The sequence below is a fragment of the Amycolatopsis ultiminotia genome (assembly GCF_039536925.1).
GTDB lineage: Bacteria > Actinomycetota > Actinomycetes > Mycobacteriales > Pseudonocardiaceae > Amycolatopsis > Amycolatopsis ultiminotia.
On record NZ_BAAAZN010000010.1, the window covers coordinates 147734 to 203308 of the forward strand.

Sequence of the window (55575 nt, forward strand, 5' to 3'; positions counted from 1 at the left end):
GTCCACAGAGGCGCCCCCGGTTCCCGGCGGGGCGCCCGTTTCCCTTTCCGGGCACGAAAAAGCCCGCCGCACGTGATTCCGGCGGCGGGCGGGCGGCGGCAGGTGGTTCAGACGGTGAGGTCCTCGTCCGAGCCGTAGCCCGGCATCCGGCCGGTGACCACGAAGATCATCCGCTTCGCCACGGACACCGCGTGGTCGGCGTAGCGCTCGTAGAAGCGGCCGAGCAGGGTGATGTCGACCGCGGCGGCGACACCGTATGCCCAATCGCGGTCCATCAGCACGGTGAACAGATGCCGGTGGATGTCGTCGACCTGGTCGTCGTCGGCTTCGAGGTCCTTTGCCGCGGACACGTCCCTGGTCTGGATGACCTGTTCGGCCTGGCGCGCCAGCTTCACCGCGGCCTGGCCCATCTCGGCGAAGTACGGCTTCACCGACTCCGGCAGCACCGGTTCCGGGTGACGGCGGCGGGCGGCCTTGGCCACGTGCAGTGCGAGATCGCCCATGCGCTCCAGGCTTTCCGCCGCGTGGATGGCGGCGAGCACGGCACGCAGGTCGGTGGCGACCGGGGCCTGCAGTGCCAGCAGTGCGTAGGCCTGTTCCTCGCATTCGGCGCGTGCGTCGTCGACCTTCGCGTCGTCGCTGATCACCTGCTCGGCGAGGCCGAGATCCACCTCGAGCAGTGCCGTGGTCGCCCGCTCCATCGCGTCGGCCACCTGAGCCGACATCGTGGACAGGTTCTGGGCAAGCTGATCGAGCTCGACATGGTAGGCCTCACGCATGCCCTCAGTCTACGGTGTGCGCAGTGCGAAAACCGCATCGCCGGGTGAACCGCACGTGAACCCGGCCTAACGAATCCGGCCGGTCAGCGTGCCGGATCGGATGCCTGCGACGTCTGCGAGGAACCCGTCTGGGAGGCGTTCGTGGACGGCCCGGGAACCGATTTGTCGCCGGGCAGCGGAGTGTTGTCGCGCAGGGCGTCGAACAGGCTCTTCGCATTCGACTCGACCAGTACCTCGTTACCGCGTTTGTTGGGCAACCCGACGGTCGGCACGGTCATGAAGTTGATCTTGCTCGGATCGAGGCCGCGCATCGACTGGGCGAGCGTCATCATCTGCTGCACGCCGAGGTTGTCGCCGAAGGTGGCCTTGGCGAACGCGGTGATGAAGCCGGACAGCTTGCCCGGATCGAGCACCACGTCCGAGGACATCACCTTTTTCAGCAGTGCGCCGATGAATTCCTGCTGCCGTTTGATCCGGCCGTAGTCGGAGGTGGGATCGCCCTTCACGTGCCGGGCCCGCACGTAGCTCAGCGCCTGGTCGCCGGAGATGGTCACGTCGCCGGTTTCCATCAGCACCTTGCCGAGCGTGGTGTCGTCGATCGGCTGTTCATTGTGGACGGTCACGCCGTGCACCGCGTCGACCATTTCCTTGAAGCCGTTGAAGTCGATGCCGACGAAATGGTTGATCCGCAGCCCGGTGATCTTCTGGATCACCTTGGTGACGCACTGCGGTCCGCCGACCCCGAACGCGGTGTTGAGCTTGGCGATCTTCTGCTCCGGCGAGACCTCGTCGGTGGTCGCGGACTTCGCCGGATCCCAGCGGTTGCAGGCCGGCCGGTCGATTTCCAGGTCCCGTGGGAAGGAAACGACCACGACGCGCTTACGGTCGGCGGGCACGTGCGCGACCATGATCGTGTCCGAACGCGCACCCGGGGTGGAGTCCGCGGTGCCGGCGCCTTCCTCCGCGGCCACCCCGTCGCGGCTGTCCGAGCCGACCATCAGGAAGTTCTCGTCGTTGGCCTGCGCGTCGGCGTTCTGGATGTCGGCCGAGTTCTCGTCGAGCGCGGAGACCTCGGTGAACTTGGCGTCGAACCAGTTGACCGCTCCCCATGCGACCCCGGTGCCGAGGAAGACCAGCACGGCGAACACGATCAAGGTGATCCGGCCGATCCGGACGCTGCGCTCGGTGTGCCGCTGCTTCTTCTCCTGCAACCGGGTCTGCTGCGGCTTCTCGACCGGCGCTTTCTCCCCGGTGACCGGGGAGACGACCCGCTGCAGCGCGGTACGCGTCTGCTCCAGCAGTGCGACCGGGCGGGAGGTGAACCGTTCCAGCCGCTCGCGCCGCTTGGCCTCCTCCGCCGCGGCATCGTCGTGCGCCGCGGAGAAACGGGCGAGACTGTGGTCGATCTTGCGCCGGTACTGCGTTGCTTCGTCGATCGCCTCCATCTCATCGGTCATGATGAGACGATCCTGCTCGCGCCGCCCCGTCGCGGGCCGTCGAGGCGCCCGCCGTTTGCCCAGCCCAACCCCGTTGAGCGCGGCGGTGAGCTGGGTCCGCCCGGCGTCCGGTTTGGCGGTGAGCTTGGTGCGTTCCGGGTCGGGAGTCAGCTGGGTGCGCTCGGGGTCCGGCTCGCCGGTGCGGCGGGTGCGTTCGGGGTCCCGCTGGGCAGTGAGCTGGGTGCGTTCGCCATCCGGGCGGGGGGTCAGCCGGGTGTGCTCGGGGCCGTCGGTGCGGCCGGCCAGTTCGGTCGCCTCATCGCCCGGCGCGGGGGTGCGCTCGCCGTTCGGCTTGGCCGCGACCGCCGCCCCGCGCACGCGATCCCGCATGCCGTTGGCCGCGAGCCGGGCACGCTCGAGCTTCCCGCCACGGCCGCGTTCACCGTCGGGCACCGGGTTCCGGCGGTTGCCGTTGGCTGCCGAGGTGAGCTGGGTGCGTTCGGCGTTGGCCGGTGCGCTGTCGGGCTCGGAGTTGGCGTGCTCGGCGACCGGTTCGTCGTTGAGGTTGGTGCGCTCACCGTTGCGCCTTGGCTTGCCCCGCTCGCCGTTGCGTTTGGCGGTGTCCGGCTCGCTGCTGAACGCGGCGTCCGCCGGGACGCGTTCGCCGTCGAACGCAGTGCGCTCGGCTTCGGCCGTTCCCTCGACCGGGGCACGTTCGTTCCCCGGTGCGCCACCCGGCCCCGGCCGGCCCCGCCAGCCATTGGCTCGTCTGCCGTTGGGCAGTCCGTCGCTGGGCGGTCCGTCGTTGGGCGCCAACGCGGCCGAGATCTGGGTGCGCTCCACCTCCGAAACGGCGCCGGGCCGGTTGGGCACCCCGTTCGCCGCCCCGTTGCGACCCGGCTCCGCACCGGTCGCGCCGAACCTTCCGGGGTCCGCGTCCGGGCCGAACTGTCCGGGGCCCGAGTTCGCACCGTCCGGACGGCCGCCACCAGGCACCGCCGGACGTCGCCTGCGTGCTCCCGTGTTCCGCCGTCCCACCGGCGGAACACGCGGCCCCGGCGGCCGTGCCCCGTCCGGAACCCCAGGCTCAAGCACCCCGTCCGGAACGACCGCAGGCTCCCGCTGCCAGCCCCCCGGCCCGTCGGTGACGATCTCTCCACCGCCGCCCCGGCGCGGCCCCGGCGGCACCGCGCCACGGCCCGGCCCCCCGACCGCCCGCGCCGGCACTCCTCCGTCTCCGGGCCACTGGGACCCGGGCCGCGGCGATTCGTCCCCCGGCCGCCGGGGCCCGCGACCCGACGGCGCATCTCCGGGCCGTTGCGGCCGGCGAGCCGGCGGTTCGTCTTCGGGGTACGGCGGCCCCTGATTCGAAGACCCGTCCCCCGGGCGCTGGGACTCGTAACCCGATGACTCGTCTGGCCCGCGAGTCGATGGCCCGTCTTCGGGGTGTTGCGGTCCCGGTCGCCGTGGTTCGTCCTCGAGGCGCTGGGGGCCTGGTCGTTGCGGGTCGTGGGGTGGTCCCGGGAGCGGTGGGCCATCGGCAGGTCGTTGTGCTCGTTGCGGGAGTGCCCCGTCGACGGGGCGGCGAGGTTCGGGAGGCAGTTCGGCGCCGGCCCGTCGACGGCCGCGTGGTGGCAGAGCTGTGCCGGGGCCGGGCCTTCCGGGAACACCGTTCCGTTCGGCGATCGCCTCGTCGGTCCGGTGTACCGCGGTGTCCTCCGGGCCGATCGACCCTTGCCGACCGGGCCGACTGTCTGCCGGGCCGTCGGGACCGGGCCGATCGGATCCGGCGTCAGCCACGCCGTACCGCCCGGCTTCGGCGCCGTTGTGCTCGGGCCGGGCAGCCGCTGGAGCACGTCGACCCGCACCGTCCACCGGCCGACCGGGGGCACCGGCTCCCGACCGCCCCGGCATCGGGCCGGCGGGACCCGGCCGACCGAATGCGGTGCCGTCAGCCTCCGCCCGGCCGGGCGCGCCGTCGGCATGGCCGTGCCGGTTGGGCGGAGTCTCCGCGAGATCTGGCCGGTTGGGCGGGGTGTCGGTGGGGCCTGGCGGGTTTGGCGGGGTGTTGGTGGGGCCTGGCCGGTTGGGCGGGGTGTTGGTGGGGCCTGGCGGGTTTGGCGGGGTGTTGGTGGGGCTTGGCCGGCCGGGCGTGGCGTCGGTGGGGCCTGGCCGGTTGGGCGTGGCATTGGCAGGGCTTGGCCGGTCGGGCGTGACCTCGATGGGGCCGTGTCGGCCGGGTGCAGGGGCACTGGGTCCCGGCCGGACCGGCATGGCGTCAGCGGGGTCCGGCCGGCCGGTCGTGCCGTCGCTGGGGTCCGGGTGGTCAGATGTGCCGTCGGCGGGTCCTGGGTGGCCGGGTGTGGTGTCGCTTGGGACGGCGTGGCCGGGTGTGAGGTCGCTGGGGACGGCGTGGCCGGGTGTGAGGTCGCTGGGACCTCGTCGCCCTCGCGTGGGGGTGCCGGGGCCTCGCTGGCCTGGGGTGGCGTCGGCGGGGTCTGGGGCGCCTGGGGTGGTGTCGGTGTGGCCGGGTGGCGGGCTGCCGTATCGGTTGGCCGGGGCGTCGGCCCCGGGTGGGGTGGCGTCTGGCCTGGGTATCGAGCCGCCCGCCGGGAATGCGGCGGGCGGTGGTTCGGGGTGGGCCCGGCGGGAGTGCGGTGGCTCGGCGTGCCGGGGAATGCGCGGGTCCCGCTGGTGACTGGGCGGTTCGTCCTCCGCGAGGTCTTCCTCGTCCGCGGCTACGTCGGGGGCCACGTGGCGGGCGCCGCCGTTGGTCGCTCGGCGTGCTCCCGAGTCGACGGCGTGCGCGCCCGAATCGGACTGTCCGGGGCCGGCTTCGCCTGCGTGACCGTGGGGTTCCGCGGCATGCGCACCGGGTTCGGCGAGCTGCGAGCTGCGAGCCGGCGGGCTCGGCTCGGCGGTTCGGCCGGCCGGCCTGGCCCGGGTCCCGTCGGCGGATGGGCTCGGCCGTCGGGTGCTCGGTTCCGCGCGGCGGTTGCCGGACTCGCTGCCGAAGGTGGGGCGTTCCCCGGTGTGACGTGCGACGACGTCGGACACGCTGATGCCGCCGTGGGTGTCCATCGAGCGGCGGCGTCCGGAGCGGGGTGCGGAATCGGAGTGGCGACCGGTGCCGGGGGTGGCGCGCTCGTCAGGCACTCGGTCTCCTCTCGCACGTAAGGGCGCCGATCAGGGCGGCTCGCCTTCGAACCCGGTCGCGGGTGACCAGGTCTCCCAGGACACGTCGTACCGGGGGAGCTTTTCGTTATCGTACGGATACCCGCCGTTCGTGACGACACCCTCCCGGGAAATTCTTCACCTTGCGTCTATCCCCGGAGCGCTGAAGCGGACGAACAGGTGAAGATCGGGTTTCGTGAATGAAGTAATTCCCGGTCCGCGTTACTCAGAGTGCGTAATGACCTGGGACGATTCGCGGTCCTGATAGGCGATCTTGTTGCGCCCCGCGCGTTTGGCGGCGTACAGGAGGTCGTCGGCCCGGTGCAGCTGCCGCGAACCGGAGCCGACGCCGTGCGCCAGGCCGACGCTGATTGTCACCTGCAGCCCCGGCTGGAGTTCTGACCAGGGGTGACGGGCGATCCGTGCACGGGCGGCGTCGGCGATCCACACTGCGTTCCGGTGGTTGACGCCGGGCAGGACGAGGGCGAACTCCTCGCCACCGTAACGGGCGCAGAACGCATCCGGCGGCAGCCCCTCTTGGAGGAGGTCGGCGACGCGGCAGAGGACCCGGTCGCCGAGGAGGTGACCGTACGTATCGTTCACCGACTTGAACCGATCCAGGTCGACGAGCGCGACCGCCAATTTCCCGGTGGCCGGGAACCCGGGTAACCGCTGGTCGAGATAGCGCCGGTTGTAACTCGAGGTGAGCGGATCACGCAGGCTGCCGGCTCTGGCGATGTCGAGTGCGGACCGCAGGTGCCGGTAGGCACGGCGCCAGTCGCCCTGCGTGGCGAACAGGTCTGCGATGGACTCGTGCAGCGCCAGCAGATCCGGCGCGGGGGTCCCCGTCGTGAGCTCGTTCTCCGCCGACACACCCACCTCCGCCACCTCAACGTTGTCGTCTGATAGGAGCGGTGGCTTGAGGCATCGGTACGTGCGAAGGCGAATTTCGCTCAAGTGGACGATGGGGTTCCGCCGTTGTCACGCAACGCAGTTTCCCGATCAGAGCCCGGAAAACGGTTTCCGATCCTTGAGCTGGGCGAACTGATCACGGGCCCAGTAACTCACGTCTGTCACCGGATCTTCGAGCAACTGTGTGTAATCGGCCCAGGGAATCCACTGCCAGTCGCCGACCTCCTCGGGGTTCGGCTCCGGCTCGCGCTCGCTCCACGCCGCGAACACCGGGCAGAACTCGTTCTCCACGATCCCCTGAAACGGCGGGGTCCGGTAGCGGTACTTCGGCAGCACGCATTCGAGGTCGTCCAACTGCGGCAGCCCGAGCTCGTACGCCGCCCGCCTGCGGACCGCGTCCTCGAGCGCTTCGCCGGGGGAAGGGTGGCCGCAGACGCTGTTGGTCCAGACGCCCGGCCACACCTTCTTGTGCTGCGCACGTTGCGTGATCAGCAACGCCCGGTCCGACCGGCGCAGGACGTAACAGGAGAACGCGAGGTGCAGTTTCGTCTCGCCGTGATGACTGGCGAGCTTCGGCCCGGTCTCCCCGGTGGGCACGCCGTCCTCGGACACGAAGACGACGCGCTCGGTTTCGGCTTCTGTGCTGGTTTCCACGCCCGACACTGAACACCACGCGCGCACCGCCCGGTACCGCGAGCCGGGTGGCCGCCGCGGGTTTCGCCGGTTTGAGTGGATTGCGCCGGACAGCCGAGCGCACACCCTGGCGAGCGGTGCAGGACCCGGGTGTGCCGGCGCGCGCGGACTCCGCGAAAGCATCGGTCTTGACCGCTGGGGTCCCATGCGCCTTGACGGCGTGGTTCAGTACGCAGAGCGCCACCCGGCGCCCGCGCCGATGTCGGTCCGGCAAAGTCCGCAGTGGACACTGCCATCCCGGATCGTCGCGACCTTCGACTGTCCTCAATGGATACCGCGGCAGCAGGTCCACCACAAACTCGCCCGCGACAACCCGTCCGCGACAATGCGTGCCGGGTAACCCGCCCGCGACAACCCGTCCGCGACAATGCGTGCCGGGTAACCCGCCCGCGACAACCCGTCCGCGACAATGCGTGCCGGGTAACCCGCCCGCGACAACCCGTCCGCGACAATGCGTGCCGGGTAATCACTGGCCGCCGAGGTGTTCCACGATCAGTGACGTGATCGCCTCCGGGGTTTCCTCCACCGCCCAGTGCGATACGTCCTCCAGCATTTCGAAGCGGTACGGTCCGGTGCACCATTGTGCGGTGGCGAAGGCCGCGGTGGAGCCGAATGCGACGTCCTCTGTGGACCAAATGTAGAGAGAAGGCACCGAAATCCGGCCGATTTTCCCGCCTTGGCGGCCTGCTCGGTACCAATTCAGTGCGGCGGTCAGTGCACCCGGTTCGGTCAGTCGTTGCACGTATTCGTCGATTTTGCTCGGTGGGATTCGCCGGTCGAAAATGTCGCGCAAAGCTTTTGCGTTGTCGGCCAGCATGCGGCGTTCGGTGGCCGGCGTTTGCCGCCATTCCGTCAGGTATCCCGAACGCAGGTGCTGGTCCTCGTCGGTGCGCAAGGCCTCCGCGAGCGCGCCCGGATGCGGGGTGGACACCACGGTGAGGCTGCGCAGCCGCTGCGGGTACTCGTCGGCGGTCCACCATGCGACCGCGCCACCCCAGTCGTGGCCAACCAAATCGAACCGGGTCCAGCCCAGCGCATCAGCGATTGCGAGCACATCCGAAACCAGTGACGTGATGCCGTACTCGGCAGGCTGCTGCGGGCGCACGCCGGGTGAGTAGCCGCGCTGATCTGGCGCCACCGCGCGGTAGCCGAGCACGCCGAGCGTGGCCACCTGGTGCTCCCACTCCACGGCGGCCTCGGGAAAGCCGTGCAGGAGCAGCACCGGCCTGCCATCCTCGGGGCCTGCGGCGATCGCGTCGAAGGAACCGGCCTCGGTCGGGATGCTCAACTGGTCGATCACCTGTCGCAGTCTAGGGCGCGGAACCGACAATCCCGGCGATGGCCGGTCGGGCAGGACTTCGCGAACAAAGGGGCAACCGGCCGGGTACGCGGGCGGCAGTAGCGCCATTGTCCAGCGGACACACCCATTTGTCCGGTTTTCTGACCGGTTGCCCCACTGGCCGCAGGCCGGTGTTCAGAAGGGAACAACGCAGCGACAACGCGTGGACCAGGCACTTACCTTAAGCGGTAGTCGCCCCTGCCCTTCGTACCGGCCGAAGCGAAGGTCACGTGCGGGGACACCTGCCGGCTCGGCCGGGCCGAGACGGCAAAACGGAGAACACGACCAGAGGAGAAAGCATGGCTTCGCAGGACGGCGCACGCGTCGATACCAACGTCATGCGCAAGGGTGCGCAGACGATCAGCGACACCGGGCAGAACATCACGGGGGTGAACCAGAAGGTCGACAGCACGATGCAGGCGCTGTTCGGCACCTGGCAGTCCGACTCGGCCGTGGTGTTCAACGAGGCCATGGGTCAGTTCGACCAGACGGTCCGGCGGATCGTGCAGAAGCTGGACCAGCTGTCGCAGAACGTGCAGCAGTCGGCAGCCGAGTACGACAACCGCGACTCGGACAACACCTCGGCCGCCCGCACCAACGCCGCCGTCATCGGTGGCGGCGGTCTCAACGGCTTCTGATCCCCGCCCCGTTTCCCACGAAAGGACAACCCCATGGCTCTGGGTCAGTTCCAGATCAACTTTTCGACGATGCAGGACACCGTCGGCCAGGCGAAGCAGCAGTCGAACCAGATCACCGAACTGCTGGACCAGATGAAGTCCGTTATCGACGGTCAGCGTGAGAACTGGACCGGTGTTGCCGCGGACATGTTCCACGAGACCTACAACTACTGCCACCAGCAGGCACTCACCCTGCCGCAGGGTCTCGACGCGGCGGCGCAGACGCTCGGCAACATCAACGAGGGCACCTCAAGCACCGAGAAGAACAACGCCAACCGGTTCGGTTCGAACTGACGTCGGTCTTCTGTGGTGCGGTGTTCTCGCCGCACCACAGAAGCGGACCTGAAAGGACGGTGAGCAACCGTGCCCGATACCGGAGCATCGCTCGGCACAACGAACAACAACAATGCGGCAACAGACAGCGGTGACTTCCAGAGCCCCGGTGACCAGACCCCGCCGGATGTCGACAACCAGTGGATCCCGCCGGGTGACGTGGGCGACCCGCCGCCGGTTCCGGGTGGTGCCGACCATCCGGGAAAGGGCGTCACCGCGGTCAACACCGAGGCGATGCGCACGTTCGCGAAGAACATGCAGACCCTTGCCGAGGGTCCGCTGAAGGATTTGCCCGGCAAGCTCGACGAGGTGCTGCTCAAGCCCGGGTTCTTCCTGACCGCGCAGAACAAGATCTTCACGCCGATTCTCGGTTCGAACGCACTGCGGGACAGCACCAGGAGCTCGATCCACGACCTGGTCAAGGCCCTCGGCGACGTTTCGGAGGCGGTGACGCAGGCCGCGAAGTCCTACGACAACGCCGATGAATTGAACAAGATGACCGCGGACAAGTACAACGAGTACTTCAACAAGGTCAACGGCGAGATCACCGGCGTGGGGCAGACGAAGTAAGGCATACGGGCGGCGGTTTGTCCCGGCTCGAAGCGATCGAGGAAAGATGGCTGACGACAACTCCCACGGATACACCTCGGACGACACCGGGGTCTGGCCGGACACGACCCAGACCGGCAACCAGAACAGCACTGGTGACCCGTCGAAGGATTTCGATGGATTGTCGTGGAAGCAGATCGAAGCCGCGGTACTGGGCGGGGGTTCCATGGAACCCGGCCAGGACAGCCTGGACAAGGCCTACGGCAACGTCAACTGGCAATCACTGCAGTCCGCTGCCGGGGTGTTCCAGGAGGTCGAACAGAACCTCACCATGATCGCCCAGTCGATCAAGGATCAGACCGCCGCCCTCGCCGGTGACGACGGCCCGTGGAAAGGCACCTCCGCGGGAAACTTCAAGACCATGATGACCACGTTCGCCAACAAGTTCTCCGATCTGGCAGACCGGATCGGGGACGGCGGCGGCGCGAACAACGTGCCGAACAACCTGGTGAACGCCGCGGCTTACCTCCAGTGGGCGCAGGACACGATTCGCTACATCGACCGCTACTACGCCGCGCAGGTCATCGCGCGGGGCAAGCAGCTCGATGACGGGCGTGCCTACATTTCGCAGTACCCGGACGCGGTCGAGATGATGACCAACGACATGCGCAAGGTCGCCGGCCAGCTCTCGCAGAAGTACAACACCGTCCACGTCAACGAAGGCAAGACGACCCCGCCGCCCACACCCGGCCCCGGTGACGGTGGCACCGGCGGTGGCGACGGCCCTGACCTGCCGGATCCGCCCCCGGTCACCGATCCGCCACCGCCCCCGCCGCCGGTCACCCCGCCACCGACCCCGCCGCCGGTCACGCCTCCGCCGGTCACCACTCCGCCGCCGGGTGGGAACAACGGCCCGGGTGGTGATGGCACGCCGCCGCCGGTGAATAATGCGGAGATTCCGCCGCCTCCGGGTGATCAGGGTGGTACTGGTAACGGTACGCCGCCGCCGGTGAATAATGCGGAGATTCCGCCGCCTCCGGGTGATCAGGGTGGTACTGGTAATGGCACGCCGCCGCCGGTGAATAATGCGGAGATTCCGCCGCCTCCGGGTGATCAGGGTGGTACTGGTAATGGCACGCCGCCGCCGGTGAATAATGCGGAGATTCCGCCGCCTCCGGGTGATCAGGGTGGTACTGGTAATGGCACGCCGCCGCCGGTGAATAATGCGGAGATTCCGCCGCCTCCGGGTGATCAGGGCGGTACTGGCAACGGCACGCCGCCGCCGATCTCGCCGCCGCCGATTGCCCCGCCGCCGGGCAGCACCGGCGGTGGTCCCAATGGGATTGGCAACAACAACATCAAGACCCCGCCGCCAGGGGATGCCACCGGCGGCAACAACCTCACCTCGCCGAAGCTCCCGTCGCCTCCCGGCGGCACCGGCAACAACCTCGGCGGCAACAACCTCGGCGGCAACAATGCGGGCAACCTGCAGTCGCCGCAGATCCCGTCACCGCCAGGGGGTTCCGGCCCCGGTGGTGGCCTGACCAACAACGCACTCAACCCGGCGCAGCTGCCGCCTGGGCTGCAGCAGCCGCCCGCGGACCAGGGTCCGGGTGCGAGCGCGCCGCCGATGATGCCGCCGGGTGGTATGGGTGGTGCCGGCGGGATGAATCAGCCGGGTGCGGAGCGGCCGGATTCGTCGGGTCTGCTCGGCAACGTGAAGGAGCCGTGGCTGGACAAGATCCCGAACGGTATCGGCGACCCGAATTCACACGGTGAAACGCCACCTGGAGCAGGCAACAACCCGGGCGGCAGCAGCTTGAAATCGCCGCAGATCCCGTCGCCGCCGGGCGGCGCCGATGGTCTCGGGGACGGCAGCGGCAACGATCTCGGCGGTCCGGGTCCGATCAAGGGCCTCGGTGAGAGCGACCTGCCGAAGTTGCCGGATCCGATTGGTGGCAACCAGAACGGTCAGCAGCAACAGCAGCAGGGTCCGGGTGCGGGTTCGCCGCCGATGATGCCGCCGGGTGGTATGGGTGGTGCCGGTGGGATGAATCAGCCGGGTGCGGAGCGGCCGGACTCGTCGGGCCTGCTCGGCAATGTCAAGGAGCCGTGGCTGGACAAGATCCCGAACGGTATCGGCGACCCGAATTCGCACGGTGAAACGCCGCCACTCGATTCCGCGGAGTGGGCTCCGCCGCCGGGCGACGTCGGTGGCGCCGGCGGCAGCGACTCCCTTGGTGATGGGCCGGGCGGTGTCGGTGGCAGCGAGTCGCCGGGTGATGGGTTCAAGGGCCTCGGTGGGAGTGATTTGCCGAAGTTGCCGGATCCGATTGGTGGCAACCAGAACGGTGAGCAGCAACAGCAGCAGGGTCCGGGCCAGGGCGCGCCGCCTATGGTGCCGCCGGGTGGTATGGGTGGTGCCGGTGGGATGAATCAGCCGGGTGCGGAGCGGCCGGATTCTGCTGGTCTGTTGGGCAACGTCAATGAGCCGTGGGAAGTGCAGGCGCCGGACGGCATCGGCGATCCGAGTTCGCACGGCGCGACGCCGCCGTTGCAATCGGCAGGCTGGGCACCACCACCGGGCGACATTGGCGGCACCAAGTCGCCGGGTGATGGGCCGGGCGGTGTCGGTGGCAGCGAGTCGCCGGGTGATGGGTTCAAGGGCCTCGGTGGGAGTGATTTGCCGAAGTTGCCGGATCCGATTGGTGGCAACCAGAACGGTCAGCAGCAACAGCAGCAGGGTCCGGGCCAGACCGCGCCGCCTATGGTGCCGCCGGGTGGTATGGGTGGTGCCGGTGGGATGAATCAGCCGGGTGCGGAGCGGCCGGATTCTGCTGGTCTGTTGGGCAATGTGAATGAGCCGTGGGCGGTGCAGGCGCCGGACGGTGTCGGTGATCCGAGTGCGTTCGGGGAGACCCCACGGAGCGAGTCGGCTGCCTGGGCAGCTCCGGCGGACAACCAGGCCGACACGCCGGTCGAGCTCCCCGGGGCCATCGGCAACGGTCCGCAGGACCAGCAGACGCCTGGCCAGGGCGCGCCGCCGATGGTGCCGCCGGGTGGTATGGGTGGTGCCGGTGGGATGAATCAGCCGGGTGCGGAGCGGCCGGATTCTGCTGGTCTGTTGGGCAATGTGAATGAGCCGTGGGCGGTGCAGGCGCCGGACGGTGTCGGTGATCCGAGTGCGTTCGAGGAGACCCCGCGCAGTGCAGCCGCTTCGTGGGCCATGCCGCCCGCCGAGGATGCTCCGGTGGAACAAGGCGTGCTTCCGTCGGTCCCGGTCGGTACCTCGCCGGTGGACGGCGAGCCCACCCGGCCCGGCGCCGGCCCGCTGACCGCCGATCCGCAAGCGTGGGTGGGCGAACCCGGCGAGCCGGTGGCGGACCAGGTCCCTGCGAACACCGGATGGGGCACAGCCGGGCAGACGCAGCGGGAGGAGCACGCCGCGCCGCCGGTGACTCCGCACGGCGGCGACGCAGACGACATCGTGCGCATTGCCGTGGTGCAGCCGATCGACGCGGAGGACACCTCCGCGTGGGACGTCGGCACCGCCGAGTTCCTGCCCGGTCTGTTGCCGATCGGCACGCCTGCGCAGGGTGCGGACCGGACCGAGGAGATCAGCACCGATTACGTCGAGCGCAGTGCCGAACCGTGGCGGGCCGAGCAGCCCGAACCGGCCGGTCCGGAGGAGGCCCAGGTCATGGCGACCTACCACCGGCTGCGCGCCGGTCAGGGCCCGCTCATCTCCGACGACCTGCCGATGTGCGGCGACGGACCGGAACCCGACCCCGGACCGTCCGAAGCGGACAGTTCGGCCGCCGGGGACGAGGACGGCGAGGAAGCCGAAGAAGAGGAGCGCACCATGGCCGATCTGCTGCGGCAGGACGATTCGGCCTGGCGCAGCTCGGTGAACCGCAGCTCCTCGGGGGTGCTCGAGTGAGGGTGGTGCGCCGATGAGTACGGAGACGGTGAAGCGGGGCCCGCGTGCGGTGGGCCCCGAGATGCCCCAAGGCCAGGAAGAGCTGCAAGAACCGCCGGTGATGGCGGAACCGGCCGCGCGCGACTTCAACTCGCTGTTGATGATGCTGCCGATGGCCATCGGGTCGCTGGTGATGGTGCTGGCGTTCTCCGGGGTTGCGGGCAGTTCACCGTTCACCTACGTCATCGGCGGCGGCATGGGCGTGTCCATGGTCGCGATGAGCCTCGGACAGCTTTCGCGCGCTTCCGGCGAGCGCAAGCGCAAGATGAAGGCCGAGCGACGGGACTATCTGCGCTACATCACCCAGGTGCGGGAACGGGCCCGCTCGACCGCGGAGGACCAGCGGCGGGCGGTGGCCTGGAACAATCCGTCGCCGGATTCACTGTGGTCGCTCGCGATGGGTTCGCGGTTGTGGGAACGCCGGGTCAGCCACGAGGATTTCGCCAGGGTGCGGATCGGGCTCGGCACCCAGCAGTCGGCGCTGGAGCTGATGCCTCCGGTGACCAAACCGATCGAGGACCTGGAACCGCTGTCGGCGATCTCGCTGCGCCGGTTCACCGAGGCCTACCGGACGTTGTCCGGGATCCCGACCGCGGTCGGACTGCGCAGCTTCACGAGCGTGGAGTTCGACGGTGACCAGGACGCGGCGGTCGCACTGGTGCGGGCGATCCTCGCCCAGCTGGTGACCTTCCACTCGCCGGACGAGCTGCGGCTGGCGGTGCTGACCACGGAAACGGCGCAGTCGCAGTGGGACTGGGTGAAGTGGTTGCCGCACAACAACCACCCGACCCTGCGGGATGCGGCCGGTCCGCTGCGGCTGCTGGCCGCCGACCACGACGAGCTGATGGACATCCTCGGCCCGGACGTGGCCGACCGCGACGACCACGACAAGTCGGTGGGGCCCGCCACGACCGAACCGTTCGTGGTGATCCTGGCGCACCTTGCGACGATCCCGGAGTCTTCGCGGCTGCTCGGCGCGGGACTGCGCAATGTGGTGCTGCTCGACGTGACCGGTGCGCTGCCGGGTGGCCCGAAGGTGCTTCGACTGACCACAAAGGACGGTCTGATCGAGTTCCCGGCCGGCACCGGGGTGGGTTCGGCGACCAGGGACGAGCTGTCGGTGACACAGGCCGAGGGGCTGGCGCGGCTGCTGGCGCCCAAGCGCACGAGCGGCACGCTGGAGATCGCCGATCAGCCGTTGGAGAGCGACTTCGGGCTCACCGCGTTGCTGGGCATCAGGGACGTGCACACCTTCGACATCGCGGCGCAGTGGCGGCCGCGAGCGGTGCAGCGCGCGCGCATGTCGGTGCCGATCGGGGTGACCGAGGACGGCGAGATCGTCGAGCTGGACCTGAAGGAGTCGGCGCAGGGCGGGATGGGTCCGCACGGCATGCTGATCGGCGCGACCGGCTCGGGCAAATCGGAGCTGCTGCGCACGCTGGTGCTCGGGCTGGCCGCCACGCACTCGTCGGAAATCCTGAACTTCGTGCTGGTGGACTTCAAGGGCGGGGCGACCTTCCTCGGCATGGACCGGTTGCCGCACACCTCGGCGATGATCACGAACCTCGCCGACGAACTGCCGTTGGTCGACCGCATGCAGGACTCGCTCAACGGTGAGATGGTGCGCCGTCAGGAGCAGCTGCGCGCGAGTGGTTACCCGTCGTTGTACGAATACGAGAAGGCTCGCGCCGCCGGTGAGCAGCTGGCGCCGATGCCGACGCTGTTCCTGGTGGTGGACGAGTTCTCCGAGCTGTTGAGCGCGAAGCCGGAGTTCATGGAGCTGTTCGTCTCGGTCGGACGGCTGGGCCGCAGCCTCGGCGTGCACCTGCTGCTCGCCTCGCAGCGGCTGGACGAGGGCCGCATCCACCGGGTGGAAGGTCACCTGTCGTACCGGATCGCGCTGCGGACGTTCTCCTCGATGGAGTCCCGCAGCGTGATCGGTGCCGGCAGCGCCTACGAGCTGCCGCCGGAGCCGGGCAACGGGTACCTGAAGATCGACACGACGAACCTGGTGCGGTTCAAGGCCGCCTACGTGTCCGGTCCGGTGCCCGCAGGCGGCGGGGAGAACTCCGCGGTGGAGGCGGCGCGGGCCAGCCGTGAGGTCGTCCCGTTCTTCACCCAGGCCCGGCCGAGCCGATTGATCGTGCGGGACGACGAGCCGGAGACCGAGGAGAAGAAGTCCGATGTGGAGGCGCTCGAGGCGGCCGCCCCCGGCGGGACGACGCTGGCGGACGTGTTCGTCGACCGGTTGACCGGATCCGGCCCGGCGGCACGCCAGGTGTGGCTGCCGCCGCTGGCCGAATCGCCGAGCCTGGATTCGCTGCTGCCGAGCGTGCTGCCGGATCCGGTGCGCGGGATGTCCGTGCAGGACCCGGCGCACTGGGGCAGGCTGCGGGTGCCGATGGGCATGATCGACCGGCCGTTCGAGCAGGTGCGGGAGCTGCTGATGGCCGACCTGTCGTCCGCGGCAGGACACGTGGCCGTGGTGGGCGGCCCGAAGACCGGCAAGTCGACCGTGCTGCGCACGCTGGTGCTGGCGCTCGCGATGACGCACACGCCGCAGGAGGTGCAGTTCTACGGACTGGACTTCGGCGGTGGCGGGATCATGTCGATCAACGGCCTGCCGCACGTCGGCTCGGTCGCCACACGGCTCGAACGGGACCGGGTTGTCCGCACGATCGAGGAGATCTCGCAGGTCATGGAGCACCGCGAGACGGTGTTCTCCGAGCACGGCATCGAATCGATGGACGCCTACCGCGGGCTGCGCAGGGCCGGCCGGATCGAGGACTCGTTCGGCGACGTGTTCCTGGTGGTGGACGGCTGGTACAGCCTGAAGAACGATTACGGCGACCTGGAACAGAAGATCGGCGAACTGGCCTCGCGCGGGCTCTCGTTCGGCGTGCACGTGGTGATCGGTGCCACGCGCTGGTCGGAGATCCGCCCGTACCTGCGGGATCTGCTGCAGACCCGGTTCGAGCTGCGCCTCGGTGATCCGATGGAGTCGGAAATCGGCTCGCGCAAGGCGAAGACGGTACCGAACCAGCCGGGTCGCGGCCTGACCCCGGACGGCCTGCACTTCCTCGCCGGCCTGCCGCGGATGGACGGCAGCGGCAACACCGCCGACCTGGCCGCGGCCACGAAGGCGGTCGCCGAGGAGGTGCACCTGTTCTGGCCGGGTGCCCCGGCGCCTGCGGTACGGCTGCTGCCCGCGACGCTGCCGATGACGCAGCTGCCGCCGCCGGACGGGGACCTGCGGGTCGCACTCGGACAGGACGAGCAGCGGTTGCTGCCGGTGTGGCACGACTTCGCGGCCACCCCGCACCTGCTGACGTTCGGCGACAACGAGACCGGCAAGACCAACCTGCTGCGGCTGGTGTTGCGCTCGGTGCTCGCGCGGTACCAGCCGGCCGAGGCGAAGATCGTGCTGGCCGACCCGAGCCGGATGCTGGACGGTGAGGTGCCGGAGGAATACCGCGTCGGGTACGCGACCACCACCGAGGCGTTGCAGGAACTGGCCCAGCAGGCGAGCGTGTCGCTCACCCCGCGGGTGCCGGACCAGAGCATCACCGCGGACCGGCTCAAGCGCCGCGACTGGTGGACCGGGCCACGGCTGTTCTTCGTGATCGACGACTACCAGCTGCTGACCACCGGTATGGGGACGCCGCTGGAGCCGTTGTTGTCGTTGCTGTCACAGGGTTCCTACATCGGGTTCCACCTGATCATCGGGCGCAGCACCTCGGGTGCGATGCGGGCGCTCAGTGACGCGGTGATCCGCCGGATCTGGGAACTCGGCAGCCCCGGCCTGGTGTTCTCCTATCCCAAGGAGGAGGGCAAGTTCCTCGGCGAGGCGACCCCGCGCAAGCTGCCCGCCGGCCGCGCGCAGCTGGTCACCCGCCGTGGCGTGAAACTCGTGCAGACCGGGTTCGTTCCGCTGGACGCGGACCGGCCCGACGAAGGCCTGTCCCAGCTGGCGGGTGGTTCGCGATGACGGAGAGGGGCGCGCGATGAGCACGCTGACCGGCGAACTGTGCCGGATCACGGTCTACGGGCCACAAGGCAGGGCGGACCTCGCGGTGCCGATGTCGGTGCCGTTGACCAGTCTGCTGCCGGTGCTGCTGCAGCACACCGGTGGCCGTGCGGACCTCGGTGACTCGTGGGTCCTGCAGCGGCTCGGTGAAGAACCGCTGGACGCGGCGGGCACCCCGGAGTCGCTCGACTGGAAGGAGGGCGAGGAATTCCACCTGCGCCCCCGTCAGGACCCGTTGCCGGAACTGGACTTCGACGACATCGCCGACGGTATGGCCACCGCGGTCAGCCGCCAGCCGGGGCGGTGGCGTCCGGAATTCAACCGCGGCCTGTTCCTCGGGTTCGCCATCTTCGCCTTGGTGGTGCTGGCGCAGGTGCTGGTCTACCCGGGCTCGACCGGGTTGTCCGCGATCGGCAGCGGTGTGGTGGCACTCGGGCTGCTGGCGGCGGTCGTGTCCGTCGGCGTGCGCTCCGACGACCGGACGCTGCTGACCCTGCTCGGCCTCGGTGGCTGCGGATTCGCCTTCCTGGCCGGCGCGATCGCGCCGGCCGGTGTCGAGGCGGTGTTCGACCTGCAGGGCGCGCCGTTCCTGACCGGCTGCCTGACCTTCGCGCTCGCCGGTGGCCTGGTGATCGGCGGGCGGGCCGCATGGTCGCCGTCGATCCCGTTCGTGCCCTTCGGCACGGTGGTTGCGGTCGGCGTGGGCGGTGCGCTCGCCATGTGGCTGCACCTCGGCGCCGGGTTCTCCGCGGTGCAGACGGCCGCGCTGGTCTCGGCCGTCCTCATTGGATTCATGGTGTTCGCGCCGCGGGTCGGCATCCGGTTCGCCCGCATCCGTGGTCCGCAGCTGCCACGGTCGGCCGATGAACTGCAGTACGACATCGAGCCTGCGTCCGCGGAGCAGATGGTGCACCAGACCGGGTACGCCGACGGCTACCTCACCATCGCGTGCCTTGCCGCGACGGTGATCTTCACCGGCTGTTTTCCGTTCCTCGTCGACGGTGGACTGTTCCCCGCGATTTTGGCCGGGCTGGTGGCCTCGGCGGTGCTGATGCGCTCGCGGGCGATGCTCGGTGTCTGGCAGCGGGTGCCACTCGCGGTGTCCGGTTCGATCGGGTTCGTGCTGCTGGGGATCTCGCTGATCCAGCCGCTGCCAACACAGTGGCGCGGCGCCTGCGTTGCCGGCCTCGCATTGGTGTTCTTCCTGCTCCTGCTGGCGATGTTGCGGCCGCCGCCGCGGCGGTTGCTGCCGATCTGGGGGCATTTGGCGAACTGGCTGGAGACGTTGAGCGCGGTGGCGGTGATCCCGATCCTGCTGGAACTGTTCGGGGTCTACTCATGGGCCTCCGGGCTGACCGCGTGAGGGAAAGGGAGGTGATCCGGACATGGTGCAAACACAGAAGGACCACGTCGAGGCGTATTCGTTCCTGATCGGGCGGATGACCTCGGCGCTGGTGCTCGGCGATGCGAGTCACCTGGACGTACCGGCGAAGCGGGCCTGGAACGGGCTGTTGATCGGACTGGTGCTGAGCGTGCTGATCGCGATCGGGTTCTTCGTGTACGGGCTGCTCGCACACCGCATGGGCTCGGCGCCGGCTGGTCCGGCCCCGTCCCCCGGCCACACGGTGTGAGCAGCGGAAAGACCCTAGCGAGCTGGCAGGAAGGACGAAGGTGACCATGGAGCTCTCACTGGTTCGCCGCGGCAGTGCGGATTCGCCTGCCCTGGACAAGAAGACGGTGGGCAATGCGCTGGTGGTGCACCTAGCGGAAGGGATGACCGGCGAGGCACAGGCACTTGCGCTTGGCGTCGCGGCCGATGCCGAACACGATCTGGTGGTCGTGGATCTGCCGGTGGATTCGCCGATCTCGATGTGGGAATCGGTGGCAAAGGCGTTGCCACGGCGCCGCCGTGGAGTGCGGTTGGTGATCGGCGGCCGCTCGCGGGAGACGACCGCGCTTGCCGGGCAGTGGCTGGCCGAGCGGATCAACCGCACGGTGCTTGCGCCGGACGGTTCGGTGATCCCGAGTGCCGGTGGTGCGCTGTTCGTCCACTCCGGACGCGGCAGCGGCTGGGTGCGCTTCCAGCCCGGCCGCCCGCCGGCCTGGGAGGCGAAGCGGTTTCCCCGCCCGGCATGGGATTCCGGGATCACCGCCGAGCTGACCTCCACGAGCTCGCGCGGGGTCGCCGAGCCGTTGCCAGGCGGGTTGTGGATCCGCCCGGTCGGCTTCGACGGCCCGCAGCGGCAGCACCGCCGTGCGCTGATCGCGGGCATGCCCGCGCAGCACGACACCATGACGATCGTGCTCGGCTGCCCCGGCTGCCCGCCGCTGACCCTCGACGACGCGGCCCGGCTGTGGGTGCGGCTGCCGGAGAACGTGCGGGCCAAGGCCCGGTTCGTGCAGTACGGCCCGATGTCGTTGCCGGCGGGAAGCACGGTCGGACAGGCGCTGGCCGACCTGCTCGGCAAGCCGGTCGCCTTCTACTCCGGCCTGCCGGTCGGCTCGCCGCACACCCCGACCCTGCAGACCGTGCTGTTCGACGGCAGGCTCGGCTGGCGCCCGTTCGCCGATGAGCTCGGCTACCAGCCACGCGAGTCGGCCGCAGCCGCGACGCCGCTGCCGGAACTGCTGGCACACCACGCCCCGATCGACGGTCTCGACGAGCTCGCCCCCGCGGTCTACTGGTACGCACCGGACGCGGTGATCGAGGTCGTGCAGTCGGGTCTGCTGGTGCGCCCGCCACAGGACGGTCCGGACACCGCCGCGGTCCGCGGCGTGACCCTCGACGCCGCGGTGCACAACCTCACCTTCGACGCTCCGGACCAGGCCTCGGCACCGCGGATGCGGATGCTGGCCGAGGACCTGCTCGGCCGCCTGGACGAGTACACCCGCCGGATGAGCCGGGTGCTGCCCGCCGCCGCACTGCTTGCCGAGCGGGCCCGTCCGCAGATCACGACCAGGGCACTGGCCGAGATCGAGCCGGCCCCCGCTGCGCCCGGTGCCGCCTCGGGCGGGGCTGCTCCGTCCGCACCCGGCGAGGCCGCCGCAGTACTGACCGGACCGTCCGACGGCGGCACCCCGGCGGAGCCCTACCGCCCGGCGACCCCGGTGCCCGGCTACCAGCCCGCCGCACCGGCCGCACTGGGCATCGCCACCCCGGCCGAGATCCCCGGCGCGGTCGCGACTCCGGCGGAGGCCCCCGGCGCGGTCACCACTCCGGCGGAGGTGCCCAGTGCGGTTGCCACTGCCGCGGAAGCGCCCGGCGCGTCGGCGGCTACTGCTGCGGAAGCACCCGGCGCGGCCAGCGCCGGTCACCCCGGCCCGGCCGGGCCGCCCGGCACCGCTCGTCCGGCTGACACTCCCGGCGGCACACCCCCGGCTGCCGGTCCCGGCCCCGTCGCTCCGCCCGAGGTCCCCGGCGGCCCGACATCGACCACCGGCCATCCCGGTCCGGCACCGGTCGCCGGCCACCCCGGCAGCCCGACGTCGGCTACCGGCCACCCCGGCAGCCCGACGTCGGCTACCGGCCACCCTGGAAGTCCGGCACCGACCATCGGCCACCTTGGCGGTCCAGCACCGACCACTGACCACCCCGGCGGCTCGGCACCGACCACTGCCCACCTCGACGGTCCGGCAGCGGTAACTGGCCACCGTGGCGGTCCGACGTCGACTACCGGCCATCCCGGCGGTCCGGCACCGGCCACCGGCCGCCCCGGCGGTCCGGCACCGGTGGCCGGTCACTCCGATGGTCCGAAACCGGCCACCGGCACCGGACCGGAGTCGACGCTCACCCAGCGGCTGGACCCGGGCCTCGCCGTGCCACCTGCCCCGACCTCGGTCAACGTCCCGATCACCATCACCTCCGCGCGCCCGCCCACGGTCGCCGGTCCGGCGACCCCGGCCGGCCCGCCCACGGTTGCCGGTCCGCCGGCAGCCGCCGGTCCGGCCACCTCCGCCGGTGCGTCCACGGCGACCGGTCCAGCCGAAGCCGTCGGTCCTCCTCCGACCCGCACCGCACCCGCGGCACCGGATGCCGGTGCGGCACCGGAGCCCGCCGCGGCTCCGCAGCCCGAGGCGAAAACCCCGGTGGTGAAGGCCTCGGCAGCGCTGCTCTTCCAGCCGACCCCCAGTGCGGAGGCGACCGCTCTGCTACCGAAACGCGGGGTGAACAAGGAACGCGAGTGGCTGCGCAAGTCGCTCGGCGCCGAGTACGGCCTGATGTCCAACACGGCGGCGCGGATCCTGTCCGAGCACCCGGGTTTCCAAGGGGTGCTCTCGACGTCGTCGGAGGAGGTGCTGACCGACGCGGTGGCCGTGCAGTTGTACCTGTCGGTCAAGGGTGCGGCCATCGACGGCGGTCTTCGCCGCGGAGTGAACGGGCCGCACGTGCCGATCGCGCGTTGCGTGGTGGCCGGGTTGAGCCGGTTGCCCTCGCATCGCGGGCCGTCGACTTTCGCCGCTGCGCTGCCGTCCTCGGCGTGGCCGCTGCTGGAAGCGCAGAAGGTGCTGACCGAATGGGGTTTCCTGAACACCCTGACCCAGCCGGCGTCCGTGGTGGCGGATGAGACGGACGTGCTGGTGTGGTCCATCACCGGCCGCCGCACGAAGCTGCTGGAACCGGTCGATGCCGGCGTGGCGAACCGGGTGCTGTTCGTACCGGGCACGAGTTTCAAGGTGCTGGAAGCACGCAAGCCGGACGGTGCCGCCCGTGGCGTGGTGCTGTTGCGGGAGCTGACCGCGAGCGAGATCGACGAGCACGGCCGGGTGGCGACCGACCGGGTGTCGCTCGACGAACTGGCCATGACGTCACTGCGGCGCACGCTCGAAACCTGGGCGGAAGCGGGCGAGGATCTGGCCAGGACTGTGGTGGACGAGCAGGCCGCGGAGCGTTTCGGTGCGCTCCCCGGCCTGGTGTGAGGGTGGAGAGGCGGAGACGATGAACCGACAGCTGCTCGTGGTCGCCGGTGACCGGCCGGGCGCGTACCCGACGATCGGCGCGGCGCTGGCACAGGCGCAGGCGGGAGCGACGATCAGCGTGCATCCCGGTCGCTACGAGGAGAACCTCGTGGTGAACCAGATGGTTTCGCTCGTGGCCGAGCAGGGAGCGGGCACGGTCGAAATCGTGGCGAACACGGGCAGTGTGCTCGTCGCGAACGCCGAAGCGGTGCAGCTGAGCGGGTTCACCCTGACCGGGGCCGACGACCAGCTGGTGACCGTCGACGTGGTCCGCGGCGAGGCGGCGCTGGACGGGTGCCGCGTGTCGGGGACTTCGTGGGCGACGCTGCTGGCCAGGCTGCAGGGTTCGCTCGCACTGCGGGGTTGCACGGTGACCAGCACCGCGGGTGCCGGTGTCGTGCTCGCTTCGCCGTCGCAATCGACCATTGAGGACACTGAGGTTGTCGAGGCCGCCTCGTCCGGGGTCGTGGTGGCCGAGGTCGGTTCCGTGGTGTTGCGCCGGTGCGTGGTGCGCGACGCGGCGGGCAACGGCATCTGCGTCAACGGTGAAGCGGTCGCGGTCATCGAGCAGTGCGAGATCGCCGGTGCGCAGAAGCCGGCGATGGTCGTGGAGCAGCAAGGCCGTGCCACGATCACCGGACTGACCGTGCGCGACAGTGCGAACGTGGACCTGTACGTGACGAGCCAGGGCCGGGTTTCGGTGGCGTCGTCGCAGTTCCGGTCGGCCCCGATGCAGGCGGCGCACGTGGCCGCATCGGCCGCACCGCTGCTGCGTGACTGCGTGTTCGCCGGTGCCGGGGGAAACGCTCTGCAAGCCACCGGAACCGCGGCGCCGCAATTCGTGGACTGCACGTTCGAGGGATCGCCGATCACGATCCTCGTCGACGGCCAGGCCCGGCCGCGGTTCGAACGGGCGACCGTGCGCGGCTCGTCGCAGACGGCGATGATGGTCTCCGCCGAGTCCGCGGTGCGCGTCGGCGGGCTCCGGCTGTCCACCGAAAGCGGCGCCGGGATCGTCCTCTCCGGACAGTCCACTCTGGACCTGGCGGACGCCGCTCTTGACACCGGCCGGGAGAGCGGATTGCGGGTCACCGAGGACTCGCGGCTCACGGTGACCGATATCCGGGTCACCTCGAGCGCCGAGCAGGCCGTGTCGTTCGCGTCCAGCGCATCGTCGTCGGCGAAGTCGGTATTGGTGCGCGGCGGTGGCCTGCACGTGGCGGGCACGGCGGAAACCTCGTTGCAGGACTGTGAAATCGCCGAGTCGAGCACTGACGGCATCACCGTCGCCGAGGGTGCGGTGCTCACCGCGTCGCGGTGCCGGGTGCGCAGTGCGCGGGGCAACGGGGCAACCGTCGCCGCGCGAGCGTCGTTCACCGAATGCGAAATCCTCAGTGCCGGGCAGGACGGTTTCCACGTCGAAACCACCGAGCCGGTCAGCATCCGTGACTGCGTGGTCAACGACGCCGCGGGTGAGCTCGTGGGCGGTGCCGAGCAGGCGGACGTGCAGAACCTGATCACCGACTCCGCACGGTCCTCGGACGAGCCGCTGAACGCGGGCCCGCTCGGTGATTTCCCGGACGCGGAGCCGGCACCGGACCAGACCGTGAGCGAGGCGGCCGGTGAGGTGCTCGAAGGGCCGCTGGGCGATCTGGAAGCGCTGGTCGGGCTCGCCGGGGTGAAGAAGGAAGTCACCGGCCTGATCAACCTGATCAAGATGTCCCAGATGCGCGAGCGGATGGGACTGCCGATGCCGCCGATGAGCAGGCACCTGGTGTTCGCCGGCCCGCCCGGTACCGGTAAGACGACGGTCGCGCGGCTCTACGGCACAGTGCTCGCGGAGCTGGGCATCCTGTCCAAGGGGCACATGATCGAGGTGGCGCGCCAGGACCTGGTCGGCCAGTACATCGGGTCCACCGCGATCAAGACCACCGAGGTCGTGGAGAAGGCCATCGGCGGGGTGCTGTTCATCGACGAGGCGTACACCCTCGCGTCGGGTACCGGTGGATCCGGCCCCGACTTCGGTCAGGAAGCCATCGACGCGCTGATGAAGATCATGGAAGACCAGCGCGATTCGCTCGTGGTGATCGTCGCGGGCTACTCCGAGCAGATGGTGCAGTTCCTCGATTCGAACCCCGGTCTCGCTTCGCGGTTCACCCGCACCATCGAGTTCCCGAACTACAGCGTGGACGAGCTGGTCACCATCACCACCGGCTTGACCCGCAAGCACTACTACGAGCTGACCGACGACGCGCTGACCACCTTGCGGGACTACTTCGAACGCGTGCCGAAGAACTCGACGTTCGGCAACGGCCGCGTGGCCCGCAAACTGTTCGAGGCGATGGTGAACAACCAAGCGTCCCGGCTGGCACTGCACCCACCGTCGAAGGACTCCGAGCTGAACCGGCTCACCGCCGACGACCTGCGTGCCGAGCTGAGCCAGCTGCCCTCGGCGGCGCAGTCGACGGTGTCGGTCACCGCCGATCCGGCCGCCGCGATCGGGACGAGTGCGGGCTGGAAGCGGCTCGGCGGGCTCGTCGGCCAGGCTTCGGTGCGCGAGAACGCGGAGCGGCTGCTGCTGCGGCTCGGCGGGCTCACCCACGAACGGCAACCGCTCGGATACCAGGCGAACCTCGTGGTCAGCGGGAAACGCGGCACCGGACGGACCGAGTACGCGAAGCTGTACGCGCAGCTCCTGTCGGAGTTCGGGATGGTCCCGGTCGGGCAGCTGGTGCACCTCGGTCTCGCCGACGAGCTGTCGCCGCGCTGGCCGGGTCAGGCCGAACACCTGGTGCGCGCCGCGATGGGCGACGCGTCCGGTGGCACATTGGTGATCGACCTCGACGGAGACTGGGACACCTCCCCGCACACCCCGGGGGTCGAGGCGCTGGAGGCGCTTGGCGAGATGATCGCGCGCCGTCCGGCCGATCCGGTGGTGGTGCTCACCGGCGAAGCCGATCGGGTCGCCCAGCTGCTCAAGCAGTTGCCCACCCTGCGGGAGCTGTTCCCGTACGGCTGGCAGCTCGGTGAGTACACAGTGGACGAACTGGCGGAAATCGCGGTACGGCTGCTGGTCCGGCGTGGCCACGAAGTACCCGACGACGTTCGTGACGCGCTGGCCCACGAGCTGTCCGCGGCGTCCGAGCACACCGTGCACGCCGCACACGAACTCGCCAGGACGCTCTCGGCCGCCGCCGCGTCCCGCACACTGGCCGCCGCCGATCTGCGGGGCATCCGTCCGCCCGACACCGGAGCGCTGGCCCTCGGGCCGGGGCTGGCCTCGGTCGGCTGATCCAGGGAGGTAACCGATGGGTTCGCAGCACGAGAAGATGCTCGAGGACGCGCTCGCCGCCTACCAGCGGCAGCTCGATCAGTTCGACGACACCCGGCATCAGGTCGAGACGGTCACCAGCACCGCCACCTCCGCGCGTCGTGAGGTGAGCGCGACCGTGGGTCGCACCGGTGAGCTGACCGAACTCTCGTTCCCGACCGGCGCGTACCGGCGAATGGCGCCGGCGGAGCTGGCCTCGGTGATCGTGCAGACGGTGGCCGCGGCCAGGGAGAAGTCCATGGCCGCGGCGGCCGAGGCGATGGCCCCGATGCTGCCGCCGGGGATCTCCGCACAGGATCTGATGAGCGGAAAAGTGGACGTGAACGCCCTGTTCTCGGCCCGGGTGCCAGGATTCGACGAAGGGAACCTGCTGTGACGGACCAGTTTTTCGTCGACGCGGACGGACTTGACAGCGGCCGCGACGGATTCGACGGCAAGGGCGCCGAACTGCGCACCCTCGCGCAGCGCCTGCAGGGCCTGGCCAATCCCAGCCGGATCCAGGCCGCGGCCGGGAACGACAAGAACGGCAAGGAGTTCTCGCAGACCCACCAGAAGTCGGCCACCGACATCTACAACGGCATCCGGGCGTGGGCCGAGGCGGTCGAGGCCACTCGTGACTCGATCGGCGACATGGCCACGTCGTTCCGGGATGCCGACCAGGGTGCCTACGACGCGTCGAACTCGCTGTTCCAGAGCTTCACCGAGTTGAACCAGGCCGTGCACAAGGACGAATAGGGTCGCCGGGTATTCCTGAGCCGAGCCCGCCCGTCGGATCGGTCGGCACGGCCGAGCCCGAAGTCCTGATCCCGTTGTCCTGGAACCGAAGGAGGTGTACCCGCGATGAGCATGATGGTCGATCCCAGTTTGAACTGGGTCTTCTACATCATCGCGGGTGATGCCTGGCCGCAGGGCGACGAGGACCAGGCTCGCGCGCTGGCCGCGGAATGGGATCAGGTCGCGCAGCAGATCGCCGCGGCGGACCAGGGTTTCAGCCAGCTTTCTCAGCAGGTGGTCTCGAACGTCGGCGGCGACGTGGCGACGAACTTCGCGTCCTTCGCAAACAAGCTGAGCACCATGGGCTCCGGCTACGCCGCGCAGGCGCAGCAGCAGGCGTCCGCGCTTCGCGAATACGCGCTGAACGTGGAAAACGCCAAGTACGGCATCCTGATCTCCATTGCGGTCACCGCGGCGGACCTGATCTGGGCGATGTCGAACCCGTTCACCGCACCGTTGGTACCGGCGATCTGGGCAGCCGGGCGCACGGCCGTGATGCAGATCGAGCGGTCGCTGATGTCGCGGTTGCTGAGCCTGCTCTCGCGCGTCGCAAGGGAAGCCGCGCAGGAGGCCGCGGAAGAGGCCGCGGAGGAAATGCTCGCGGAATTCATCCAGATCGCGCAGGGCAACCGGGACGGATTCGACTGGGGGCAGATCGGCCAGAACGCCGCCATCGGCGGGATCGCCGGAGCGTTCGCCGCAGGTGCGCACAGCGGACTGGGCAAGTACGGCAACAACGTGTTCGGCGCAGCAGGCGTGGAAGCCGGGGCCGAAGTGGTCGCCGGCCTGTCCGCCGCCGGTCTCTTCGGCGCCGACCTGGACAGCCTGGGCTGGGGCGCCCTGAACGGCGGCCTGAGCGGCGCCGCCACCCACGGAGCAGGCCACGCCGGCGAAAGCCTGCACAACCACCTGACCGGCGGAGACAACGGCAGCACCACCAAGGGCCCCAACGACCCCGGCGGCGCCGACACGAACATCAACACCGCCCCGGTAACCGCCCCGAACGCGAACCCCAACGGCACCGGCGGCCCGAACGGCACCGGCAGCTCCGGCGACCCGAACAGTACCGACGGCTCAGACCGCTCCGGCGGCCCCGACGGCTCGAACTCGACGGGCGGTCCGGATCCGACCGGTGGCTCGAACTCGACGGGTGGCTCGAACTCGGCGGGTGGTCCGAACTCGACCGGTGGCTCGAACTCGGCGGGTGGTCCGGATCCGACCGGTGGCTCGGACTCGACCGGTGGCTCGAACTCGGCGGGCGGTTCCAACCCGACCGGTGGCTCGAACGGTTCCGACGGCACCAACCCCACCGGCAATCCCGGCAGCAACGCCAACCTGCCAGGCACCAACCACAACACCGGCGGCACCGCCAACAACCCCACCGGCGGCAGCAACCACAACACCGGCGGCACCGACCCAACCGGAAACTCCAACGGCACCAACCCCGGCACGAACAACTCCAACCACAGCACCGGCAACGAACCCACCGCACCCCACAACTCAAGCGGCAACACCGGCTCCGGCACCCCAAACCCCGACACCACCAACACCCCCGGAAACACGCCAGGCAATGCCGGAAACACCACCGGCGACCCCGGAAACACCACCGGCAACCCCGGCAATAGCTCAAGCCACACCGGCAACCCCGCCAACAACCCTGCCGACACCGGGAACAACTCCACCCCGAACCCCAACACGAGCCCCGGCTCCACCACCAACCCAGGTACGAACAGCGGCGGCACCAACGTCACCACCAACCCAGACTCACCAGGCGGAACCAACACCAACGTCACCCCCGGCAGCAACCCCACCCCCGTCGGCGACAACACCGGCAACAACATCAACACCAGTCCCAACGGAACCCCCAACCCCGGGGCAACCCCGAATCCCGGTGACACATCCAACCCAGGCCCCGGCGCGAACCCAGGAGGAACCCCCACCCCTGGCGGGAGCCCGAGCCCAGGCGGCACTTCCGACCCAGGCTCCAGCGCCAACCCAGGCGGCACTTCCAACCCGGGCCCCAACGCGAACCCGGGCCCCAACCCGGGCAGCAACCCCAACCCTGGTGTGAACCCGAACCCCAGTGCGAGCACCAACCCTGGTGGAAACCCCGGTGGGAACCCGAGCCCAGGCGGCACTTCCAACCCAGGCCCCAGCGCCAACCCAGCCGGCAACCCCAACGCCAACCCCGGTGTCGGCACGAATCCCGCCGGAAACGGGAGCAACCACAGCTCAACCCCGCCGCCGTCGACGGCGGGCTCGGTCAACACCGGCAACCCTGCGCCACCCCCGGCAACGCCGGGCACACCGAATCCGAACTCGGTCAACACCGGCGGCCCGACCCCGTCCCCGGTCGGCGGCGACCAGGGAAACTCAGCCACGCCCACGCCCACCACCGGCGGCAACCACCCCACCACCCCATCCCCCGCAACAACCCCCCACCACGGCGGCGGCCTGCCCGGCTTCACCGGCAACCAAGGCACGAACACCGCCCCCACCCCGCACGCGGACCCCACCCCGAGCCCCCAGCCGAGCCCGGCCCCGAGCACATCGACCAGCCCGAACCCGAGCACTCACCTCGACCCCACCCCGAACGCGTCGGTCGACCCGAACCCAAGCACTCAGCCGGGCCCGACCCCGAACACGTCGACCACCCCAAACCAGGACACCGGCGGAAACCCCAACCCCGCAACCAGCACGAGCCCCCACTCGAACACCGGCCCGACCGCCTCCCCGACCCCGAACACCAGCCCCAGCCCGAACCCGAGTACCTCCACGAACCAGAACGCGCAGCCCGCCCCGAACCCGAGCACCGGCCAGACCAGCTCGCCGACCCCGAACACCGGCCCCACCACGAACCCCGGAACCAATACCGGCCCCACCCCGACGACGAACCCCAACCCGACCCCCAGCACCAGCCCGAACACCAACACCGGCCCCAACCCGAACCCGACCACAAACACCGGCTCGACCACGAACACAAGCCCGACCACAAACACAAGCCCGACCACAAACACCAGCCCCAGCCCGAACCCGAGTACCTCCAGTACCACGAACCCGGGCACCGAGGCCCAGTCCAGGCCCGTTCCGCCGCCGGTGGCGGGCAGCGTCGACGGGGTGAAGTCGAGCCCCAGCCCCTCACCGAACGCGTCCACAAACCCCGCGACGAGCGTCAACGGGCCGGACCGCACACCCACGTCGTCTCACACAAACGGTTCGCCGACCCCCGGGCCGGCACCGTCGAACGTCACGCCGGCACCCCCATCGAGCCAGCCGAACCCCTCGCCCACGCCGACCGGCACCACCGGCCCGAAATCCGACACCTCCCCGCAACCGAACCCGACGTCCGAAAGCCCGAAGCCACCCCCCGGCCCGTCCCCGAAGATCGACACCAAACCCACGCCAGCACCCGAAACGTCGATCAACACCAAGCCCACCCCGACGCCGAACACCGAAAACAACTCCAATTCCAAGAACACCACGTCGCCCACCCCGAACTCCAACCCCAACCCTGCACCTGCCCCGAAGTCCAGCCCCAACCCAACACCCGCCCCGAAATCCGACGCCGCAGCAAAGTCCAACCCGACACCAAAGTCCAACCCGACGTCCAAGTCCAACCCGACGTCCAAGCCCAACCCGACGCCCAAATCCGGCCCGACAACCAAATCCGACCCGAACCCGAAGTCCGACCCCACCCCGGCGCCCAAGCCAAGCACCAACCCGAATCCCACCCCCGCGCCCAAGCCGAGCACCAGCGCCAACCCCACCCCCGCACCCCAGACCCCCAAGCCCGCCAGGACTCCGCGCCGCAATCTCCACACTCCGGTCGCGGCCCCCAAGAAGCCGGCTCCCAAACCGAACACCAACACCGGACCCGGTCCGAATGTTGGGCGGGTTCCGTTGGTGACGGGTGGGAAGGGTGATTTTCGGCAGGTGTTGGGGAGTTTTAGGTTTACTGTGGTGAGTGAGACGGGTGTGTTGGGGGATGTGGGTTCTCGTCATGAGGGTAATGTGGATGGTGTTGGTGTGGTGGCGACGGTTGCGGCGACGGTGGATGATGATTTGGATTTGCTTGCTGCGAAGTATTCGGGTGGGTTTTCGGGTCGTTCTGGGGATGGTCGGTTTGGTTTGGTTATTGGGTTGAATGGGACGCCGGGTTCTGAGTCGGTGATCAGTCGGAAGGTGGAGCAGTTCAGGGCGGGTTGGGATAATCGTTTCCCGGTGGCGGTGGTGGGGTTTACGTGGAAGCATCCGAGTTCGGATGTGGTGGATCAGAAGACGATTCCGTATGGTGGTATTCGGGAGACGATTGTGCGGAATCCGGTGACGGAGGAGGTGGTGGGTCGGGTTCGTGATGCGGGTGGTGGTAATGAGGTGTATTTGCATGTTGGTGATGCGGATGTGCATTCGTTGGGTACTGGTCGTGGTCCGTTGTTTGATGCGGTGAATCAGGTGGTGGCGGGTAATCCGGAGGGGCCTCCGGAGTTGATCAGTGGTGGTTATCGGGTTCGTCCGGGTGATGGTGATGTGGCGAATCGGGCGGCGCAGTTGGATCTTGATGTGCGGCAGGCGATGGCTGGGGTGGATTCGCGGTCGGTGTATTTTCCGGAGCCGAATACGTTTGTCCGGTTGGATGGTGGCAGGCTGGAGAATGATGCGACGTTCGGGACGCGGAATCCGAATACGGGGAGGTTTGAGTATGGGGCGAGGGAGGGGCGGGGGCTGGTTGATTCGGTGGTGGCGCAGCGGAATCCGGGTTGGCAGTATGGGGGTCATCCGAATGCGATTGTGAAGTTTGATTCCGGTTTGGCGGTGCAGACTGATGGGTCGCGGATTGCGAGTAAGGTCGGTACGGATCCGAATAATGTCACTGCGTTGACGCAGAGTCATGCGAACGAGACGACCTGGTCGGATCAGGTCGGTCATTACCTGGGCAACTACACGAGCCTGGACCCGAACCTGTCCAAGATCGCCGCGAAAGCAGCGTTCCACGGCATCAACCCCACCGGACCCACCCCCAACCGACCGAACAAGTTCACCGACTTGATCGGGAATCTGTCGCGCAATGAGACCAAGGCGCTCAGCGCAGGCTTGAACAGCAACCCCGAGGACGGTAAGAAACTTGCCGATATCACCCTCGCCACCCGGCAAGCCCTCATCGACAACCTGAGCGGCAACGGGTCTCCGGCCACGCACACGCCTCCGGCTGCACCGCGGAACCATCAACCGGGCCCAGCCGCGAATCCCGAGCCGAGTCGGTCGAACCAGTCGAACCAGCCGAACCAAGCCCCTCAGCCGAACCAGTCGAAGAGCCTGCCCGGTCCACGCGACTGGGGCAACCACCGTGACAACGCTCCGCCCACGCGGTTCACCTCAGAGCGGTTCGACCCGGCCAAGGCAATTGCCGAGCAATTCACCGGAAATCGCAGTGGGCTGCGAGGTGGTCAGCTCACCGGCGCGATGACCAACATCAGGTACGATGTGCGCCGTTTCGAGGTTTCGCCCGGGAATTGGGTTCGCGAATTCACCGTGCCGATTGATCTGACCTCGTCGTCGGGGTCGGTCTCGGTCGACGAGCGGAACCAGCTCGTCGAGAACGCGCAGAACCACCTGGATTCCTGGGTCAACCAGCAACACCGGTTCCCGGGTGGGGACCAGGTGCACGTCCGGGTCGACGCGCGCGTCGCCGACGACGTCGACCCGAACGACGACAGCTGGCAATCCGACCCGACCCGCCGGATTCCGGTCAACGTGCACAACTCCGCGGTCGACCCGAATTCGCCGGCCACGAACCAGCTCAACTGGGATGTGCACGATTCGAGTTTCGGTGTCGCGCACGAAGTGATGCACTTCGTGGGTCTGGGCGATGGCTACAAGAACAACGAGATGCTGTTCAACCGCCAGGACCAGACCGGTGTGATGGGTCCGGACGCGTGGCAGGACTCGTCGCTCAACGCGAACAACCTCGCACAACTCGAGAACGTCTCCAACACCGCGAACATCCGCGACCACCACCTCACCGATAACCCGACCCCGCAACCGCGCCAGGACAGTTCCGCAACCCCGCACCCGCAGACCGACCACCACTCGGACGACACCGACCCGACCCCGGCCACCGACCCGAGGCCGGACATCGGCCCGGAATCCCGGTCGAACACGCAGCGGCTGGTTGATTCGGTGGTGGCGCAGCGGAATCCGGGTTGGCAGTATGGGGGTCATCCGAATGCGATTGTGAAGTTTGATTCCGGTTTGGCGGTGCAGACTGATGGGTCGCGGATTGCGAGTAAGGTCGGTACGGATCCGAACAATGTCACTGCGTTGACGCAGAGTCATGCGAACCAGACGACCTGGTCGGATCAGGTCGGTCATTACCTGGGCAACTACACGAGCCTGGACCCGAACCTGTCCAAGATCGCCGCGAAAGCAGCATTCCACGGCATCAACCCCACCGGACCCACCCCCAGCCGACCGAACCGAATCAGTGAGGTTGCGGCGAACCTGTCCCCGGACGACCGCAATGCTCTCCTCCAGGGAATGCGGCAGAACCCCGAGGACGGTAAGAAACTCGCCGATATCACCCTCGCCACCCGGCAAGCCCTCATCGACAACCTGAGCGGCAACCGGCCCGCCCCCAACCAGGCCACTACCAGCCAGCCGACCCCCAACCGGCACAGCCCGGCCGCCGCACCCCCCAAGCCGTCCCCACAACCGGACCAGCACACCCCAAATACCAACGAGGCATCGGACACCAGCCGAACCCCCGACACCAGCCCAGCCCCGAACCCCCGAACCGGCGTGAATGTCGAAGCGCACCGTGGTGTGCAAGCGGTGCGGGAAAGCAACCCCAGAGCGAAGCAGGAAACTCTCGACAAGGTCAAGCCTCGCGAATTCACCGCAGACGAAAAGGCCGCGATCGACGACGCGTTGAAACACTACGCGCCGATCATCGGTGACCGTCGGCAGAATTCCAACCGCGCCGGTGTCGAGCAGGAAGTGCAGCACATCGGTGCGGCGAGATTCGGCATCGAGCGTGGTGCTCTCTCACCTGGCATGGGTGGTGAGTACATCGGGTCGCACAAAACCGTGAACCTGTACGCCCTTGCCGGGTTCAGCAAGGACTTCGGCGGCGGCCGCCGGGAACTCGAAGGCACGCTCACCCATGAGCTGTCCCACGGCCTGCTGAAGTACGCACTCGACGACTTCACCAAGCACGTCGGCAGCTGGAACGAAGACGGTACGCCGAAACGGAATCCGGACGCCGAGCCACCGGATGACCGGCTTGCCCGCACCGCGCACGATGATTTCACCGCCGCGGTCAGGTCGCACCTGCTTAATGCGGAGGGTCTTGCGCGGCGCGCCCCGAAACGCGCGGACTTCGTGGCGCAGCTGGAAGCAGCACACCCGGAGGTCTTTGCGCGGCAGGGAGATGAGCTTGCGCGAGTCCGAGCGCCTCGCATTGTCAAGGAGCTCAAGAAACAACAGGGCGAACTCCAGGCGAAGTTCAACGAGCACACCGGATCGTGGACCCGCGACGGGTTCCCCTCGGTCGAGGGCGAAAGCCCGATCACGCGTTATGGCACGACGAACCCGAACGAGGACATGGCCGAGACGGCCAAGTTCTACTTCCTCGACCCGGACAGGTTGCGGGCCGAGGCTCCGCGCCGTGCGGAATTCTTCGACCGGCTGGTCGCGGACTGGACACCGCACGGGAACGACGCGGTGCTCGTCGCCGACGAGGAGACGTCCACAAAGGAGCAGCCGGACGATCGGGCGCTGACCGAGCGGCTGCCCGAATTCGCTCGCGACGGGAAGGCGCTCGGCTCGATCGTGCCGGTCGACGTCCGTGGCGCCGAGGACGTGGGCAAGGTCATCGAACGACTTGTCCGCCAGTTGGGACCGGGTCGGGAGAACCCGCCGAAACTGGAAGGCGTCGACGCGATCACCGCAAGCCTGAGCGGGCCGGGCTTCGAAGCGTTCCTCGGTCAGGGCCGCAAGTCGATGGTGCGGGTCGGCGAGAAATGGTACGAGGTCAAGGTCCGGGCCGAACTCGGGCTCGACGGGATCGGATCCGACCAGATCACGAAGCTGGACCAGCCGACGATCGGCGATGTGAAGAACGAGGTCAAGACCACTCACGCGACCCCGAAGACGGACACCACAGCGAGGGCGCTCGGCACCTCGTACTTCGGAATGTTCCCGGCCGGCCCGTACGCGTCACTCGGTGGCACGGTGCAGCTCGCCGGTCCGTCCACGGAGCACACCGGGACCACGACCGGCACCGAGCAGCGCGTGATCCGTTCGGCTGGGGACGTCCAACGGGCGGACGTGCCGGTTACCTACCACATCACCGTCAGCACCGAGACCGGTGGCATCAATGGGTCCACTGTGGATGGCCAAGTTGGACTGATGCTGTCCACCGACCTGAGCAACCTGAAGCAGGCAGAGCTGGATGGCACCGCCGACCCCAAGCCAGACTGGGCGCAGCAGATCGAGTTTCTCGCCCCAGAAGCGGTGGACCTGGACGAGAACGCGTTGTTCGATCAGGTCAGCAAGAACCTGCATCCGTCGGTGACCAAGTTCGGCGCGCCCGGTCGTACGACGCTGCAGAACTTCCTGAGCGGCCGCGGGATCCGCAGCGTCCTCGGCACCGCAATGCAGGGCAGCCCGGTGGTGTCGAACGATTTGCTCAGCCCGCACGGATCGCATCGCGACGCGGTGCAGCTGCAGGCGAGGCCGACGAATGTCGAATTCGTCGGAGTCATCCCCGGCGACAGCGAGCTGCGCTTCAACGACTCCTCGGTGAGCGGTGGAAGCACCGCCGCGTCGTCGAAGTCCGGCGGCGACGTGAACGCGATCTTCGGTGGTGGGTCGACGGCGCCCGGTGCCCTGAGCGGAGTGGCCGGGGTGAGCGGCAGCGTCTCCGGCAAGGTCACCCAGCAGTCCACAAGCGGCACCAGCGTCACCAACAAGTCGACGGTGAACGCAAAGGGCGACATCGGCCTGTACAAGGTAACTGCTGACCTCGACGTCACCGCCTCCAACGGCGAGAAGACGACCGTACAGGCCACTTCGTACGTCCGAATGGGACTGCCTGAGGCGAAGGCGCAGGGTCTTCCGGTTCCGAAGGACACCAAGCCGAAATTCAAGGACGTCGGAAGGCGTTTCGAACCGCCGTACCTTGCGTCGGCCGCGGCGGCAGGCAACGTCCGGGCCGGGTCGTTCTCACCGGCGGCGCAGGTGCAACCTCAGATCGAGAACGCGCTGCGCAGTCAGCCTGGCCTTGAGAAGTTCCTGCCGCGCTGGGACAAGTTCCAGAGCGACAAACAGGGTTCCAGCCAAGACGTCGGCACTCGACTGTCGAATCTGCGCAAGATCACCGCCACGTTCTCCCCCGCATCGCTTCGGGGCAAAATGGACAGTCTGCTCGGACCGGGCGTGTCGGCCCAGTTGAAGCGGCGCGGGCTGTTCACCGACGAGTACATCAATGTCACGGTCAAGGCGAAGCTGTCGTCCGGAACGCACTTGGGCCAGGCGGACGGGCGGCTGGTCAAGAACAGCAATGAGACGAGCCCGTCGCTGACCAGCAGCACCACCACCGAGAAGGGCTGGTCGACTGGGGTCGAGGGCCGGGTCACGCTGCCTGTTGTGGCGGGGCTGGCGAACCTGGGCATCAGTCCGACCGTGACCCCGCTGCAGTACTCGGACAACCGGACGTGGAAGAACGCCGGTGGTCCGACGGTCACCACCACGACGACCATGGGCGGCAGTGACAATGCGCAGGTGTTCGACCACGACGTCGAGTTCGAGGTCGAGATCACCAGCTACACCCGCAACCGGCCCTGGGTACGACGGCTGACGCCCGGCTCTCCGTTGCGGGTGACGCCGAAGGTGTCCACAGTGGCCAAGACCGGCGATCCCGCGCTGCCGCGGATCTCCGGCAAGGTCGATCTGTGGGTGAACGACGGTGCAGCGCTGAAGAAGGATCCCGCGGACTTCACCCCGGGCAAGCCCGGTGTGGTCGCGTTGACCCAGAACGAGACACCGAGCGTCGACGAGTTGTTGACCCAGCAGCAGGAACAGACGTCGCCGAATTTCCTGCACGTGGAGGCATTCGCCAATACTGAGGCGGTGCGCGACGAAGCGCTGCGGCAGTTGCAGCGTTCGGCCGGCGGCGACTCGGTACTCGGGTTGCCCGGCGGCGAGGCGAGAGCGCGAGTGGACCGGATGTTCTCGCCGGAGAGCCTCCGTGCTGCGACGCCGCGGCTGCTGAAGCAAGGCGGAACGGCCGGAGGATTCCGTTACGAGCGCCGGATGGCCGATCGCGTCGGCGGCCTCGGCATGGGTGTCTCGCTGAGCAACCCCAAGCTGATCGCGGTCTCCGAGAGCGGCGGTGGCGAGCGGACCTACGCCGGCGGTTCGAAGGCGAGCTACGAGCAGTCCCGCAAGCAGGCGGTCGAGGCGAGTGTGCAACTCGGCTTCACCGCACGGCCGGACGGCAACACCACGCACGGCCAGGGCCAGGTTGTCGGCACCGCGAAGTGGAGCCCTTGGCAGCGAACATCCGGTTCGTCGAACGAGATCAGCGCCAGCGTCGACCACACCAGCCGGGCGTCCGGGACGAGCCGCACGGTGCTGGTGCAGTACGACGCGAACGTGCGGCTGGTTGCGGAGAGCCGCCAGGAAGGGCTGCTCAACGGGTCGATCTCGCGGAACGGGGCGGACGTGAAGCTGCCCGGATCGATGTTCGTGTCGATGACCGAGCAGCAGGCCCGCGACGAAGGATTGCTGCCACAGGTGCAGCCGCGCGATCCCGCGCCCGGTACACTTTCCGGGCCGTCCTTGGTCGGCGGCAAGTCCAGTTCGCTGGGTGCGGCAGTGGTGGAGGACGCCCCCAACCTCTCGAAGCTGGTGCAGGACGCGCGGGACGAGTTCGGCAAGACCGGCGGCAAACTGCTGCCGAAGTCGGTGCTGGACGATTCGATGAACAACCTGCAGCGGGCGCTCGACATGTCCACTCCGGACGCAGTGACGTCTCTTGTGGATGGTGCGCTGGATGGCGGTGTGCCGCTGCTGCTGCAAAAGCCGGGCATCGTATCGACCGACAACCACCAGGTGCTGTTGCAGGCGAAGATCGTCGGTACTGAGTTCCTCGACGTCGTGCACGATGGCGGCGAAGTCGATCATGTCGTCAACTCGACCCAGACCACCAAGAAGAACTCCGGGCACGGCTCGTCCTACACCGGCCAGATCCGCGGTGCCGGACGCGGGCTCTTCCGCGACAGCGACCCGAAGATCAGCGGTTACGACGGTGGCTACGCCGGCGTTTCCGGTACTCGGGCCAAGAGCGACCAGACGGTGGAGGACAAGACGACGACCTCGGCCGTGACCGCGTCCTCGAGCGGGCCTGCGGCACGGTACCGGCACCAGATCCAGTTCCAGCTGGTGGTCGCGCAGGGCGGGCAGAGCCGGTCGCTCGCCTCGCAGGAGGCGTCGGTGACCGTGCGGTCCTCGGCCGACGACCAGCGGATCTCCGGCGACGAGCGGTACCACACGAAGCTCTACGGCTCGCGGACCACCGAACTGGATGCCACGGAGTCCACACCGGACCGGATCGAGGCCTGGCAGCAGCAGGGCTTCGGCGCCTTGCCCAAGTCGTCGATTGTCGAAGGGTTGCGCGGTGCCGCCGATGTCCGTGCGGCCGCAGTGCGGGCGTTGCGGCTGGCGGGCGCGGGCAAGGGGATCACCGGCCCGAGCACCGGCGCGAACAACACCCTTTCCGCATCGATCACCAACGAGACGCTGCAAGCGAAACTGCCGGACATGCTCGGCGCCGCGCTTGAGACACCGGACCTTCATGAATCCGGGCTGCTGGGTAACGAGCACGGCTCGGTGAAGGTATATGCCCGGATGGTGCAGCCGGATCTGGTCGGCTTGAGCGATTCGGTGAAGCTGGAGCGTTCGGATCAGTCCGCAGCCACGTTCACCGGCGAGGCCAAGCAGACCGTCAGTGGCGAACAGCAGCTCAACGCGGGCGCAGGCGGAATCACCGATCCGGGCCGGAACATGCACTCCTGGGGTGGTCTGGACGTCCGCACCCCGGTCAACCGGCCGGATCCGACATCGAGTACGACCGAGGCACAGCGTTCCGTGGTAGGCAAGGCGAAGGGCCGGACGGGCCTCGTCGGGCTGGACGTCGAGTACCGGGTGGTCGCCAACGTCGGCGGCCGGACTGCTGCGGTCGAGGTACGGGTCCCGCAGTCTTCGCGGACGCGGATGAGCGGCACTGACCTCGAACAGTCGCTCGGTGAACCGCTGCCGGAATCGCTGACCACCGCCCAGGACGCGGTCAAGAAGGCGGCGGAAGAGTGGCGTAGCGCTGAAGAAGAGCTGGAGAAGGCCCAGCAGGACGCCGACGATGCTTGGCTGTCCGAGAACGACAGCGTGCGCACGCTGACCGAAGGGGCACGCGGGCTGAACGTCACGGTCGATAACGATCCGGTGCGTCAGCTGCGACAGGAGCTGGACCAGGCGCAGAACGACGCCCGCCGAGCGGGCCAGGCCCTGCGCGACGGCAATGCCGAGATCAACCGGCTCAACGAGCGAGAAGAGCAGCTCCTCGCGCTGGCTGCCGCTGTCGAGCCGGGGTCGGTGGAACAGAACGATCTCGTTGCGGATGCCTGGCGCGCGCAGCAAGATGCCCGGGATGTCCGCGCAGGACAGTCCGATTTGGTCCAGCAGCGGCAGGCCGCACAGGACCGCGTCGCGCAGATCCTGACCGTGCTGGATTCCTACCGCAATGACCACTCGGATCACGCAGCTTTGCAGAATGATGCGAACGAGCGGGTCCGCGCCGCGCGGGAGAAGTCGGACGAGGCTCGCCGCAAGTGGTGGCAGGCAAAGTCCGAAGTGGACTGGCGGATCAACACGCACTTGTGGCCGCGTCCGCCGGTGGTCTCGCGGCTCGACCCTCGCCGTACCGAGGCGCACCGCGAAGGCACCGTCGAGGCGAACGATGCCACGTCGAACCAGGCGTCCGGACGCTTTGACGATCGTGGGTTGTCGGACGAGAGGAACGAATCGACGGTTTCCGGGTGGGACTCGGAGACCGGTCGGTCGTACGACTTCGACCTGGCGGAGATCCAGACCCACGCGGTCACCGACAGCTCGGGCCGGGTTCGCGCCGTCTCGTTCCTGCCGGCGAACGAAAACACCGGTGGCATCGAACGGGATTGGGTGGCCGACAATTCCGGCAAGGTCAGCACGCTCCCGAACGGCGCGACCCCTGGAAAATTCGACCCGCTGCTGCGCCAGGCCCGCGGACTGGGCAACGAGCCTGAACTGGACGGCCGCCGGTTCGGGGAATGGGCCGACGAATCAGCTGCGCCGTGGGACAAGGACTCCTTATTCGTCTTCGCGCACGGCCGACCGGAGTCGGTGAAACTGACCCTGTTGGGCGGCCGCACGGTGCGCGTCAACGGTGCTGCGTTCGCGAAAATCGTCGCGAAATCCGGATCGTTCGCCCGGCCGCAGTCTTCAGTGACGCTCATTGCCTGCAGCGCCGGCCAGACTGACGGGCCCGGCGGTCTTGCCCACGACTTCCAGCGTGCGCTCAGCGAGCTCGGCGGACCCACGACCGTGCACGCACCGACCAAGCCCGCGCTGTTCGGCAGGGATTCCTCAACCCTGGGCAAAGCGGTCGGCGCGACGCAGAGTTTTACGACTGTGACCGACGGTGGCCATTTCCGAACCTTCGGTGGCAATCCTGGAGACGAGGCGATCGTCGGGCTCGTTCGGGAAATGGAGCACGGCGATCCTGGGCAGGATCCTGGCACCGGTCCGATCGCGTTGTCCGACCGCCAAGGCACCTTCGCGCTGACGTCCAGGGTGGAGTCGACGCTGGCCGGCGAGGTCGCGCGCACTGGGGTGCTGCGGCCGAACGCCGTGCAGGAACTGGTGTCGCGACATGACCGGCCGGACGTCGTCTGGTCTGCCGCACTCACGCGGCTCGCCGCGCGGCCGGACGTGACAGTCCAGACCGTGGTGGAGGCGGAACGCAATCCGGAAACCGGGCAATGGGTACGGCCGGAGCTGCCGCCGATGGCGCGGGGCCTGTTCACCGTCACGGGCAAGGGCACTTGGTCGGATACGGAACTGTCCCGCCCGGTTCGGCTCAATCCCGCCTGGAGCACCGGTCCGGCCCGTGACGTAGTGGCCCTGACCCGAGCCGACCCGAAGCACTACGCGGAAACCCTGGTCGAGCACCATTTCGACGGTTCGCCGTTGCCCCCGGTCACGGTGCCGGCCGATTTGGCCGAGCAGTTCAAGACCGAGGTCGTCAGCCGTCTCGCCGCGCTCCCCGTGGCGCACCTCGAGTCTCGGTTGGACGTTTTGGTCGGACTCGACCACACTCGGCTGCGCGGCGAGAACGACGGCTCGCCGGGCACGTTCGCGGAATTCGGTCCGGGTGCGGCGATATCGTCCTCGCTGACCAGCCATGATGGAGCGTCCCGAGCGCTGACCTATGTGGATCCGTCCCAGCAGGACAAGGTCCGTGCCTGGCTCGACCAGAGCGACCGGACACCGACTCCGTGGACGGGTGAGCTGGCCTCCGGGCGTGCCTTGGTGGTTGTCGGCGAGGCCGCGGGAGCGCAGGCGAAGGTCACGATTCAAGGTACGGACGGGGAAAACCACGTCGTACTGGTCGACGGTCGGACACTGGCCGCGATCGTCGCCGGTTCCCCGGAGTTCGTGTCGGCGAAGCCGGAGTCGATTGTCCTGCTGCATGATTCGGCCGGCCTCCCAGGCGGGCTCGCACACGACTTCCAGCAGGCGATGGAAGAGCGCGGTGGCCCGTTCGTGGTGCACGCGGCGACCGACTCGGTGCTGGACACAGGTCTGCGGTCCGAGCTGACCGGGGTGGCACGCGGTGGGCATTGGGAAACGCTCGGCCGTGCCGCAGACGTCGAGGTGGTGGCCGACGAGCTGAGCCGCGCGTTGAACTCGGCTTGGCAGTACGCACGCGGCGAAAGCCCGGAAGGGCCGATTGCGCTGAGCGACCGGGCCCGGACGCTCGAATTGGCCGGCGAGGTGGTCGCCGCTGCCCGCGCCGGTAGGCCGCACGGGGAAATCACGTCGTTGCTGGATCAGCATCAGCGCCCCGATGTGCTCGCGGCCGTCCTTGACCGGCAGCTCGGCGGGCAGCGGCTGACCGAGGCGCAACGGACCGCGTTGCGGGTGGCCGCCGAGCGTGGAGCGGCACACCACGAGCGGGACCGGGAGGCGGCTGCGCGCCGGGTGGCGGACTTGAACCGGACGTCGGGCACGCGATACCCGACGGATGATCCGGCGTTGCTCGATCGCATTCTCGAAGCGGCCCACCTGCATCTGGGCACAATGGACTTGGCCCGCAACGTCGACTTCGGACGGACGCCCGCGGGCGCGCCGAAGGCCCCGGGTGAGCGGGCATTGACTTGGGCCGAGCACCTGACACGCAACGGTCGGTTCCCGACGTTCTGGGAATCGGGCTACACCACCGGCACAGCACTGCGGTCCGGCCGCGGATGGGTCGAGGAGCAGATGGGGTACGCAGCGGTGCTCGGCCGTACCAGCGGCGACCCGGCCGACCGCGACGATCACACTTCGGATTTCGCACCCACCGCACCGGAGGAAATGCCGGTGTACGCGGCGTTGAATTCCGGTCTGCAGCACGGCGGGGTGTACAGCTACGGGGCGAGCGTGCTGCACCTGAAGCCGGAAGTCCGCGAGCGGGCCACGTTCACTCCTGGTGACAGTGCCGGCCGGGGTAATCTCGGTGTGGCGGGTCTCACCGATGTCGAGCACCTGTACGGGCTGCTGGCATACGGGCACGAGGAGAACGTCCGGCTGGTACTGGGCGGGGTGACCGGTTTCCGGTACGACCCGGAGCTGCGCAGTCAAATCGAGACCGACGGGCACGCCGCGGTGGGCCGGTACTTCGAGGCGCAGTTGCACGGCGGTCTGTCCTGGCAGGACGTTTCGCGGATCGTGGTCAACTACGGTGATCTGTACGGGCGCAGTGAAAAGAACTGGACCCGGGCCGAAGCCGAAGGAATGGTCGAGTACCTGCGGGAACAGCGGGACGCACACGGGTACGACTTCACCGTCGAACTCGGTTCGGAGATCGGCATTCCCGGTGGTTTGCAGCAGGCGCAGGAACAGCGCACGCTCGGCCTGTTCGGAGTGGACGAACTGGGTCCCGCCGAGCAGCGCACATTGGACGAACTCGACCGGCTGGCGAACACCCGGCCGTTCCCGGCGCGGGCGACCCGCGACGAATTGCTGGACCTTGCCGGTGATCTCGGTCTGGATACCACGGACCCCGATTCCGCGCTGGAGGACCTGTGGGAGCGGGCACACCAGGCGATTTCCAGTGGCGCCGAACTCGTACCGGAGCACGTGCTCGCGGAGGAGCCCGGCTACCGCTCGGTCACCGAGCTGGTGGCCGACCTGCACGCGACCGAGGTGAACGAGCCGGCGCCGGCACCGTTGCTCGGTCCGGACCGGTTCGGGCTCTACCGGCCGCCGGAGCCGCCGGAGTTCCTGCGTGGTCACGATTATCACGGCATCACCGCGGGGCAGGGCATTGAGCTGCTCAGCCTGCTGGATCTGGCCAAGGGTTATCAGCTGAGCTCTGAGCACGTGGATCCCGCGCGGTTGCCGGACAATCGCGAGTGGACACTCGAAATGGAACGTCCGGACGAGAAACTTGCCGGATGGGCGCCGGGTGACGTCGAGCCGCTGGCGAAGGTGACGGCGACGCCGCTGCTGATGCACGCCATCTGGCTCGGCGGTCCGCTTCGGGACGTCGGAACCATGCACACGTTCCGCAAGAACTTCGGTGCCGCCGCGGATCAGCTCGGCGAGGGAATCGTTCCGGTGTTGTGGACGGACGTGCCGCGCTGGCAGACCGAATTGGTGTTCACCAGCACGCCACCCGAAGGCGGTCCGGATCCGCTGCACGAGGTCCGGGACATGGTGTACTGGGCCGCGGAGCACGGAATTCAGCTGCTCAACGTCAATGAAGTGTTCACCAGTGCGCACCCGATGCAGTTGCAGGAGTACTACCTTTCCGAGGTCGCGAAGCAAGCCGGGCCTGGTTTCGCCGCAGCGAGCGACATTCTTCGGCTGGAACTGATGCATCGGTTCGGTGGCCTTTACACCGACGGCGACAACGTCGTGCACGGATTGGGCGACGTCGTCCGCGCGGCCGAGTCCGCCGAGGGGTACGCAGTGCACCGCGTCGGCGGCGACATTGCAAACTCGGCGTTCACCATGTCCAAGGGCCATCCGTTCGCAAAGGCCTATTTGGACCAGATGCGAGAGAATTACGGACTGACGCAGGAAAACCTGTTGCCGGACGGGGTCAACGCGTTCGGGCAGGCGTTTTTCGCCACACCGCTGGGCCGGGTGCACCGGAACTCGGTGATGTACCGCTCCGGGCCGGTGGCACTGACCCAGACAGCGCGGCGGATCGGACTGAATGCGGCGGCGGAGTTGCCTGGTATGTTCGAGATTCGGATGAACAGCGACGGAAGCTGGCTGCGCCCACCGGCAGGTGAGCAGGCGCCGCTGTCGGATCGTTTCGAGACGCTGGAACTGACTCAACGCGTCGTGCAGACGTTGGTGCGTGGTCTATACAACCGGCAGGGCGATTTGCACCTCACCGCGGTCGAACCGGCAGTGCGTCGGCACGCGGATCCGGATCTGGTGTGGCATGCGGCGTTGTCCTACGTCGCGTCGGATCCCGAGTTGTCCGGTCTGGTGCGTACGGTTACCGATCAGCGCAGTTACACCGGGGAATTGCACGAGGTCCAGCTCCCGCCGGATGCTCGCGCACTGTTGAACATCGACGAAAGCCGGGTGCACCACAACCTGGGCGAGGTCCAACGGGCTGCCAGCCTGCGGGCGCCGGACGCCGTATTGGTGATGGATTCGCTTACACCGATGGAAAAGGTTGCTGCACAGCTGATCGATGCGCTGCGTCAGGCTGGTGAGCGAGATGGCGGTCTGCCGCCGATCGAGGTCAGCGGCACCGGCCCTGATGGCCGTGTCCGAGCCGCGGAGACGGCGAGGACCCTGGCCGGGCACCTCGCTCGTTCGCTGGGCGCGGACGTCCTCGACCGGGTTCCGGTGAAAATCCGGGTGGCCGACGGTGCCGGCCGGGTCGGGGTTTCGTTCCGTCCGCCCGGTGCGCCGCCGCTCGAGGTGACGCTGGGTGCACCGGATCCGACCGTTTTCCCTGGTTTGGACAGCGAGTCTGGTTCGGCCGCTCCGCAACCGTGGATGCCGGACGATCGTGTTGTCGGCGTGCACTACTCATCGTCCGAAGTGGATGGTCCGGACGGTCCGGGGACCATCCTGGGCAACGTGTCGCTGGATGTCGCCGTTCAGGGCCGGATCACGACCGACTTCAACGGGCCGTTGACCTTGACGACTGACCAGACCGTGGTTGAGGCCTTCACCCGGCAGGTGCGAACTGACGGCGCAGACCTGCCGGTCGACGCCGTTGTGGTCGAACCGTCTGCGACCGAGCATCCGTCGGCGGATTACTTGATCAGTGGTGGCCAGCGCACTGTGGAGTCGGACCGTCGGGTGATCTCGGAGTTGGTGCGTGCCGCGTCGCACACCTGGTGGTCTCGCCCGAAGGCGCCTGCTGGCCGAGTCCGCTTGGGCGACCGGGAGGGCACCGTGAAGTTGCTCGGTGCCGTGGTCGCGGGCCTTCGTCGGGGCGGATCCACTATGGACCTGACGGCGGTTGCCCCGGATGTCTCGAAGCACGAGCGCCCGGACTTGGTTTGGACTGCGGCACTGGAGCTGATGTCGAAGCATCTTGCGAGTGGTGTTTCGCACGTGATTGACCGTCGTCTCGATCCGTCGACCGGTCGCTGGCACGTGGTCGAGCTGCCATCGTCCGCGCGCGCATCGTTGAGCCTCACCGGCAAGGGAGCCTGGCGTGACGGTGTGCTTGTCCGGCCAGTTCGTCCGACTGCCGGTTCGGAAGATGTGCCCGCGCCGATTCAGCTGGATGGAGAACAGTCGGAATCGAACGTCGCGAGGTGGATTGCGGAGTCCACTGTGGAGCGGATCTCGGATGGTCTGCCCGCTCCGGTGCTGACCGTGAGTGGCTCGTCGGAGGTTCGGGATCGAGTCGTCGCTCGGATCCAGGCCGAACTGGCGGTCTTGAACCCGGCGACTCCGGTCGCCGCCGCCGAACTGGTGGTCTTGGCCGCCGGAAATGCCGACGTCGCCACGATCTCCCTGCCGGAGACGCCATCGGCGCCGACGCTGTCCGCTTCGGACACCGCGGTAGCCGCCGGACTTGGCGGGGAGTACGCGCTGCTGCAGTTGCACGGCGTGGCCGATACGTTGCTGGGCAAGGACAATCCGGATGCGGTTGGCGCACTGTTGGACCTCGCTGTGGCAACGGCGCGAGGTGCCGATGTCAGCCGGATCGCGGATGCCGTGGAAGTGCTGGACCGGCACGGCGCCCTCGACGCGGTGCTGAGCGCGCCTGGTGGCCGCTCGCTATTGCTCGAGGAGATCGCCAGGATCACCGACAATTCGGATGCTGAGGGGTACGCGCGCGACCTGGCCGTGGCGGCGGGGACGCTGGCCGCGGAAGACCTCCCGCCGGACGTGCTGCGCGCCGCGGTACACGGCGCACTGGACGGTTGGCCAAGTGCCCCTCGCAGCTTCGCCCCGCGCGTGGAACAAACCCGCGAGGCACTGTGGTTCATGCGCCGCTTGAGCCTGGTCGGCCTGGGATGGCTGGACCGTTGGCGCACCGCGGAGGCCATCCGCCGATACCAGGAGCAGGAACGAGCCCAGTCGACCCGCCGCGCCGCCGACGTGGCCGAACTGGCCGAGCTGACCGAACTGGCGGACGGAGGCGGCGGCAATGCCCAGTAACCCCCCGCCGACAACTCCCGCCGGTGAACGCCACGCCGACGCCCTTCCCACGCGTGACCGCCAGTCCGACGGTCTTCCCGCGCGTGACCGCCGGTCCGACGGTCTTCCCACGCACGACCGCCGGTCCGACGACCTTCGCGGCCGCGACCACCGCGCGAACGCCCTTCACGCGCGCGACGGCCGCGCCGATGGCCGTTGTGGCCGCGACCACCACACCGCCGCCCTTCACCCCCGGGACAACGACATCAACGCCCACGACACCAACGACTGCGGTTCGTTTGGCGGCGCCCGCGACGGCTGTGACCACCATGCCGAGGACCAGCGCGCCGAGGACCAGCGCGCCAGTGGCTGCGGTTCGCGCAGCTGCGACCACGACGCCAACGCCTGTGGCTGCGGTTCGCGCACTCGCGACCCCGACGGCTGCGACCTTCGTGCCGAGGATCGTCACGACCGCACCCAATGGCCGGTGACGGCTGGCCGACCTGGACGTTCGTTGGGTCCGGCCCAACGATGTGTGCATACCGTTCGGCCGTCGGCGTGGTCAGTGGGTTCGACCCATGGTTTTCGCGTGGAGGTGGTCCGGCGGCCGGTGCGGTCAGTGGGTTCGGCCCAAGGGGCTCCGGCGCGTCCGTGGTTGGTGCTCAGCGGGCGGTTGGAGCTGTCGGTAGGTTCGACCGAAGGGCGTGTTGACCGAGTGGAGTTCGTCGCGCCGTCGGGTTGGTCGAGGTGGTCGGTAGGTTCGACCCAAGACTGCGGCGGCGGACTGTGGACAGCCAGGTCGGCCGGTCGGTTGGCGCGGTCGGCGGAAACGAGCGGAGGAGGTGCCGGCGGTGGCCGATGACCAGTGGGTGCTGCTTGTCGACCCAGCGTGGCGGCCCGGGTCGGCCGACGATGGTGCCGAGGTGCCGAGTCCGCCCCCGCAGGCCGTGGTCGGTGGCTGGCTCGCGCGCGAGGACGGATCCGTCAGCCGGTTCGAGGCGAATCCGTCCTACGAACCGTCGGGTGAAGAATCGCCGACGGATCCGCTCGACGCGGTGCTCCGCCTGACCGCACGTGGCGAGGCAGACTTCGACCAGCTGGCGGCCGTCTTCCGCGAGTCCGCGTTCTCGGTCGCCGTGGACACCGACCAGATGCCCCTTGTCTCCACTTCGCCGGACAACATTCCCTGCTTGCTCGTCACCAGCGCTCCGGCTCACCGCCGCCGAGTGCGCGCCGCCGGCTGGCGCCCAGCGTCGTCGTCCGACCTGCTTCACCTGCTCGACCAGCACGACGGGGTCGACCTCCTGCTGAACCCCGGCGCCCCCGGCTGTCTCCGCCTGCTGGCCGACAGCGTCCGCGAGATCACCGGCTGAAGCTCGGGGCCCCCTGGCACCACGCTGCCCTGGCGGCACCGCGCCCAGCGGCGACAACGCGCAGACAGACGTCGCACTCCCAGCTCGCGATGTACTTCCACTGGTGACGCCTCTGTGGATGGCGGCGCTCCTGTGGATGGCGGCGCGCTTGTGGAAGGCGGCGCTTGTGGATTCTTGTACGCGGAGCGGGCGGCGCGGTCTTGTACGCGGAGCGGGCGGCGCGGCGCTCCTGTGGGTAGCGACAGGCCTGTGGAAGGCGGCGCAGGCCTGCTCTTGTCCGCGGAGCGTGCAGACGACGTTGTGCCTGTGGCTGATCGTGTGCTTTCGGATTGCGACAGATCTGTGGGGCGGTGTCGAGCCTGTAGGTAACTGTGCATTTCGAGGTGTTGGCGACTGTCGACGTGACAGTGCGTCACCCCGCGGGATTGTCCCCAACCTATGGGGTGTCCCGATCGTCCCCTATGGGGTGTCCCGGTCGTCGTGACGCCATCTGCAGCCGAGGGCAGGCGGATCGGCTCGTCACGAGCGGTCGCCATTCGCCGGACCCAGACCCGGCGTTATGGTGTGAGTCACATGGGAACAATTAAGTTGAGTCTTTCGTTGGCAACTTTGTAGGCTTGGTCAGCTGACACTGGCCATGGTTGTCGCCAAAGAGGAGGCAGACATGTTGATCCGGACCGACCCGTTCGCCCAGTTCGACCGCTTGACGCAGCAGTTCTTCAGTGGTCAGGGCGGTACTCCGCGAACCATGCCGATGGACGCCTACCGCGCCGGCGATGAGTACGTGGTGCAGTTCGACCTACCGGGTGTCGCCCGGGATTCGATCGACGTGAGCGTCGAGCGCAACGTGCTCACTGTCCGTGCCGAGCGCACTGGTGGTCCGGTCGATGACGCCCAGGTGCAGGTTTCCGAGCGCACGCGTGGCAAGTTCTCGCGGCAGCTGTTCCTCGGTGACACGCTCGACACCAGCCGCATTGCCGCGGACTACGACGACGGTGTGCTCACTCTGCGCATCCCGGTGGCCGAAAAGGCGCAGCCGCGCAAAATCGCTGTTGGCGGTGCCACGAAGGAACTCGATTCCTGAACTGGGCTTTTCCACCACGGTCCCGTCATCCACAGGGGGTGGCGGGACCTGCTCGTTGTCCACAGCCGCCGTCAGCCGGTGTCAAAGCGCAGCGACCGGGACCCCAGCGCCGCGACACCGTCGTGTGCGAAACCGGCCCAGCAGCTCCGCATCCGAGTCGCCAACTCGGTGTCGATGACGCGTGATGGGCCGAGCACAGGCGCGTCCGCCCAGTCGGCAGGTGTCCCGAACAAGTGCGGCAATTCGATGCAGTGACCGGCGCCGAACGGTGCGTCCTCGGGCACCCAGTCGAACCGATATGTGGCGGCCCGCCCGCCGTGCGCAGTCCAATCCGCAGCCAGCTTCCGTGCTCCGTTGCCGAAGACCTTCCTCGTCGCGATTGCAGTGACGGTCCGAAGAATGATCTTCCCGGCCACGCCGAACCGGCCGATGGGCTCGGCGGCCGTTTGTCGTGCCACGAACGGTGCTGCGTCATCCTTGGTGTGGCCGATCAAGATCTCGATTTTCGGTGCAATCGCGGCGATCCGTGCCGGGACTTCAGCTGCGTCGGGCAACGGCGCGCACCCCAGGATCGGCGCGAACGGGAGCCCACCGACTGCTCCGAACGAGGCTGAAGCGGCGACGACGGCGGCCTGCGCCGACAACATTTTCTCGACGCTCGCAGCGCGCGGTGCCGACCCGAGCGACTCGGTGACCACTCGTCGTTGTGCAGCCGTCATCGTTTCGCGGCCGTCGCGCAAACCGAGTGGGGCGCTCTGCATGATGGCGCGCTGGAACAGTCCGTCGGCATCCGCGCTCAGCATGAGGGACAGCACCGAATCGCCGCCCGCGGACTGTCCGAAGACGGTGACCCTGCCGGGATCACCGCCGAACGCCACGATGTTGTCCCGGACCCACTGCAGAGCCAGGATCTGATCACGCAAGCCCAGGTTGTCCACATCGATCCCGTCGGGGGTCAGGTAGCCGAATATCCCCAACCGGTAGCTGACGTTGACAACCACGACGCGGCCTTCGCGTGCCAGGGAGTCCGTGTCGTACTTGGCCGCCTCGCCACTGCCGCTCAGATATGCCCCGCCATGGATCCAGACCATCACCGGTAGCCCATCTGCGTCGGCCGGCGCGACGACGCTGAGCACCAGACAGTCCTCATTGGACTCCAGATCGTCGGCGACCGGGCCGTTGACAACGTCCAGCCGTGACGACAGCTGTGGGCATTTCGGTCCGCGCCGTGTGCCATCAAGGATTTCGTCCCGCGGCCACGCGGGTTCGGCAGGTGCGAACCGTCGCGCCGTGCCGTAGTGCACGCCGCGCGCCCGAAGCAGCCCGGCGTCCTCGACGAGCCTGAGCCCCTGCACGATCCGCTCGATCACGAGCAGCACCGTAGGCCGCGACGTGGCACGGCGCTCCTCTCGCGATCTTGGTTCGGTTGATTCCTCGTCGTAGGGCAGGGAGATATCCCCAGCCGCCTGCGCACACCCTGAGTTGTCCCCAGGTGTGTGGAGGTTGTCCACAGGGTGTGTGGACAACCTCCACACACCTGGGGATACCTGGGGATAGAGCCTCTTATCCCCAGGTCAGATAGGTAAGAACGGCTCACCATTGTTTCTGGGTGACCCTGCGCGCAGGGCGGAAGCGGCCGGTCCGGCTCTCGGAACTGGCAACGAGGGCAAGAGGGCAACACGGACAACAGAGGCACCGGGGCGACGAGGCGACGGGCGACGGGGCGACGGGCGACAGGGCGACGGGGTGACGGGGTGACGGGGTGACGGGGCAACTGGCAGCGATCACGTAAGCAGACGGAGTTGGGTCGCTGTGTTCACGGTGTGTGTCCTGCGGCGTGTGTCGGTGTTCCTGCGGGAGGAGCGGGTCGCGTTTGGGGCCGTCCGGCGCTTGGCCGGTGGTGACGACGTGTGGATTTCCGGGGTGGCCAGCATGTACTGGGCCGATTTCGCCGGGAGCGCGGGTGGAGTCGCCGAGGTTCGCGCCGATGGGGAAGTGGCGTTGGTCTGGTTCGGTGGTTCGGCGACGTTGGGACTCGGCCAATCTGCTGCCGACGCGTCCAGCTGCGGCAGTACGACGGCGACCTCGACGGAGCGCTGGACGACCGGAGAGAGGCCGGGTCGCGCGGCGGTGAGTTCGGTTTGCTCAGCTTTGACGCCGAGGCGCGCGGCAATCACGCTGGATCGACCTACACCTGCGGCGCGGCAAACCGACCTGGCCACCGTGATGATCGGCTCGGTCCCGCGGGCGGGTGCTGCGCGCGAACTCGCCGGAGATGCTGGACCGGGTCGACGCCGGGGAGACGGTTTTCCGCGGGTGGCCCGGCGACCTGGGCCGGGCGCGAGAGCTGCTCGACGACGCCGAACGGGGGCTGCACGGCGAGATCACGTTCCCGGTCGACCATGCGGGGATCGGGAACGTACCGGCCCTACCTGGAAACGGTTCACCGGATCAGCGCGGACGAGGCCTTGGAGAAGGCGCACGCGATGGCGCTGAGCACCCGCGACCTGCCGATCCGGTCGCTGGTGGCGGTGAACGTGACAGCTCTGGTCGAGGCGTACAGGCGGTATCACGGAGTCGACCGTCCCGTTCGATGCGGTCGGACGGCGGCAGGGCCGCACTGACCGCCGGGCCTGCGGGCCGCGTGGACGGGCCGCACTGACCGCAGGCCTGCGAGTCCCGTGGACGGGCCGCACCGACCGCCAGGCCTGCGAGCCGCGTGGACGGGCCGCGCTGGGTCGGGAGGGTTCCGCCACGGCTGACTGTGCGGGAGGGAAGGGTGTCGCCACGGCTTGGTCGTGAGGGCGGGAGGGTGTCGCCATGGTTGGCCGCGGGGGCGGGGAGGACTCCGCCACGGCTTGGTCGTGGGGGCGGGGAGGACTCCGCCACGGCTGACCGTGAGGGTTGGGAGGTGGGCGGGCGGGCAGCCGTACCGGAAGCCGATCCGGCCAGGCTGCGGCAAGGGCGTACCGCTTGAACTCCGGTGCCGGGGCGGTCTTTCGGTGACCTGCGGGTCAGCCGCCCGAGTGCATGTCCTCGGCTTCCGGGACGCAGTCGTCGTCCGGGTCGTCGAGCCAGCCGTGCGGCAGGGTCACCTTGCCCGGCGAACCTTGGCGACCGCGCGGGCCGGTCGCCGTTTCCGGGAACGGGGCGTCGTGGTCGAGCCTGCCGATCAGGTCGTCGAGCTGGTCGAGGCTCGACACCATGGCGAATTCGCGGCGCAGTTCGGAGCCGACCGGGAAACCCATGAAGTACCAGGCCATGTGCTTGCGGATGTCGCGCATGGCCTTGTCGTGACCATCGTGTTCGACCAGCAGCTCGGTGTGCCGGCGCAGCACGCGTGCGACCTCGCCGAGGTTGGGCCCCGCCGGGATCTCCCGGCCCTGGAACGCCGCCTCCAGCTCGCCGAACAGCCACGGACGGCCGAGGCAGCCCCGTCCGACGACCACGCCGTCACATCCGGTCTCGGCGACCATCCGCAGCGCGTCCGCGGAGGAGAAGATGTCTCCGTTGCCGAGCACCGGGATGCCGGTGACCGCCTCTTTCAGCGCGGCGATCTTCGACCAGTCCGCCTGGCCGGAGTAGCGCTGCGCGGCGGTGCGCGCGTGCAGGCTGACCGCGGCGGCGCCCTCGGCCTCGGCGATCCGGCCGGCGTCGAGGAAGGTGCGGTGGTCGTCGTCGATACCGATGCGGAACTTCACGGTGAACGGGACCCCCGCCTCGTCCGCGGCCTTCGCCGACCCGCGCACGATGTCCGCGAACAGCCGCCGCTTGAACGGCAACGCCGCCCCGCCGCCCTTCCGCGTCACCTTCGCGACCGGACAGCCGAAGTTCGAATCGATGTGGTCGGCGAGGCCTTCTCCGGTGATGATCTTGACGGCTTCGCGCATCGTCTTCGGGTCGACCCCGTAGAGCTGCATCGACCGGGGCTTTTCGTTCGTCCCGAAGGTCATCATGTGCATCGTCCCGGGGTGCCGTTCGACGACGGCGCGGGCGGTGATCATTTCGCAGACGTAGATGCCGGCGCCGTACTCCTGGCAGAGCTGCCGGAAGGCGACGTTGGTGATCCCGGCCATCGGAGCGAGCACGACCGGTGGATCGACCTGGTACGGGCCGATCTTCAGTGCGGGCTTGCTCAGGGTGGCGGTCATGCTCACCATTGTCGTCGGTGGTGTCGATCATTCCAACCCGGCCTGCTTCTGTCCTCCGGCGCGTCCCTTGTTCCCGCGTCCTTACCGGGCTCTCTGCTCCGCTTTCCCGTGGCCAACGCGCCGTTGACGTGGAGGCAGCCGTCGCCGAGGTGCTGAAGGTTCGCACCGTCGGTGTAGTTCGGGGGATTGATGTCGAAGTTGAACTCACCCCACTCGAGTTCGCCCGACCAGTAAGTATCGGCGTCGGCCTCCGGTGCGCCTGGGTGGTCGGGAAGAAACTGTCGGTGTCGGGTGGTTACCTGGATCACAACGAACCGAGGAGGGCCACGGCTATGAGTTACACGTCCGACCCGAAGCTGATCGCGCGCGCCGACGAGCGGATCGGCTGGCTGACCACCGTCACTCCGAAGGGACGTCCCGCGCCGCGCCCGGTGTGGTTCGTCTTCGACGGTGCCGACATTCTGGTGTTCAGCCAGCCCGGCACCGCGAAGCTCCGGCACATCGAGGCAAACCCGGAGGTGAGTTTCAACCTCAACAGCGACGATGGCGGCGGCAGCATCCAGGTGGTCAACGGCCGGGCGCAGGTCGATCAGGCCAATGCGTCCGAGGCGCCGGGCTATCTGGACAAGTACGAGTCGAGCTACCCGGGGGTCGGGTACGCGGACGCGGCGGCGTTCGATGCCGATTTCTCGGTTCGGATCCGGATCGTGCCGGAGAAGTCCTGGGGCTTCTGACCGCAAGAATCCCGGGCCACCGCTCAGAAAGCGACGTCCAGGCAGGCCAGCCTGCCGCCTGCGGTGCCGGCGTGCCCTGGGTCGGTGTGCGTGTGGGTTTCGTGGATGACCACGGATTTCGCCCGCTCTGCGGCGAAAGCCCAGTCCACTGTGGAGGTTGCGTGACCGATACCTGAACGGTCGGTGGTGAAGTCGAGCCAGATCTCGTTCTGCGGGTTGGCGTAGGCGGGGTCCACCGAGGGTTTCACCGGGTCCGGCACGTGCTGGAAGTGCGGGCCCGCGTCGTCGCCGGTCGCGCCACAGGAGTTCTGGTGGGCGTGGGCACCGTATTCGTGCTGCGGGAGCAGGCCGCTGATCAGCAGCACTGTCCTGGTGCCGAGGTGCTCGGCGGACAAGCCGAGCACGCTTGCCCTGGCGCCGGCGGGCACCAGGTCGGGCTGGTAGGTCACCGCCTTGGCGCCGGGCGCGTAGGCGGTGAACGTGCCGTGGGCAGCGGTGAAGCCGACCGCGCGGTCGGCGGACGTGGTGCTGTGGGGGGACGCGCCCGGAAGGGCAGAAGCCGGCGAGAACGGACGCGGACTGGCACTGGCAGGCGCCGCCGCAGCGCCGACGAGGCCGGTCACGCAGGCAACTGCGAGGAATGTCGGGAGGATACGCATGCCCCTTCTCTAGTCAGCGGCTGTACGGCGCGCGATGTTCACCACCCGAAAGTGTTGTGTTTGTCCGTATTGCGGGCTGGATGAGCTGATGGGTTGCGCCCGCACGTGGTGGTGTGCTTTCCGTGCGCCGGTCTGACGGCTGGCGGGCCCGTTTCACGCGGCTGAATCGACGACCCTGGTCTGGCGAGTTCATGCGCTGGTGGAGCCGGTCGGCGGGCTGCCGGGTGCCGGGTCGGCCGGGTGCCGGGTCGGGTATCGGGCCGGTGGGCAGGCTGCGGTATCAGGTCGGCGGGACGGCAGCGGGCCGACCGGTCGGGCGGCGGTCGGTCGGTGGAGTGGCATCGGGCCGTGGGCATCGGTCGGGTCGTCGGGTGCTGTGGGGCGGGTACCTGTTCCTCGGTGGGGTTGCGGTGGGCAGGTGGGCCCCGGGCGGTGCTTGTTTTCCGCGGGTGTGTCGCTGGGTATTCCGGGGGTGTCGCGGCGTCGGGTCGCGGTGGCGGGGCTTTGGCGCGCACGGTGGGAGCTTGCTATGTCCGGCGATTCGGGCCGTGCCGAGGTGCCCGGCGGCGGTGCACGGGACGCCGGAGACGCTGGGAACGTCAGGGATACCAACGCCGCAAACACCGACACGACCGCAGATATCGCGAATACCAACGCCACCGCGGGTACCGCGGGCAGCAATGCCGCCG

The 55575-nt window shown here is 68.6% G+C and carries 23 protein-coding genes; 15 read left to right on the plus strand and 8 right to left on the minus strand.

Annotation, left to right across the window (positions count from 1 at the left end):
- Positions 1–107 precede the first annotated feature (107 nt).
- The 5 genes from phoU to ABD793_RS23350 form a co-directional block, all read right to left on the minus strand.
- Entirely contained in the window at positions 108–779 is a 672-nt protein-coding gene (gene phoU, locus ABD793_RS23330) for a phosphate signaling complex protein PhoU (RefSeq protein WP_344863387.1), read from the minus strand.
- Between the two features lie 83 nt (positions 780–862).
- Entirely contained in the window at positions 863–2236 is a 1374-nt protein-coding gene (locus ABD793_RS23335) for an LCP family protein (protein WP_344863698.1), read from the minus strand.
- Between the two features lie 3375 nt (positions 2237–5611).
- Positions 5612–6277: a GGDEF domain-containing protein gene (locus tag ABD793_RS23340; RefSeq protein WP_344863389.1), complete on the minus strand. Its 666-nt coding sequence runs from the start codon at positions 6275–6277 to the stop codon at positions 5612–5614.
- A 114-nt stretch (positions 6278–6391) separates the two neighbouring features.
- Positions 6392–6955, minus strand: coding sequence for an isopentenyl-diphosphate Delta-isomerase (gene idi / locus ABD793_RS23345; RefSeq protein ID WP_344863391.1), 564 nt, complete (start codon positions 6953–6955; stop codon positions 6392–6394).
- Between the two features lie 505 nt (positions 6956–7460).
- Positions 7461–8294: an alpha/beta fold hydrolase gene (locus ABD793_RS23350; RefSeq protein WP_344863700.1), complete on the minus strand. Its 834-nt coding sequence runs from the start codon at positions 8292–8294 to the stop codon at positions 7461–7463.
- 338 nt (positions 8295–8632) lie between these two features.
- Here ABD793_RS23350 and ABD793_RS23355 point away from each other — a divergent pair, with 338 nt between their 5' ends.
- The 14 genes from ABD793_RS23355 to ABD793_RS23420 all read left to right on the plus strand — a co-directional run bounded on the left by ABD793_RS23355 (position 8633) and on the right by ABD793_RS23420 (position 49342).
- On the plus strand, positions 8633–8971 hold the full coding sequence (locus ABD793_RS23355) for a WXG100 family type VII secretion target (protein ID WP_344863393.1): 339 nt from the start codon (positions 8633–8635) through the stop codon (positions 8969–8971).
- 33 nt (positions 8972–9004) lie between these two features.
- Positions 9005–9304, plus strand: coding sequence for a WXG100 family type VII secretion target (locus ABD793_RS23360; protein ID WP_344863395.1), 300 nt, complete (start codon positions 9005–9007; stop codon positions 9302–9304).
- Positions 9305–9373: 69 nt separating this feature from the next.
- Positions 9374–9913 carry a hypothetical protein gene (locus ABD793_RS23365; RefSeq protein ID WP_344863397.1) on the plus strand — a complete coding sequence of 180 codons (540 nt, stop codon included), beginning with the start codon at positions 9374–9376 and terminating at the stop codon, positions 9911–9913.
- Between the two features lie 46 nt (positions 9914–9959).
- On the plus strand, positions 9960–13832 hold the full coding sequence (locus tag ABD793_RS23370; RefSeq protein ID WP_344863399.1) for a hypothetical protein: 3873 nt from the start codon (positions 9960–9962) through the stop codon (positions 13830–13832).
- Positions 13833–13845: 13 nt separating this feature from the next.
- On the plus strand, positions 13846–17859 hold the full coding sequence (gene eccCa / locus ABD793_RS23375; protein ID WP_344863401.1) for a type VII secretion protein EccCa: 4014 nt from the start codon (positions 13846–13848) through the stop codon (positions 17857–17859).
- Between the two features lie 16 nt (positions 17860–17875).
- Positions 17876–19261, plus strand: a complete 1386-nt coding sequence (eccD, locus tag ABD793_RS23380) for a type VII secretion integral membrane protein EccD (RefSeq protein ID WP_344863403.1) — start codon at positions 17876–17878, stop codon at positions 19259–19261.
- A 22-nt stretch (positions 19262–19283) separates the two neighbouring features.
- Positions 19284–19529 (plus strand): type VII secretion protein EccB, encoded by a 246-nt coding sequence (locus ABD793_RS23385; protein WP_344863405.1) that lies wholly within the window; start codon positions 19284–19286, stop codon positions 19527–19529.
- Between the two features lie 46 nt (positions 19530–19575).
- On the plus strand, positions 19576–22815 hold the full coding sequence (locus ABD793_RS23390; protein WP_344863407.1) for a hypothetical protein: 3240 nt from the start codon (positions 19576–19578) through the stop codon (positions 22813–22815).
- A gap of 19 nt (positions 22816–22834) precedes the next feature.
- Complete coding sequence (locus tag ABD793_RS23395) at positions 22835–26146, plus strand: right-handed parallel beta-helix repeat-containing protein (RefSeq protein ID WP_344863409.1); 3312 nt, start codon at positions 22835–22837, stop codon at positions 26144–26146.
- Between the two features lie 16 nt (positions 26147–26162).
- On the plus strand, positions 26163–26561 hold the full coding sequence (locus ABD793_RS23400; protein WP_344863411.1) for a YbaB/EbfC family nucleoid-associated protein: 399 nt from the start codon (positions 26163–26165) through the stop codon (positions 26559–26561).
- A complete protein-coding gene (locus ABD793_RS23405; RefSeq protein ID WP_344863413.1) occupies positions 26558–26920 on the plus strand; it encodes a hypothetical protein in 363 nt (120 codons plus the stop codon). Before ABD793_RS23400 ends, ABD793_RS23405 begins: the two co-directional genes overlap by 4 nt.
- 105 nt (positions 26921–27025) lie before the next feature.
- Positions 27026–46906 carry a WXG100-like domain-containing protein gene (locus ABD793_RS23410; protein WP_344863415.1) on the plus strand — a complete coding sequence of 6627 codons (19881 nt, stop codon included), beginning with the start codon at positions 27026–27028 and terminating at the stop codon, positions 46904–46906.
- 830 nt (positions 46907–47736) lie between these two features.
- On the plus strand, positions 47737–48258 hold the full coding sequence (locus tag ABD793_RS23415; protein WP_344863417.1) for a type VII secretion system-associated protein: 522 nt from the start codon (positions 47737–47739) through the stop codon (positions 48256–48258).
- A gap of 664 nt (positions 48259–48922) precedes the next feature.
- Positions 48923–49342, plus strand: coding sequence for an Hsp20/alpha crystallin family protein (locus ABD793_RS23420; RefSeq protein WP_344863419.1), 420 nt, complete (start codon positions 48923–48925; stop codon positions 49340–49342).
- A 71-nt stretch (positions 49343–49413) separates the two neighbouring features.
- Here ABD793_RS23420 and ABD793_RS23425 read toward each other — a convergent pair whose 3' ends face one another.
- A complete protein-coding gene (locus tag ABD793_RS23425; RefSeq protein WP_344863421.1) occupies positions 49414–50712 on the minus strand; it encodes a carboxylesterase family protein in 1299 nt (432 codons plus the stop codon).
- 1644 nt (positions 50713–52356) lie between these two features.
- Complete coding sequence (dusB, locus tag ABD793_RS23430) at positions 52357–53502, minus strand: tRNA dihydrouridine synthase DusB (RefSeq protein WP_344863424.1); 1146 nt, start codon at positions 53500–53502, stop codon at positions 52357–52359.
- A 119-nt stretch (positions 53503–53621) separates the two neighbouring features.
- Here dusB and ABD793_RS23435 point away from each other — a divergent pair, with 119 nt between their 5' ends.
- The gene (locus ABD793_RS23435; RefSeq protein ID WP_425548743.1) at positions 53622–54227 is read left to right on the plus strand and encodes a TIGR03667 family PPOX class F420-dependent oxidoreductase; all 606 of its coding nucleotides are present in this window, start codon (positions 53622–53624) and stop codon (positions 54225–54227) included.
- A gap of 23 nt (positions 54228–54250) precedes the next feature.
- Here the strand turns inward: ABD793_RS23435 and ABD793_RS23440 are convergent, their stop codons facing one another.
- Entirely contained in the window at positions 54251–54886 is a 636-nt protein-coding gene (locus ABD793_RS23440; protein WP_344863426.1) for a superoxide dismutase, read from the minus strand.
- Between the last annotated feature and the right edge of the window lie 689 nt (positions 54887–55575).

Bases quoted from the DNA above. Each gene is read 5' to 3' on its own strand.
- phoU (WP_344863387.1), bottom strand. From the start codon at position 779: ATGCGTGAGGCCTACCATGTCGAGCTCGATCAGCTTGCCCAGAACCTG.
- ABD793_RS23370 (WP_344863399.1), top strand. From the start codon at position 9,960: ATGGCTGACGACAACTCCCACGGATACACCTCGGACGACACCGGGGTC.
- ABD793_RS23385 (WP_344863405.1), top strand. From the start codon at position 19,284: ATGGTGCAAACACAGAAGGACCACGTCGAGGCGTATTCGTTCCTGATC.
- ABD793_RS23355 (WP_344863393.1), top strand. From the start codon at position 8,633: ATGGCTTCGCAGGACGGCGCACGCGTCGATACCAACGTCATGCGCAAG.
- ABD793_RS23420 (WP_344863419.1), top strand. From the start codon at position 48,923: ATGTTGATCCGGACCGACCCGTTCGCCCAGTTCGACCGCTTGACGCAG.
- eccD (WP_344863403.1), top strand. From the start codon at position 17,876: ATGAGCACGCTGACCGGCGAACTGTGCCGGATCACGGTCTACGGGCCA.
- eccCa (WP_344863401.1), top strand. From the start codon at position 13,846: ATGAGTACGGAGACGGTGAAGCGGGGCCCGCGTGCGGTGGGCCCCGAG.
- ABD793_RS23335 (WP_344863698.1), bottom strand. From the start codon at position 2,236: ATGACCGATGAGATGGAGGCGATCGACGAAGCAACGCAGTACCGGCGC.
- dusB (WP_344863424.1), bottom strand. From the start codon at position 53,502: ATGGTGAGCATGACCGCCACCCTGAGCAAGCCCGCACTGAAGATCGGC.
- ABD793_RS23440 (WP_344863426.1), bottom strand. From the start codon at position 54,886: ATGCGTATCCTCCCGACATTCCTCGCAGTTGCCTGCGTGACCGGCCTC.
- ABD793_RS23360 (WP_344863395.1), top strand. From the start codon at position 9,005: ATGGCTCTGGGTCAGTTCCAGATCAACTTTTCGACGATGCAGGACACC.
- ABD793_RS23410 (WP_344863415.1), top strand. From the start codon at position 27,026: ATGAGCATGATGGTCGATCCCAGTTTGAACTGGGTCTTCTACATCATC.
- ABD793_RS23395 (WP_344863409.1), top strand. From the start codon at position 22,835: ATGAACCGACAGCTGCTCGTGGTCGCCGGTGACCGGCCGGGCGCGTAC.
- ABD793_RS23390 (WP_344863407.1), top strand. From the start codon at position 19,576: ATGGAGCTCTCACTGGTTCGCCGCGGCAGTGCGGATTCGCCTGCCCTG.
- ABD793_RS23400 (WP_344863411.1), top strand. From the start codon at position 26,163: ATGGGTTCGCAGCACGAGAAGATGCTCGAGGACGCGCTCGCCGCCTAC.